General features: G+C 65.4%; 53 protein-coding genes and 2 tRNA genes (2 of these 55 only partly in view). 16 read left to right on the top strand and 39 right to left on the bottom strand.

What is annotated here, in order from left to right; translation table 11 throughout:
* Positions 1–488 carry the beginning of an MFS transporter gene (locus tag N5C91_RS02485; protein WP_236199001.1) on the bottom strand. 823 nt of this gene lie to the left of the window's left edge, so 488 of the gene's 1,311 nt are visible here — the first part of the coding sequence; the start codon lies at positions 486–488; the stop codon falls past the left edge of the window.
* 217 nt (positions 489–705) lie between these two features.
* On the opposite strand from N5C91_RS02485, the gene N5C91_RS02480 reads away from it, so the two are divergent.
* The gene (locus N5C91_RS02480; RefSeq protein WP_236171334.1) at positions 706–948 is read left to right on the top strand and encodes a DUF6868 family protein; all 243 of its coding nucleotides are present in this window, start codon (positions 706–708) and stop codon (positions 946–948) included.
* A gap of 111 nt (positions 949–1,059) precedes the next feature.
* Positions 1,060–1,275: a hypothetical protein gene (locus N5C91_RS02475; RefSeq protein WP_236171333.1), complete on the top strand. Its 216-nt coding sequence runs from the start codon at positions 1,060–1,062 to the stop codon at positions 1,273–1,275.
* Positions 1,276–1,281: 6 nt separating this feature from the next.
* Here the strand turns inward: N5C91_RS02475 and N5C91_RS02470 are convergent, their stop codons facing one another.
* Both N5C91_RS02470 and N5C91_RS02465 read right to left on the bottom strand, forming a co-directional pair.
* The gene (locus N5C91_RS02470) at positions 1,282–2,364 is read right to left on the bottom strand and encodes a fatty acid desaturase (protein WP_279827594.1); all 1,083 of its coding nucleotides are present in this window, start codon (positions 2,362–2,364) and stop codon (positions 1,282–1,284) included.
* A gap of 11 nt (positions 2,365–2,375) precedes the next feature.
* A complete protein-coding gene (locus N5C91_RS02465; RefSeq protein WP_279827591.1) occupies positions 2,376–3,476 on the bottom strand; it encodes an iron-sulfur cluster-binding domain-containing protein in 1,101 nt (366 codons plus the stop codon).
* Between the two features lie 154 nt (positions 3,477–3,630).
* Here N5C91_RS02465 and N5C91_RS02460 point away from each other — a divergent pair, with 154 nt between their 5' ends.
* The 5 genes from N5C91_RS02460 to N5C91_RS02440 all read left to right on the top strand — a co-directional run bounded on the left by N5C91_RS02460 (position 3,631) and on the right by N5C91_RS02440 (position 7,058).
* The gene (locus N5C91_RS02460; protein WP_236171330.1) at positions 3,631–4,266 is read left to right on the top strand and encodes a TetR family transcriptional regulator; all 636 of its coding nucleotides are present in this window, start codon (positions 3,631–3,633) and stop codon (positions 4,264–4,266) included.
* 270 nt (positions 4,267–4,536) lie between these two features.
* The gene (gene ureE / locus N5C91_RS02455) at positions 4,537–5,037 is read left to right on the top strand and encodes an urease accessory protein UreE (RefSeq protein ID WP_236171329.1); all 501 of its coding nucleotides are present in this window, start codon (positions 4,537–4,539) and stop codon (positions 5,035–5,037) included.
* Between the two features lie 87 nt (positions 5,038–5,124).
* Positions 5,125–5,802 carry an urease accessory protein UreF gene (locus tag N5C91_RS02450; RefSeq protein ID WP_279827585.1) on the top strand — a complete coding sequence of 226 codons (678 nt, stop codon included), beginning with the start codon at positions 5,125–5,127 and terminating at the stop codon, positions 5,800–5,802.
* Between the two features lie 10 nt (positions 5,803–5,812).
* Positions 5,813–6,427, top strand: a complete 615-nt coding sequence (gene ureG, locus N5C91_RS02445; RefSeq protein ID WP_037012004.1) for an urease accessory protein UreG — start codon at positions 5,813–5,815, stop codon at positions 6,425–6,427.
* A 58-nt stretch (positions 6,428–6,485) separates the two neighbouring features.
* Positions 6,486–7,058, top strand: a complete 573-nt coding sequence (locus tag N5C91_RS02440) for a HupE/UreJ family protein (protein ID WP_236171327.1) — start codon at positions 6,486–6,488, stop codon at positions 7,056–7,058.
* A 365-nt stretch (positions 7,059–7,423) separates the two neighbouring features.
* On the opposite strand, the gene N5C91_RS02435 is transcribed toward N5C91_RS02440, so the two are convergent.
* From N5C91_RS02435 to N5C91_RS02395, 9 genes are all read right to left on the bottom strand, one after another.
* Positions 7,424–8,188 carry an SDR family oxidoreductase gene (locus N5C91_RS02435; RefSeq protein WP_236171326.1) on the bottom strand — a complete coding sequence of 255 codons (765 nt, stop codon included), beginning with the start codon at positions 8,186–8,188 and terminating at the stop codon, positions 7,424–7,426.
* Between the two features lie 528 nt (positions 8,189–8,716).
* Entirely contained in the window at positions 8,717–9,640 is a 924-nt protein-coding gene (locus N5C91_RS02430) for an ornithine cyclodeaminase family protein (protein ID WP_279827579.1), read from the bottom strand.
* 221 nt (positions 9,641–9,861) lie between these two features.
* Positions 9,862–10,578, bottom strand: a complete 717-nt coding sequence (locus N5C91_RS02425) for an ABC transporter ATP-binding protein (RefSeq protein WP_045216300.1) — start codon at positions 10,576–10,578, stop codon at positions 9,862–9,864.
* Complete coding sequence (locus N5C91_RS02420) at positions 10,575–11,450, bottom strand: ATP-binding cassette domain-containing protein (protein WP_024765989.1); 876 nt, start codon at positions 11,448–11,450, stop codon at positions 10,575–10,577. Before N5C91_RS02420 ends, N5C91_RS02425 begins: the two co-directional genes overlap by 4 nt.
* On the bottom strand, positions 11,447–12,751 hold the full coding sequence (gene livM / locus N5C91_RS02415) for a high-affinity branched-chain amino acid ABC transporter permease LivM (protein WP_236171323.1): 1,305 nt from the start codon (positions 12,749–12,751) through the stop codon (positions 11,447–11,449). Before livM ends, N5C91_RS02420 begins: the two co-directional genes overlap by 4 nt.
* Before the next feature lie 2 nt (positions 12,752–12,753).
* Positions 12,754–13,668 (bottom strand): branched-chain amino acid ABC transporter permease, encoded by a 915-nt coding sequence (locus tag N5C91_RS02410; RefSeq protein ID WP_054906392.1) that lies wholly within the window; start codon positions 13,666–13,668, stop codon positions 12,754–12,756.
* A 135-nt stretch (positions 13,669–13,803) separates the two neighbouring features.
* Positions 13,804–14,940, bottom strand: coding sequence for a branched-chain amino acid ABC transporter substrate-binding protein (locus tag N5C91_RS02405; protein ID WP_192434176.1), 1,137 nt, complete (start codon positions 14,938–14,940; stop codon positions 13,804–13,806).
* 413 nt (positions 14,941–15,353) lie between these two features.
* Complete coding sequence (locus tag N5C91_RS02400) at positions 15,354–16,637, bottom strand: FAD-binding oxidoreductase (RefSeq protein WP_279827569.1); 1,284 nt, start codon at positions 16,635–16,637, stop codon at positions 15,354–15,356.
* Between the two features lie 124 nt (positions 16,638–16,761).
* Positions 16,762–18,252 carry an aldehyde dehydrogenase family protein gene (locus N5C91_RS02395; protein ID WP_275094679.1) on the bottom strand — a complete coding sequence of 497 codons (1,491 nt, stop codon included), beginning with the start codon at positions 18,250–18,252 and terminating at the stop codon, positions 16,762–16,764.
* 119 nt (positions 18,253–18,371) lie between these two features.
* Here N5C91_RS02395 and N5C91_RS02390 point away from each other — a divergent pair, with 119 nt between their 5' ends.
* Positions 18,372–19,265 (top strand): LysR family transcriptional regulator, encoded by an 894-nt coding sequence (locus tag N5C91_RS02390; protein ID WP_279827567.1) that lies wholly within the window; start codon positions 18,372–18,374, stop codon positions 19,263–19,265.
* 176 nt (positions 19,266–19,441) lie between these two features.
* On the opposite strand, the gene N5C91_RS02385 is transcribed toward N5C91_RS02390, so the two are convergent.
* On the bottom strand, positions 19,442–20,134 hold the full coding sequence (locus N5C91_RS02385) for an NUDIX domain-containing protein (protein WP_279827565.1): 693 nt from the start codon (positions 20,132–20,134) through the stop codon (positions 19,442–19,444).
* A 169-nt stretch (positions 20,135–20,303) separates the two neighbouring features.
* Here N5C91_RS02385 and N5C91_RS02380 point away from each other — a divergent pair, with 169 nt between their 5' ends.
* From N5C91_RS02380 to nadE, 3 genes are read left to right on the top strand one after another with little or no spacing between them, the layout of a single operon-like run.
* Positions 20,304–20,951: a nicotinamidase gene (locus tag N5C91_RS02380; RefSeq protein ID WP_279827563.1), complete on the top strand. Its 648-nt coding sequence runs from the start codon at positions 20,304–20,306 to the stop codon at positions 20,949–20,951.
* A 2-nt stretch (positions 20,952–20,953) separates the two neighbouring features.
* Positions 20,954–22,153: a nicotinate phosphoribosyltransferase gene (pncB, locus tag N5C91_RS02375; protein WP_279827561.1), complete on the top strand. Its 1,200-nt coding sequence runs from the start codon at positions 20,954–20,956 to the stop codon at positions 22,151–22,153.
* A 30-nt stretch (positions 22,154–22,183) separates the two neighbouring features.
* A complete protein-coding gene (gene nadE, locus N5C91_RS02370; RefSeq protein WP_279827559.1) occupies positions 22,184–23,011 on the top strand; it encodes an ammonia-dependent NAD(+) synthetase in 828 nt (275 codons plus the stop codon).
* A gap of 45 nt (positions 23,012–23,056) precedes the next feature.
* Here nadE and N5C91_RS02365 read toward each other — a convergent pair whose 3' ends face one another.
* Positions 23,057–23,683 (bottom strand): hemolysin III family protein, encoded by a 627-nt coding sequence (locus N5C91_RS02365; RefSeq protein WP_279827557.1) that lies wholly within the window; start codon positions 23,681–23,683, stop codon positions 23,057–23,059.
* Between the two features lie 123 nt (positions 23,684–23,806).
* Positions 23,807–24,253, bottom strand: coding sequence for an azurin (gene azu / locus N5C91_RS02360; protein WP_236171316.1), 447 nt, complete (start codon positions 24,251–24,253; stop codon positions 23,807–23,809).
* 393 nt (positions 24,254–24,646) lie between these two features.
* Between azu and N5C91_RS02355 the strand changes: the two genes are divergently transcribed.
* Positions 24,647–25,234, top strand: coding sequence for a TIGR00730 family Rossman fold protein (locus tag N5C91_RS02355; protein WP_279827554.1), 588 nt, complete (start codon positions 24,647–24,649; stop codon positions 25,232–25,234).
* 7 nt (positions 25,235–25,241) lie between these two features.
* On the opposite strand, the gene N5C91_RS02350 is transcribed toward N5C91_RS02355, so the two are convergent.
* The 8 genes from N5C91_RS02350 to N5C91_RS02315 form a co-directional block, all read right to left on the bottom strand.
* Positions 25,242–25,634 (bottom strand): type IV pilin protein, encoded by a 393-nt coding sequence (locus tag N5C91_RS02350; RefSeq protein ID WP_279827551.1) that lies wholly within the window; start codon positions 25,632–25,634, stop codon positions 25,242–25,244.
* A 10-nt stretch (positions 25,635–25,644) separates the two neighbouring features.
* The gene (locus tag N5C91_RS02345; RefSeq protein WP_279827549.1) at positions 25,645–28,905 is read right to left on the bottom strand and encodes a PilC/PilY family type IV pilus protein; all 3,261 of its coding nucleotides are present in this window, start codon (positions 28,903–28,905) and stop codon (positions 25,645–25,647) included.
* A gap of 20 nt (positions 28,906–28,925) precedes the next feature.
* On the bottom strand, positions 28,926–29,399 hold the full coding sequence (locus N5C91_RS02340) for a PilX N-terminal domain-containing pilus assembly protein (RefSeq protein WP_279827548.1): 474 nt from the start codon (positions 29,397–29,399) through the stop codon (positions 28,926–28,928).
* Entirely contained in the window at positions 29,396–30,385 is a 990-nt protein-coding gene (locus N5C91_RS02335; protein ID WP_236171311.1) for a PilW family protein, read from the bottom strand. The genes N5C91_RS02340 and N5C91_RS02335 overlap by 4 nt, the downstream gene beginning before the upstream one ends.
* The gene (gene pilV / locus N5C91_RS02330; RefSeq protein WP_279827546.1) at positions 30,336–30,809 is read right to left on the bottom strand and encodes a type IV pilus modification protein PilV; all 474 of its coding nucleotides are present in this window, start codon (positions 30,807–30,809) and stop codon (positions 30,336–30,338) included. The genes N5C91_RS02335 and pilV overlap by 50 nt, the downstream gene beginning before the upstream one ends.
* A 248-nt stretch (positions 30,810–31,057) precedes the next feature.
* A complete protein-coding gene (locus tag N5C91_RS02325; protein ID WP_236171309.1) occupies positions 31,058–31,909 on the bottom strand; it encodes a mechanosensitive ion channel family protein in 852 nt (283 codons plus the stop codon).
* Positions 31,910–32,019: 110 nt separating this feature from the next.
* Positions 32,020–33,141: an SO2930 family diheme c-type cytochrome gene (locus N5C91_RS02320; RefSeq protein WP_236171437.1), complete on the bottom strand. Its 1,122-nt coding sequence runs from the start codon at positions 33,139–33,141 to the stop codon at positions 32,020–32,022.
* A complete protein-coding gene (locus N5C91_RS02315; protein ID WP_279827544.1) occupies positions 33,141–34,388 on the bottom strand; it encodes a parallel beta-helix domain-containing protein in 1,248 nt (415 codons plus the stop codon). Before N5C91_RS02315 ends, N5C91_RS02320 begins: the two co-directional genes overlap by 1 nt.
* A gap of 177 nt (positions 34,389–34,565) precedes the next feature.
* On the opposite strand from N5C91_RS02315, the gene N5C91_RS02310 reads away from it, so the two are divergent.
* Positions 34,566–34,976, top strand: coding sequence for a bacteriohemerythrin (locus N5C91_RS02310; RefSeq protein ID WP_236171307.1), 411 nt, complete (start codon positions 34,566–34,568; stop codon positions 34,974–34,976).
* 34 nt (positions 34,977–35,010) lie between these two features.
* On the opposite strand, the gene N5C91_RS02305 is transcribed toward N5C91_RS02310, so the two are convergent.
* A complete protein-coding gene (locus N5C91_RS02305; RefSeq protein WP_236171306.1) occupies positions 35,011–37,260 on the bottom strand; it encodes a YgiQ family radical SAM protein in 2,250 nt (749 codons plus the stop codon).
* Positions 37,261–37,458: 198 nt separating this feature from the next.
* Here N5C91_RS02305 and N5C91_RS02300 point away from each other — a divergent pair, with 198 nt between their 5' ends.
* Positions 37,459–39,336, top strand: a complete 1,878-nt coding sequence (locus N5C91_RS02300; protein WP_279827540.1) for a GGDEF domain-containing protein — start codon at positions 37,459–37,461, stop codon at positions 39,334–39,336.
* Here N5C91_RS02300 and alr read toward each other — a convergent pair whose 3' ends face one another.
* From alr to rnr, 8 genes are all read right to left on the bottom strand, one after another.
* Entirely contained in the window at positions 39,337–40,413 is a 1,077-nt protein-coding gene (gene alr / locus N5C91_RS02295; RefSeq protein WP_236199022.1) for an alanine racemase, read from the bottom strand.
* A 68-nt stretch (positions 40,414–40,481) separates the two neighbouring features.
* Complete coding sequence (dnaB, locus tag N5C91_RS02290; protein ID WP_038803348.1) at positions 40,482–41,876, bottom strand: replicative DNA helicase; 1,395 nt, start codon at positions 41,874–41,876, stop codon at positions 40,482–40,484.
* 127 nt (positions 41,877–42,003) lie between these two features.
* Entirely contained in the window at positions 42,004–42,450 is a 447-nt protein-coding gene (gene rplI, locus N5C91_RS02285; RefSeq protein WP_015479134.1) for a 50S ribosomal protein L9, read from the bottom strand.
* Positions 42,451–42,471: 21 nt separating this feature from the next.
* Positions 42,472–43,341 (bottom strand): hypothetical protein, encoded by an 870-nt coding sequence (locus N5C91_RS02280; protein ID WP_279827535.1) that lies wholly within the window; start codon positions 43,339–43,341, stop codon positions 42,472–42,474.
* A 34-nt stretch (positions 43,342–43,375) separates the two neighbouring features.
* Positions 43,376–43,606: a 30S ribosomal protein S18 gene (rpsR, locus tag N5C91_RS02275; RefSeq protein WP_003095634.1), complete on the bottom strand. Its 231-nt coding sequence runs from the start codon at positions 43,604–43,606 to the stop codon at positions 43,376–43,378.
* Between the two features lie 29 nt (positions 43,607–43,635).
* Positions 43,636–44,052 (bottom strand): 30S ribosomal protein S6, encoded by a 417-nt coding sequence (gene rpsF / locus N5C91_RS02270; protein ID WP_015479136.1) that lies wholly within the window; start codon positions 44,050–44,052, stop codon positions 43,636–43,638.
* Positions 44,053–44,322: 270 nt separating this feature from the next.
* On the bottom strand, positions 44,323–45,075 hold the full coding sequence (gene rlmB, locus N5C91_RS02265) for a 23S rRNA (guanosine(2251)-2'-O)-methyltransferase RlmB (RefSeq protein ID WP_205337752.1): 753 nt from the start codon (positions 45,073–45,075) through the stop codon (positions 44,323–44,325).
* On the bottom strand, positions 45,072–47,801 hold the full coding sequence (gene rnr, locus N5C91_RS02260; RefSeq protein ID WP_279827532.1) for a ribonuclease R: 2,730 nt from the start codon (positions 47,799–47,801) through the stop codon (positions 45,072–45,074). Before rnr ends, rlmB begins: the two co-directional genes overlap by 4 nt.
* Positions 47,802–48,006: 205 nt before the next feature.
* On the opposite strand from rnr, the gene N5C91_RS02255 reads away from it, so the two are divergent.
* Together N5C91_RS02255 and N5C91_RS02250 are read left to right on the top strand one after the other, a co-directional pair.
* A tRNA-Leu gene (locus N5C91_RS02255) sits at positions 48,007–48,093 on the top strand.
* A 146-nt stretch (positions 48,094–48,239) separates the two neighbouring features.
* Positions 48,240–48,326 (top strand) — tRNA-Leu (locus N5C91_RS02250).
* 182 nt (positions 48,327–48,508) lie between these two features.
* Here the strand turns inward: N5C91_RS02250 and N5C91_RS02245 are convergent.
* The 7 genes from N5C91_RS02245 to hflX form a co-directional block, all read right to left on the bottom strand.
* Complete coding sequence (locus N5C91_RS02245) at positions 48,509–50,443, bottom strand: methyl-accepting chemotaxis protein (protein ID WP_279827530.1); 1,935 nt, start codon at positions 50,441–50,443, stop codon at positions 48,509–48,511.
* 145 nt (positions 50,444–50,588) lie between these two features.
* Positions 50,589–51,884, bottom strand: coding sequence for an adenylosuccinate synthase (locus tag N5C91_RS02240; RefSeq protein WP_236171299.1), 1,296 nt, complete (start codon positions 51,882–51,884; stop codon positions 50,589–50,591).
* A 63-nt stretch (positions 51,885–51,947) separates the two neighbouring features.
* Positions 51,948–53,126 carry an ATP phosphoribosyltransferase regulatory subunit gene (locus N5C91_RS02235; protein ID WP_279827527.1) on the bottom strand — a complete coding sequence of 393 codons (1,179 nt, stop codon included), beginning with the start codon at positions 53,124–53,126 and terminating at the stop codon, positions 51,948–51,950.
* Positions 53,127–53,157: 31 nt separating this feature from the next.
* Positions 53,158–53,343 carry a DUF2065 domain-containing protein gene (locus N5C91_RS02230; RefSeq protein WP_279827526.1) on the bottom strand — a complete coding sequence of 62 codons (186 nt, stop codon included), beginning with the start codon at positions 53,341–53,343 and terminating at the stop codon, positions 53,158–53,160.
* 107 nt (positions 53,344–53,450) lie between these two features.
* Entirely contained in the window at positions 53,451–54,320 is an 870-nt protein-coding gene (gene hflC / locus N5C91_RS02225) for a protease modulator HflC (protein ID WP_045216231.1), read from the bottom strand.
* Positions 54,320–55,492, bottom strand: a complete 1,173-nt coding sequence (hflK, locus tag N5C91_RS02220) for an FtsH protease activity modulator HflK (protein WP_236199028.1) — start codon at positions 55,490–55,492, stop codon at positions 54,320–54,322. The genes hflC and hflK overlap by 1 nt, the downstream gene beginning before the upstream one ends.
* A 95-nt stretch (positions 55,493–55,587) precedes the next feature.
* Positions 55,588–56,231: the 3' end of a ribosome rescue GTPase HflX gene (gene hflX / locus N5C91_RS02215; protein WP_236171295.1), read on the bottom strand. Its footprint extends 658 nt past the window's final position; the window shows 644 of its 1,302 coding nt (coding positions 659–1,302); the start codon falls outside the window, past its right edge; it ends in the stop codon at positions 55,588–55,590.

The raw sequence follows: 56,231 nt of genomic DNA, 5'->3' as shown, positions 1-56,231 counted from the left end.
AGCAGCAGCGGCTTGTAATCCAGCGCCGGGCTCAGCGCCAGCAGGCCCTGGCCGACCACCAGGCCGGCGTCCACCGCCACCATGTAGCCGGCGAATACCTTGCCGCGCTGGTGCCCTTCGGCCTGCTCGTTGAGCCAGCTCTCGATCACCATGTACTGGTTCATCATCACCGCGCCCATCACGAAGCGCAGAGCGATCCACACCTCCAGCTGCGAGACCAGCGCGTGGATCAGCACGATTACCGTCGCCATGCCGGCGCAGGCTACGTAGGAACGGATATGGCCGAACCCGGCAATCAGCTTGTGGCCGAACTTGCCGCCACAGACCAGGCCGAAGTAGTACGCCGCCATCAGGCCGCCGACCCAGAGGTCGCTGACGCCTTCCTGGGTCAGGCGCAGGCCCATGTAGGTGGTGAACAGGCCGGAGCCGGCGAGCATCAGCAGCGTAGCAGTGTAGAGCGCGGGAAAGGTGACGAGCGGGCTGAACATGGCGAGTCCGGCAGGCAGATGAGGAAGGTGGGATGTCACGGCAAGGTTAGCCGTCCGCACATCGGACAGCAGTCGCGCGGCAAAGATCACATGGTTTGCGGCGGATGCGCATTATGGCCGGCGGCCAGCGCATCGGCTATCGGAGCGCTGCCACGCGGATGCCTGAAACCATCCCTGCGGGCGCGCGTCGAACGCAGTATGTACCCGGAGAATCGCCATGCTGCTCCAGGACCTGAAACCCTTCCTGCTCTACTGCACCCTGATCAACTACGCCATCCTGCTGATCTGGTTCGCCGCCTTTACCCTCGCCCACGACTTCGTCTATCGCCTGCACACCCGCTGGTTCTCCCTGCCGGTGGAGCGATTCGATGGCATTCATTACGGCGGCATGGCGGTCTACAAGATCGGCGTCCTGCTGTTCAACCTGGTGCCACTGCTGGCGCTGTGCATGCTTTCCTGAAGCGATGCGCCAGCTGTGCGACATCATGACCACCGATCGGAAAGCAACTTGTTGAAATTTATTGGAAATAATCAGGTCGTAGGGTGCTCGCAGTTTTCAGGAGATCTCCCCGTGCACCACGCAACCCGCAGCCTGCGCAAGACCCTCGACGCCGTCGCCGCCAATAACGAAGCCACGGCCCTGGAAGTCATGCGGGCAGTCGAACAGGTCCAGGATGACCTGCTCCGGCAGAAACTGCTGAAGTCCATTCATCACCTCAACCAGGACGCCGCCGACCTGCGCGCCCTGCGTGAAGAGATTGCCTCGCCGATGACCCGCCGCGCCTGATTCGCCTCAGGCGATCGCCGGCTGCGTCGGCCGGCGATGGACCCAGATGCGCTTGAGCACCGTGGCGAACTGCGCCGACAGCCGGCCGCTGTTGTAGGTCTGGCCGTAGCGCGCGGCAATCGCCTGCACTTCGCACGACAGCTGCGCATAGCGGCGCGCCGGCAGGTCCGGATAGAGATGGTGCTCGATCTGGTGGCTGAGGTTGCCGGTGAGGATGTGGAACAGCGGGCCGCCCTCCAGGTTGCTCGACCCGCGCAACTGGCGCAGGTACCAGTGGCCGCGCGTCTCGTCCTGCAGCACCTCGGGCGGGAACACCGCGGCCTTCTCGGTGAAGTGGCCGCAGAAGATCACGGTGAAGGTCCACAGGTTGCGCATCAGGTTGGCGATGAGGTTGCCCAGCAGCACCGCGCCGAATGCGCCGGAGAACAGGCCGAGCAGCGGAAACACGGCGTAGTCCTTGACCCACTGGCGCCCGACCTTGGCGTTGAACTGGCGCAGCAGCGGACGCAGTTCCTCCTTGCTCATCCGCCCCTTCACGTACTTGTCCAGGCGCAGGTGCTGCACCGCCACGGCGTACTGGAACAGCAGCGCCTGGATCGTCACCCACAGCGGCTGCCAGCGGTAGAACGGTTTCCACCTCTGTTCCGGGAACAGCCGCACCACGCCGTAGCCCACGTCGTCGTCCATGCCCAGCACGTTGGTGTAGGTGTGGTGCACGTGGTTGTGCGTGTGCCGCCAGAAATCCGCGGGGCCGACGATGTCCCACTCATAGTTCTGCCCGGAAAACTCCGGGTCGTTCATCCAGTCGTACTGGCCATGCATGACGTTATGGCCCAGCTCCATGTTCTCCAGGATCTTGCCCAGCCCGAGCAGGAAGGTACTCAGCAGCCAGGTCGGCGGGAACCAGCCTGCCATCAGCAACACGCGGCCGCTCCAGCAGCAGAAGCGCACCGCCGCGCGGATACGCCGGATGTAGCGGGCGTCCTTTTCGCCCAGGTCGTGCAGGGTGCGCTGGCGCAGGGCGTCCAGTTCGGCACCGAAGGCCTCCAGCTCGGCGGCGCTGAGGTCGCGATCTTCGCGCATGGACATTCTCCAGAAGGTCAGAGATCGACGGTCAGGTCGCCCTGGGGCGCGCTGACACAGATGCGGATGGGCTGGCCCGGCTCACTGAACAGCTCACCGCTGCGCAGGTCGCGCACGCAGCCGCTGACCAGCGTGCAGGTGCAGCGGGTGCACACGCCCTGCCGGCAGCCATGCAGCGGGCGCAGGCCGCTGGCTTCGGCCTGCTCCAGCAGGCTGCGACGACTGTCACCGGTCACCTGCAGCGCGCTGCGGGCGAAGCGCAGGCTCACGGCCTGGGCCGGCTCGCGGTCGTCCCAGGCGGGCGGGCTGAAGCTTTCTGCCTGCAGGCTTCGGCTGCTCGCCCCCAGCGCCTGGCGTACCGTTTCGACGAAGCCGCCAGGACCGCACACCAGCACGTGGCGAGCCTGCAGATCGGCAACGTGATCGCTCTGGAAACGCCCGCTCAACTCACCGTCCAGCGCGGCATCGCCGCTCAGCGCCCAGCGCAGTTCGAGGTTCGGGTATTGCCGCGCCAGGGCTTGCAGCCCGACGAAGAAGGCCTTCTGGCCGCGCTCGCGAACGTAATGCAGCAGCGTCACCGGGCCGCCGTAACCGCGCGCCAGCGCCTCGCGCAGCAGGCCAAGCAAAGGCGTCAGGCCACTGCCCGCCGCCAGCAGCAGCACGCCCTGGTCATCGGCTGGCCAGTTCAGGTCGCCGTCCGGCTCGCCCAGTTCCAGCATTTCGCCGACACACAGCTGCTGCAGCAGGAAGGTGGAAATCCGCCCGCCCGGCTGCAACTTCACGGCGAACTCCAGGCAGCCGTCCTCGGCGACGCGGGTCAGGCTGTAGCTGCGGCTGTGGCGGATACCGCCGTTCTCGACGAACAGTTGCAGGTGTTGGCCGGGCCGCGCGCCGCACCAGTACGCATTCGGGCGCAGGCGTAGCTCAAGCATGTCGTCAGCCACCCATTGCCGTGCCTCCACCCGCGCATACACGCGCCGCAGCGACCAGCCGGGGTTGCAGGCGCGCAGTACGGCATCGACATCCGACTCGCGCAGCCACTGGCCACGCACCAGAGCGCGCAGCGGTGACAGCAGCGGCGAGACGAAGCGCAGGCCGGCGAAAGGAAGCAGGGGCATGGGCGGACACCGAACAGTAAACACGTGTTCACTTAAAATCTCACGCGAAGGAGATTTCAGTCAACAGTTGTTCACTGTGCCGCGCAGGAAGCTCCCCAACGCCGACCGGCATTTGCTAGAGTGCCTGCGCCTTCGCCTTGGATAGCACTGCCGTATGTCCACTCCCCGCGCCGAACAGAAGCAACAGACCCGCCTGGCCCTGATGGATGCCGCACGCAGCCTGATGGACAGCGGCCGCGGTTTCGGCAGCCTGAGCCTGCGCGAAGTGGCGAAGACGGCCGGGATCGTCCCGGCAGGCTTCTACCGGCACTTCACCGACATGGACCAGCTCGGCCTCGCCCTGGTCGCCGATGTCGACGAAACCTTCCGCGAAACCCTGCGGGTGGTACGCCGCAACGAATTCGAGCTGGGCGGCGTGATCGAAGCGTCGGTGCGCATCTTCCTCGACGCCGTGACCGCCAACCGTACCCAGTTCCTCTTCCTCGCCCGCGAGCAATACGGCGGCTCGCACCCGATCCGCCAGGCCGTCGGCGCCCTGCGCCAGCGCATCACCGATGACCTGGCCGCCGACCTGGCATTGCTCAACAAGCTGCCGCATCTGGGCGCCCAGGACATCGACGTGATCGCCGACCTGGTGGTGAAGACCGTCTTCGCCACCCTCCCCGAGCTGATCGACCCGCCAGCCGACAGCCTGCCGACGCACCTCTCGCCCCAGGCCAAGATCACCCAGCAGCTGCGCTTCATCATGATCGGCGCCAAGCACTGGACCGGGATCGGCTCGCGGCCCTGAGCTTCGCTCACGCGCTCAACGCTTTCGTGTAGGAGCGAGCTTGCTCGCGAACCGGCCCCGCTGCGAAATCTGTTCGCGAGCAAGCTCGCTCCCACAAAGAGCCGCATCCGCCCCTCGATGGTGCGCACCGTTTTCGTGCGCACCAATGTTGCGCGCACGCACCATTCCTGATCGTTCGGACAACGCCGCCAGGCCGCGCCAGCGCTAGCTCAGGCCGACGCTGGCAAGCCCCTTGCTGTAGCACCGGCATTGCTACTGCCGGACGCTGCCATGCTGGTCATCCACCAACGAATCGAACCCCGCGAACACTGGGACGCCGAGTTGCGCCTGAACTACGAGGCGCGCAGCAAGAGCCGCCTGCGCTGCTTCAGCAGCAGCGGTGAAGACGTCGGCCTGTTCCTCGAACGCGGCCAGTCGCCGCTGGCGGATGGCGAATTCCTGCTGGCCAACGATGGCCGGGTGGTGCGCGTCAGCGCGGCGCCGGAGAAGTTGCTCCACGTCACCTGCGCCAACGCTCGCGAACTGAACCGCGCGGCCTATCACCTGGGCAACCGCCACGTCGCCCTGCAGGTCGGCGAAGGCTGGCTGCGCCTGCTCGACGACTACGTGCTCAAGGCCATGCTCGACCAGCTCGGCGCGACGGTGGAAGCCATCGAAGCGCCGTTCCAGCCGGAGCATGGCGCCTATGGTGGCGGCCATCACCACTCGCACCATGGCGAGGAACAGTTCAACTACGCGCCGAAGCTGCATCAGTTCGGGGTTCGCTTGTGATGTTTTGGCGCGAGCCCCGCTCCCCCACCCCAGCCCTCTCCCAGAGGAAGAGGGAGCCGAACGGCAGACATGAGAAGGTCATCGCCCATGGCTGAATCCTTCAGTTTCTGGTCGCTCCTGCGCCTGGCCAGTCCGCAGTTGCCCATTGGCGGCTACAGCTATTCGCAAGGGCTGGAAAGCGCCATCGACCAGGGCCAGGTCAAGGACGCCGACGGCGCCCGCACCTGGCTCGCCGACCAGTTGCAGCTGAACCTCGCCCGCTTCGAGGGCCCGCTGCTGACCGAGCTGCTGCGCGCGGCACAGGCCGCCGACTGGAGCGCCTTGCGCGACGCCGCCGAGCGCCACCGCGCCAGCCGCGAGACCCGCGAGCTGGGCCTGGAGAATCGGCAGATGGGCTTCTCCCTCGGCCAATTGCTCGAAGCCCTGCCCGAGCTGGACGAGCCCGCGCGCCAATGGCTCGCCGCACAGCCCGAGCCCTCGTTCGCCGCCGCCTGGGCCCTGGCCGCCCGCGCCTGGGGTTTATCCCCGGAGCAGGCTCTCGGCGCCTGGCTGTGGAGCTGGCTGGAGAACCAGCTGGCGGTGCTGATGAAGACCCTGCCGCTGGGCCAACTGGCCGCGCAGAAGCTCACCTCGCAACTGCTCCCCGACCTCGACAACGCCTGCCAGGCAGCACTCGCCAATCCGCCCCACGGCGGCGCGCCCTTCGGCCTGGCCTTGGCCTGCATGAATCACGAAACCCAATACAGCCGCCTGTTCCGCTCCTAGGAGAACTGCCATGAACTCTCAACCTCTTCGCGTCGGCATCGGCGGCCCGGTGGGCTCCGGCAAGACCGCCCTGACCCTGGCGCTGTGCCGCGCCCTGCGCCAGCGCTACAACATCGCCGTGGTCACCAACGACATCTACACCCAGGAGGACGCACAGTTCCTGGTGCGCAACGAGGCACTGGAGCCGGAGCGGATCATCGGCGTGGAAACCGGCGGTTGCCCGCATACGGCGATCCGCGAGGATGCTTCGATCAACCTGGAGGCGGTGGACCAGCTCAACCGGCGCTTCCCCGGCCTCGACCTGATCCTGGTGGAGTCCGGCGGTGACAACCTATCGGCCACCTTCAGCCCCGAGCTGTCCGACCTGACCCTCTACGTGATCGACGTGTCCGCCGGCGACAAGATCCCGCGCAAGGGCGGGCCGGGCATCTGCAAGTCCGACCTGCTGGTGATCAACAAGATCGACCTCGCCCCACTGGTGGGCGCTTCGCTGGAAGTGATGGACCAGGACGCCTCGCGCATGCGCGGCGACAAGCCCTTCGTCTTCAGCAACCAGAAGACCGGCCAGGGCCTGGCCGAGATCATCACCTTCATCGAGCGCCAGGGGCTGCTGACCGCAGCCTGATGCCCTTCCGCGGCCGCGGAAGAACGGTCGCCCCACGACAAGAACCAGGGAGTTATCCATGCAATTGCGCAAAGCCCTCTACAGCCTGGCGCTGTTCCTCACCCCGGCGGTGGCCTTCGCCCATCCGGGGCACGGCGACCATGGCCTGATCGCCGGCATCGCCCACCCCATCAGCGGCCTCGACCACCTGCTGGCGATGCTCGCCGTCGGCCTCTGGGCCGCACAGCAGAAAGGCGCGGCGCGCCTGGCGCTACCCTGCACCTTCGTCGGCAGCATGCTGATTGGCGGACTGCTCGGTTTCGAGGGGCTGCAGATGCCATTCATGGAAACCGGCATTGCCGCTTCCGTGCTCGCGCTGGGCCTGTGCGTCGCGCTGGCCGTGCGCCCGCCGCTGTTCCTGGCGATGGGCGCAACCGCGTTGTTCGCCCTCGCCCACGGCGTGGCCCACGGACTGGAGCTGCCGGAACTGAGCAGTCCGTGGCTGTATGCCGCTGGTTTCGTCGCGGCAACCGCTGCGCTGCATGCGGCGGGTTACGGGATTGTTCGTGCGCTGCCGCAAGCGGCGGCACCGCTGGTGCGTTTCGCCGGGCTGGCTTCGGCAGGCGCGGGTGCATGGCTGCTCGCCGGCTGACCCGCTTTTCGCAGGAGCGAGCTTGCTCGCGAACCAACCTCGCTGCGAGGCCGTTCGCGAGCAAGCTCGCTCCTACAAAAAAGTCGGTGCATCGGTGGGAGCGTAGGAGCGGACTCCGTCCGCGATGTCTTCCCGCGCGCTGGGAACCTATCGCGGACAGAGTCCGCTCCTACAAGGTCAAGAGCCCCTCCCCCTGACCCTGGCTGCGCGCCCCGCTCCTCAAGCGGGAGAGGGGACTGTCCGGTGCAGGATGAAGCCTCGGTATCAGAAGCTCGGACGGCTCCCTCTCCCTCTGGGAGAGGGCTGGGGTGAGGGAGAAATCCCGGCACTGAGCCCCCGAAGTGCGACAGTCAGCCGGCCGTACATCAGCCCTTGCGATGCACCGAGAACCCCGCCCACGCCTGGCTCACCGGCATGATTTCCAGGGTGTTGATATTGATGTGCGGCGGCTGGTTCATGATCCAGTGGATGGTCTCGGCGATGTCCGCGGACTGGATCGGCTCGGCGCCAGCGTAGGTCTTGTCGTACTTCGCCTGGTCACCGCCGAAGCGCACCAGCGAGAACTCGCTCTCGCACATGCCCGGCTCGAGGTTGGTGACGCGCACGCCGGTGCCCTGCAGGTCGCAACGCAGGTTCAGCGAGAACTGCTCGACGAAGGCCTTGGTCGCGCCATACACGTGGCCGCCCGGATAGGGCCAGTGCCCGGCCACCGAGCCGAGGTTGAGGATGCTCGCACCCGGGCCGTGGGCGATCAGGCGCGGCAGCAACAGGCGGGTGGCGTACATCAGGCCCTTGATGTTGGTGTCGACCATGGTGTCCCAGTCATCCAGTTCGCATTGCTGCGCCGGGTCGGTGCCCAGGGCGAGGCCGGCGTTGTTGATCAAACCACGCAGCTTGGCGAACTTCTCCGGCAGGCTGTCGACGGCGGCGGTCATCGCCGCGCGATCGCGCACGTCGAGTACCAGCGGCAGCACGTCGGTCTCGGCGGAAAGCTCCTGGGCCAGTGCATTCAGGCGCTCCTCACGTCGGCCGGTGATCACCAGCGACCAGCCGTCACGGGCGAAACGCCGCGCACAGGCTTCGCCGAAGCCGGAGGTGGCGCCGGTAATGAACAGGGTGGGAGTGGTCATCGCAAAGTCCTCTTTTTTACAGGCTTGTGCTGGGCGCCGCCGTCACCGGTGCATGCCGGGAAATCGTGCAGTGCGCGTTCTTGTCGGTCGGTCGAGCATAACAGCCCGAACCTGCCGCGTTGCGTTACAGCCGTGCTGGATAAAACCCGAACAGCCGCTTGAAAGCCCCATGGCTACGGGCCTGCCGCAAGTTGCACCCACCTTGTCCACAGGCTGCTCCACGGATTCTGTGGGCAAGCGCAAAGCGTCTTTTCCGCTGGACGATTTTCGAGCGCCCTGGCGCAAGCCGCGCCGCCGTTGCGCTGGAGAAGTTCTTCCCAAGGTTATCCACAGGTCTTTCAACGGCTACCGGGGACAATTGTCAGCTTTCCGGAACTTTTCCGCGAAGCCGTACCTGTCCATCCATACAGGGGTTGCGAGGTGATCGAACAGAAATCGAGCGCCCGTGACGGCGCCAGTGGCCACGGGGCCTGGCAGCGTTCTCCCAGATGTTATCCACAGCCCGGCCCACAGATTTTCGGGACAACTTCACGGCACCAGCAGGCGCGCCGCAATCAGGTCTTCCAGCGCGTGACCGACGGATTTGAACAGGGTGATCTCGCTGTCATCCCGCCGCGCTCCGCGCCCCTGCAGCAAGTCGCTCAGTTGGGTAGCGATGGCGCCCTCCTCGATCACGCCCTCGCCCATCGGGATCAGCAAGTCGCCCGCTTCTTCCAGCGCGCCTTCGCGGGTGTCGACGACGATGCGCGCGCGGCGCACGGCTTCGCTGTCGGTCTCGCGCATGCTCGGCAGGAAGGCGCCAACCAGGTCGAGGTGGCAACCCGAGCGCAACCATTCGCCGAGCACGATGGGCTCGCGGGAAGTAGTGACGCAACTGATGCAGTCCGCCGCCGCGACTCCGCCACGCAAGTCGGGGCAGGCATGAACGGGGTAGCCTTCGTCCTGCAATTGCTCCACCAGCGCCTGCACCTTGTCTTCCTGGCGGCCCCACAGGGCGATGTCCTCGTACTCGCGCACCGCGCAGTGGGCGCGGACCATGTGCGGCGCCAGGGTGCCGCTGCCGACCACCAGCAGCCGCCGCGCATCGCGGCGCACCAGGTAATCGGCGGCCAGCGCAGAGGTGCAGGCGGTGCGCCGCGCGGTCAGTTCCGAGGCTTCGAGCATGGCCAGCGGGCGGCCGCTGCTGCCGTCGAACAGACAGAACAGCGCGGCCACCGCCGGCAGGTTCTTCGCACCATTGCCGGGAAACACAGTGACCAGTTTCACGCCGATGTCCTGGCCGGGGCGCCACACCGGCATGCTCAGCAGCGAGGCGTTTTCGGGCAGCTCATGGCAGCCGCGCACCGGGGCTTCGCACTCATGGGCGAGGCCGATGCGCAAGGCTTCGATCAGTTGCGGATAACCCAGGCGCTGGGCCACATCGGCGTTGGTGAGGAAGCGGAGGTCTTGCATGGAAACCCCTCTGCTGGGAGCGGTGGATAAGTCGTAGGAACAATCTTCTTCCTGTGGCAATTCCGTGCCGATACCTCCCCCTCACCCCAGCCCTCTCCCCCAGGAGAGGGAGCCGTACGTGCCGGCTGACACCCTGGCATTCATCCTTCGCCGAACGGTCCCCTCTCCCTTTGGGAGAGGGTTAGGGTGAGGGCGGCCAGCCTAGAAAGAACGCAGCTGCGTCAGTGCCCCCCGAGATAGGCGTTGCGAACCTCCTGGTTACCCAGCAGTTCCGCCCCGGTGCCACTCAGGCGAATCTCGCCATTGACCATCACGTAGCCGCGGTCCGACAGCTTCAGCGCGTGGTTGGCGTTCTGCTCCACGAGGAACAGCGTCATCCCGCTCTGCGCCAGCTCGCGCAGGGTCTGGAAGATCTGCTTGACCACGATGGGCGCAAGCCCCAGCGAAGGTTCGTCGAGCAGCAGCAGCTTGGGCCGGCTCATCAGCGCGCGGGCGATGGCAAGCATCTGCTGCTCGCCGCCGGACATGGTCATGGCGCGCTGGTTGCGTCGCTCCTTCAGGCGCGGGAAGAGGTCGAACATGCGCTGCATGTCTTCCTGGGCGTGGTCCATGCCGATGGGGATGGTGCCCATCAGCAGGTTTTCCTCCACGGTCATGTCGGGGAATACCCGGCGCCCTTCCGGCGACTGCGCAATGCCGTTGGAGGCCACGTAGTGCGCGGACTTGTGGCGGATATCCTGACCCTTGTAGAGGATCGCGCCGCCGGCCGCGCGGGGCTGCCCGAAGATCGACATCAGCAGCGTGGATTTGCCGGCTCCGTTGGCGCCGATCAGCGCCACGGTCTCCCCCTCGTTGACGGTCAGCGAGACTTTCTTCAGCGCCTGGATCGGCCCGTAGAACACATCCACCTCACGGAATTCCAACATCGGCGCCGTCATGCCAGCTCCTCTTCGTCTGCGCCGAGATAGGCGGCAATGACCTTGTCGTTGTGGCGAATTTCCTCCGGGCCGCCGCGGGCGATGACCACGCCGTGGTCGAGCACGATGATGTGGTCGGAGATGTTCATCACCATGCCCATGTCGTGCTCGATCAGCAGCACGGTGATGCCGTGGTGGTCGCGCAGGTAGCGGACGATGCGCGCCAGTGCCTGGGTTTCCGCAGGGTTGAGGCCGGCGGCGGGTTCATCGAGGCAGATCAGCTCGGGCCGGGTGCACATGGCGCGGGCGATTTCTAGGCGGCGCTGCTGCCCGTAGGACATCTCGCCGGCCAGGCGGTTGGCGCAGTCCACCAGGTCCACCACTTCCAGCCAGTAGAAGGCGTGGTCCAGCGCCTCGCTTTCCGCGCGGCGGTAGCCGGGGGTGTTGAGAACCCCGGCGATGAGGTTGCGGTTGACGAACATGTGCTGGGCCACCAGCAGGTTCTCCACCACCGACATCTCGCGGAACAGCCGGATGTTCTGGAAGGTGCGCGCCAGGCCGGCGCGGTTCACCAGATGAGTGCCGCCGAACATCTTGTAGTAGAGGCGGTTGCCGAACTGCGCCGGGTTGACGAAGTCGCCACCCTGGAACGGCTGACCGAGCACCTTGATGACGTCGGTGGTGCCGCCCTGGGTGTTGAGCAGGATGTTGCCGCCGGTGGCCTTGTAGAAACCGGTGAGGCAGTTGAACACCGTGGTCTTGCCGGCGCCGTTGGGGCCGATCAGCGCGGTGATGGAGCCGCGCTCCACGTCGAGGTTGACGTCGTTGAGCGCCTTGATGCCGCCGAAGTGCATCATCAGGTGCTCGACGCTGAGGATCTTGTCACCGCTCATGGTGCCACCCCCTTGCGTACGGCGAAGCCCGAGCGGCTGATGCGGATCAGCCCGCGCGGCCGCCAGATCATCATCAGCACCATGAGGATGCCGAACAGCAGCACGCGGTAGTCGGCGAAGCTGCGCAGCAGCTCCGGCGCCACGGTGAGGACGAAGGCGGCGATCACCACGCCCACCGTCGACCCCATGCCGCCCAGCACCACGATGGCGAGGATCAGCGCCGACTCGAAGAAGGTGAACGACGACGGGTTGACGAAGCCCTGGTAGCTGGCGAAGAACACCCCGGCCAGGCCCGCGGTGGAGGCGCCGAGCATGAACGCCGAGAGCTTCACCAGCACGTGGTTCAGGCCCATGGCGCGGCAGGCGATTTCGTCCTCGCGCAGCGCTTCCCAGGCGCGGCCGACCGGCATGCGGGTCAGCCGGTGCTTGATGTAGAGCACCAGCATGACCACCAGGAACAACACGATGTAGATGAACAGGAACTTGAAGTTCTGGTTGTAATCGATGCCGAGGAACTCGTGGATCGGCGTGCCACCCTCCTTCGCCCGGCGGCCGAACTCGAGGCCGAAGAAGGTCGGCGACGGCACCGGCATGCCGTTCGGGCCGCCGGTGAAGGACAGCCAGTTGTTGAGGATCAGGCGGATGATCTCGCCGAAGCCAAGGGTCACGATGGCCAGGTAGTCACCGTGCATTCGCAACACCGGGAAGCCCAGCAGCGCCCCCGCCAGCGCAGCGACGATGGCCGCCAGCGGCAGCACCGTCCAGAAGCCCAGGCCGAGGTACTGGTAGCCCAGCGCCAGGCCATAGGCGCCGATGGCGTAGAAGGCCACGTAGCCCAGGTCGAGCAGGCCGGCGAGGCCGACCACGATGTTCAGGCCCAGGCCGAGCAGCACGTAGATAAGCCCGAGGATGATCACGGTAAGCAGGTACTTGCTGGCGAAGAACGGGAAGATCACCGCGGCGAGGATCACCAGCGGGACTATCCAGCGCAGGCGCGTCTTGTAGCCCGGCGGCAGCACGCTGATGCCCGAGTCGGAGCTCTCGAAGCGGTCCATGATGCGCAGGCCGGCAGGGGTCTGCAGGAACAGGCTGAGCAGCAGGCGACCGAGCATCACCGCGCCGATCATCCAGGCCAGGCGGACCGGTTCGACCTTGAAGCTGTAGCCATCGAGCACGATGCCGACGATGGGGCCGAACACGATCAGCGCGATCAGCCCGGCCAGCACGGTGTCGACGAGGCTCTTCCGGATATCGATGCGCGCCGGGGCCGGCGCGGCTGAAGTCTGGGTAACGGACGTCATGCTTACACCTTCGATACCTGGGGACGACCCAGGAGCCCTTGCGGTCGGAAGATCAGGATGGTCACCAGCAGGCCGAAGGCGAACACATCCTTGAAGTCGGTGTTGACCATGCCGGAGAACTGCGCCTCGGCCACGCCCAGGATCAGCCCGCCGAGCATGGCGCCGGGCAGCGAGCCGATGCCGCCGAGCACCGCGGCGGTGAATGCCTTGATACCGATGATGAAGCCAGCGTAGAAGTCGAAGGTGCCGTAGTTCATGGTGATCAGCACGCCGGCCAGCGCGGCCATGGCGGCGCCGATGACGAACACGTAGGAGATCACCCGGTCGGTGTTGATCCCCAGGATCGAGGCCATCTTGCGGTCCTGCTGGGTGGCGCGGCACATGCGCCCGAGCTTGGTGTACTGGATCACGTAGGTGAGCACGCCCATGCCGACGAAGGCGGCGATGAGGATGAACACCTTGGTGTAGGTCAGCTGCACGAAGCCTTCGCCGATGTGGAACTTGAAGGCGCCGTCGAGCAGGGTCGGCACGCCTTGCTGGCGCGGGCCCTGGGCCAACTGCACGTAGTTCTGCAGGATCAGCGACATGCCGATGGCGGAGATCAGCGGCGCCAGGCGCGTGGAGTTGCGCAGCGGCTTGTAGGCGATGCGCTCGATTACCCAGCCGTACACGCCGGTGACGAAGATGGTGAAGACCAGGGTGCCGAGAATCAGCAGCGGAAACGACTGCAGGCCGAAGAAGGCCAGCAGGGCCAGGCCCACCGCCGAGAGATAGGCGGAGATCATGTACACCTCGCCGTGGGCGAAGTTGATCATGCCGATGATGCCGTAGACCATCGTGTAGCCGATGGCGATCAGACCGTAGACCGACCCGAGGGTCAGCCCGTTGATCATTTGCTGAAGGAAGATACCGTCCACGATTGGGTACTCGCGCAAGCAGGGCAGGAAAGGCTGACGGCTCGCGCAATCACCGGCTCGTGACCAGCTGCGCGCGTACCGCCGACCTGCGGGGAAGCCGGCGCCGCGGGTAGCGGCGCCGGCCGGGTCAGGCGGTTACTTCTTGAACGCGTCGAGCTGGTGGTACTTGCCCTTGTCGTCCCACTCGTAGACCACGTAGTCGGAGACTTTCAGGTCGCCTTTCTTGTCCCACTCCTTCTTGCCCATCACGGTCTGCACCGGGTTGGCCTTCAGCCAGGCGCTGGCCTTGGCCGGGTCGGTCTTGCCCGCGCCGTTGAAGGCGGCGGCCAGGGCCTGTACCGAGGAGTAGGCATAGAGGGTGTAGCCTTCCGGCTCGAAGCCATTGGCGCGGAATTTCTCCACCACGGCCTTGCCGTCCGGGATCAGGCGCGGGTCGGCGCCGAAGGTCATCAGCACGCCCTTGACGTACTGCGGGCCGCCAGCGGTGGTGACCAGTTCATCGGTAACGATGCCGTCATCGGACATGAACTTGGCGGTCAGGCCCTGCTCGCGCATCTGACGCACCAGCGGGCCGGCTTCCGGGTGCAGGCCGCCGAAGTAGACGACTTCTGCGCCCGAGGCGCGGATCTTGGTGACCAGGGCGTTGAAGTCCTTCTCGCCACGGGTCAGGCCTTCGTACAGCACTTCCTTCACGCCGCGCTTGTTCAACTGTGCACGGGTGGCGTCCGCCAGGCCCTGGCCGTAGGTGTCCTTGTCGTGGATCACCGCGACCTTCTTCGCCTTCAGCACGTCGACGATGTAGTCGCCGGCAACCACGCCCTGCTGGTCGTCACGGCCGCACATGCGGAACATGCCGGAAAGGCCGCGCTCGGTGACCTGCGGGTTGGTGGAGCCGGGGGTGATGGCGATGATGCCGGCCTCGTCGTAGACCTCCGAGGCGGGGATGGTGGAGGAGGAGCAGAAGTGGCCGACCACGGCGACCGCCTTGTCCTGGTCCACCAGGCGGTTGGCCACGGCCACGGCCTGTTTCGGTTCGCAGGCGTCGTCCGCCTTCACCAGCTTGATCTTCTCGCCATTGATACCGCCGGCGGCGTTGATGTCTTCCGCGGCCTGGCTAGCCCCACGCCAGTACTGCTCACCGAACGAGGCGTTGGCCCCGGTATGCGGGCCCGCGACCCCGATAACGACATCGGCCTGTACAACGGAAGACATGCCCAGCGCGGTGGTTACCGCCAGGGCCAGAAAGCCTTTTCTGAAAATCTTCTGCGACATGGAGTTTTGCTCCTGAGGGTTTTTGTAATGGCGCGTTGTAGTTCTTGTTGGCGATTTCTCGTTTAAGCGATTCAGCGATTAATCGACAGCAAGCGGCGTGCCATTCGTTTTTGTTATTAACCAAGTCCTACAGCAAAAACAGCCAGAGCTGGCAGACGTCTAGCGCTAGACACGTGCAACCCACTGAAAACAGAAGGTGCAACCAGGCAGGCAAAAGGGTGCAACCCGCCTTCCCGTAGGCGGCCTTTTTCCAGCCACCACAGGCGCAACCCCAACCGTAACCGTCGCTGTCACCGAACTGCACATCCGCGGTGCAGACCCGCTGGGGTAACGCACCATAAGAGGCTAGACCAAAGTGCAGCGAGCGTGGCCGAGTCAAACCGGGGGCGGCGAGCGCCCCGGATTGAACCGCCTCAGATCACCACCCGCAGGCATTGCCCGGCGTGGTAGAGGGAGAAGCCGGCTTCGTACAGACAACTGCGCAGGCCCACGGCGGAAATCTCCTCCATGGGCCTGAGCGGCATCGGCAAGGCGCTGGCGTCCCCGTCCAGCAGGAAGTCGGCGAAGGCCTTGCCCACCACCGTGCCGGTGGTGACGCCGCGGCCGTTGTAGCCGCTCATGGCGACCAGCCCCGGCGCCGGCTCGAACAGGCGCATGAGGTGGTCGGGGGTGAAGTCGATGCAGCCGGTCCAGGTGAACTCCCAGTCCACCTTGCCCAGCCGGGGGAAGTAGTGCTGCTGGATGCGATCCGCCCAGCTCTTCAGGAACCACGCCGGCTTGCCGGTGCCCTTGCCGAGGCTGCCGAGCAGCAGGCGGCCATCGGCGTCGCGGCGGATGCTGCTGAGCACCTGGCGGGTATCCCAGGAACCCTGCCCGCCCGGCAGGATGCGCGCGGCTTCGGCGCCCTCCAGCGGACGCGAGGCAACCTGGTAGTAGTAGCCGGGGAAGAAGGTGCGGCGCAGCTGCGTCCACTCACCCTCGGTATAGGCGCTGGAGGCGATCACCACCTGTTCGGCGGTGACTACACCACCGGCGGTGATGACGTTCCAGGCGTTGCCTACCCGCACCAGGCCGACCACTGGGGAATGGTGGTACAGCTCACCGCCCAGCCCGACGACGGCGCGGGCGAGGCCGCTGACGTAGGCCATGGGGTTGAGCGTCCCGGCGCGACGGTCGAGCAGCGCGCCGGCGATCTTGTCGGTGCCGCAGGCCTGCTCGCACTCGCTGCCGGTGAGCAGTTCCACCGGAGCACCACGGCGACCCCACTGCTCACAGCGGCTGCGCAGGTCGGTCAGGCCGCGGGCGTTGTGCGCCATGTGCAGGGTGCCTTCGCGGCGCGCCTGGCAATCGATGGCGTACTTGTCGATCAGCGAGAACACCAGCGAAGGCGCGTTGCCGAGCATGCGGTTGACCCGCTGGCCGACCTCCGCGCCCATGCCCGCTTCGATCTCGTCCGGGGGAATCCACAGGCCGGCGTTGACCAGCCCGACGTTGCGCCCCGAGCCGCCGTGGCCGGTGGTGTGGGCTTCCAGCACGCAGACCGTCTGGTCGCGCTCCAGCAGATGCAACGCGGCGGACAGGCCGGTGAAGCCCGCGCCGATGACACACACGTCGACCTTGCGATCCCCGCGCAGCTCCGGGGCTTCCGGGCGATCGGGGGTCAGGTGTTCCCACAGACATTCTTGGCGAAGCGACATCCAGCGATCCTTCTTCGAATGGCTGCAGGCCGTAGGCTACAAGCGGCAGGCAAAAGCCAGCCCCCTTCGCCTGTAGCCTGTAGCCTGTAGCCTGTAGCCTGTAGCCTGTAGCCTGTAGCCGCAGTCAATCAAAGACTATGCCCTGCGCCAGCGGCAGTTCCCGCGAGTAGTTCACGGTGTTGGTCTGCCGGCGCATGTAGCCCTTCCAGGCGTCGGAGCCGGACTCGCGGCCACCGCCGGTTTCCTTCTCGCCACCGAAGGCGCCGCCAATCTCTGCGCCGCTGGGGCCGATGTTGACGTTGGCGATGCCGCAGTCGCTGCCCACCGCCGAAATGAAGGCTTCCGCCTCGCGCAGGTCGGTGGTGAAGATGCACGACGACAGCCCCTGGGGCACGCCGTTATTCAGCGCCAGCGCATCGTTGAAGTCCTTGTAAGGCACCACATAGAGGATCGGCGCGAAGGTCTCGCTTCGCACCACATCGCTTTGCTCGGGCATCTCGACGATGGCCGGCGACACGTAGTAGGCGTTGGGGAATTTATCAGCCAGTTGGCGCTCGCCGCCGAACACCACGCCGCCCTCGCCGCGCGCCTGCTCCAGCGCGCCCTGCATGGCCAGGAAGCTGCGCTCATCGATCAGCGGGCCGACCAGGTTGCCTTCCAGCGGATGGCCGATGCGCACCTTGGCGTAAGCCGTCTTCAGGCGGCTGACGAACTCGTCCTTCACCGACTCGTGGGCGATCAGCCGGCGCAGCGTGGTGCAGCGCTGCCCGGCGGTGCCGACGGCGCTGAACAGCACCGCGCGTACAGCCATGTCGAGGTCGGCGCTGGGCGTCAGGACCATCGCGTTGTTGCCACCCAGTTCGAGGATGCTGCGACCGAAACGGGCCGCCACGCGCGGGCCGACTTCGCGACCCATGCGAGTGCTGCCGGTGGCGCTGACCAGGGCAACGCGCACGTCGTCCACCAGTGCTTCGCCGGCGCTGCGATCGCCGATCACCACCTGGCTGAGGTGCTCCGGCGCATCAGCGAACTTCTTCAGCGCGCGCTCGAACAGCGCCTGGCACGCCAGCGCGGTGAGCGGGGTTTTCTCCGACGGCTTCCACACCACCGAGTTGCCGCAGACCAGCGCCAGCGCGGTGTTCCACGACCACACCGCGACCGGGAAGTTGAAGGCGCTGATCACCCCGACCACGCCCAACGGGTGCCAGGTCTCGCGCATGTGGTGGCCGGGGCGCTCGGAGGCGATAGTCAGGCCGTAGAGCTGGCGCGACAGGCCGACCGCGAAGTCGCAGATATCGATCATTTCCTGCACTTCGCCCAGGCCTTCCTGGGTGATCTTGCCGGCCTCCCAGGACACCAGCTCACCGAGTGCCGCCTTGCTCGCCCGCAGCTCCTCACCGAACAGCCGCACCAGTTCGCCACGACGCGGCGCCGGCACCTTGCGCCAGGCGTCGAAGGCACGGGCGGCGCGACCGATCTTCTGCTCCACCTCGGCGGCGCTTTCCAGGCGCACCGCGCCCAGGCGGCTGCCGTCGATGGGAGTGTGGATGACCTGATCGCCACCGGTGACCAGGCGGGCGTCGACGCCGAGGGATTCGAGCAGTGCGGAAATCATGCGGACTCCTGAATGGGTTCAGAACCAGTTGGAATGCCAGCAGTAATAAACGGCTTGCCTGGGCACAACAAACGACGTTTCCTATGCACATCATTCCGTAAATTCATGAACTGCCCACCATGCTGAGCAAACGCCACCTGCCGTCCATGACCGCCCTGCAATGCTTCGAAGCGGTGGCGCGGCACCTGAGTTTCACCCGCGCTTCCGAAGAGCTGAACCTGACCCAGAGCGCGGTCAGCAAGCAGGTGGCACAGCTGGAAGAAATGCTCCAGCACCTGCTGTTCCGCCGCGTGCGCCGCCGCCTGCAACTGACCCCGGCAGGCGATCTGTACCTGGTGGAAGTGCGCAAGATCCTCATGCAGGTGGAGATGTCCACCCACTACCTGCTGTCCTACGGCGGCGAGACCGAAGTGCTGCGCGTGGCGACGCCGCCGACCTTCGGCGCACGCTGGCTGATCCCGCGGCTGAACGGCTGGCGTCATCGCCATCCGAACATCCACCTGGACCTGCGCCAGGAACTGGAGCCGGGCGACCTGCTGCAGTCGCGCTGCGACATCGCCTTCTTCTTCGGCGCCGGCACCCTGCCCGGTGCGGAGTGCGTGGCGCTGTTCGGCGAGGAAATGGTGCCGGTATGCTCACCGGCGATCCTGCCGGCGCAGCCGCTGAGCGAGCCGACGCAACTGGCCGACCTGGTCCTGCTGCAGAACGCCACGCGCCAGGAGGCCTGGCACGAGTGGTTCCTCAGCCTTGGCCAGCACAGCGAGCACAGCTACCACGGGCCGCGCTTCGACACTTTCTACATGTGCATCCGCGCCGCCCAGGCAGGTTGCGGTGTGGCGCTGCTGCCGCGCTTCCTGGTGGAAGAGGAGCTGAGCGAAGGCAAGCTGGTGATCGCCTGGGAGCACGGGCTGGCGAGCCGCAGCGGCTATTACCTGGCGTATCCCGAACATGCGGCGGCGGTGCCCAAGGTCAGGGCGTTCGTCGAGTGGATCGAGGAGCGTATGGAGGGGTGAGTTCAGCACGGCGCCAAGAGCCCCTCACCCTGACCCTAACCCTGACTGCGCGCCCCGCTCCAAAGGCAGAGGGACTGATCAGGCGCAGGTTCGCGCCAGATCATCAGCCGGCACGAACGGCTCCCTCTCCCTCCGGGAGAGGGCTGGGGTGAGGGGAATGCCCGAGCGCAGGAGCGTCAGACCAACAAACTCCGATCGAACACAAACGCCCCATCTCCCTGCGGCGTAAAGCGCAACACATGCTGCGGCCGCCCCATCGGCGGCTGGTGGCGCTCGCCGGTATCTTCCACCCAGCCCGCCGCCTTCATCCGCTCCAACCGTCCGCGCAAGCTGGAGTGCTGGATTTCCTCGCCGATGGATAGCTCGAAGGCCTTCAGCGCCTCGGCCACGGTGAAGCGCTCCGGCAACAGGTGCAGCGGCAGCGCGCTGTACACCGACTTGCCGGCCAGCCGCTCGCAGGCCTGCTGCACCAGTTGGCCGTGATCGAAGGGCAACGCATAGCGCTCACTGCGCACTGACTCCAGCGGCACGAAGTCGAGATCGTCGGCAACCAGTGCGGTATCCGGCGCCACCAGCACGAGGTAGAACACGCTCAGCGACCAGCCACGCGGGTCGCGCACAGCGTTGCCGACCGTGGCTACCTGCTCCATGTAGGCCGGCTGTACCCGCGCCTTCTCGCGCAGCGCGCGCAGGGCGGCGTCATCCAGGCCATGGTCGGCGCAGCGGCCGTTGATCAGCACGCCGGGCAACGCCCACTGACCTTCGAACGGCGCCTGGGCGCGGCGGATCAACAGCAGTTCCAGCCCGCGCTCGGGTTTCAGACGCAGCGCCACGATGTCCACGGTGGCCAGCACTTCAGCGGTACTCATCGATGCTCCTCGCACGCTTCCTCGCCGCAGGAAGCTCTGTGACTTATTTCACCACGTACACAAAGCATCTTCCACCTCCGATGATTTTCCATCTTTCTGCTTGACGACTTATTTCACGTCGTGAATTATGTGGTCACGACAGGCCACCAACGGTCAAGCGGAGGCTTCCATGAACCTGATCGCCAGCTTCGATATAGACGCCCAGAAAGGCTTCACCCCGCTCTGCCCCAACGAACTGCCAGTTCCCGGCGGTGATGCCATCGGCGGCGCGCTGAACCGGATGGCCGAGCGCGCCAGCCTGCGCCTGGGCAGCAAGGACGCGCATAGCCCGCAAGCGCCCTGGGTAGTCAGCGAGCCGGCACAGATGCTGCAGCCGCTCGCCCTGCCCAATGCCGACCTCACCTGGGTCAGTCACTGTGTGCCGGGTACGCCGGGCTTCGAGCTGCTGGACGAGCTGCCCAAGCCGATGGACTACGACTTCTTCATCTGGAAGGGCGTGGAGCCGGACCTGCACCCCTACGGTGCGTGCTACCACGACCTGGGCGAACGCAGCAGCACCGGGGCCATCGAATTCCTGCGGCAGAACGCGGTCAGCCACGTGCTGGTGGGCGGCCTGGCGCTGGACTACTGCGTGAAGACCACCGCGCTGCAGCTGCGCCGCGCCGGCTTCCAGGTACTGCTGTACCTGCCGGCCTGCCGGGCCATCGCGGAGGAAACCGCGAGGGCCGCCTGCAACGAAATGCGCAGCGCCGGGGTCATCCTCTGCGCGGACGAGAACGAATTGGATAGCGCCCTCGCGGGCATCAGGGAGAACTGATCATGGCCGAGAGCGTATTTGCCGAGAACATCGTGCAGAACCTGCTGGACACCGACTTCTACAAGCTGACGATGATGCAGGCAGTGCTGCACAACTACCCCAACGCCGAAGTGGAGTGGGAATTCCGCTGCCGCAACGCCGAGGACCTGCGCCCGTACCTGGCGGAAATCCGCTACCGCATCGAGCGCCTGGCTGAGCTGGAAGCCACTCCCGACCAGTTGGCCTTCCTCGAGCGCATTCCATTCATCAAGCCGGACTTCATTCGCTTCCTCAGTCTGTTCCGCTTCAACCTGCGCTACGTGCACACCAGTATCGAGGACGGCCAGTTGGCCATCCGCCTGCGCGGGCCGTGGCTGCACGTGATCCTCTTCGAGGTACCGCTGCTGGCCATCGTCAGCGAGGTGCGCAACCGCTATCGCTACCGCGACGTGGTGCTGGAGCAGGTCGGCGAGCAGCTCTATCGCAAGCTCGACTGGCTGGCCGGCAATGCCAGCGAGGCAGAGCTGAAGGAATTCCAGGTGGCCGACTTCGGCACCCGCCGGCGCTTCTCCTACCGAACCCAGGAAGAAGTCGTGCACATCCTCAAGCGCGACTTCCCCGGCCGCTTCGTCGGCACCAGCAACGTGCACCTGGCCCGCGAATTCGACGTGAAGCCCATCGGCACCATGGCCCACGAATGGCTGATGGCTCACCAGCAGCTCGGCCCGCGACTGATCGACAGCCAGATCGCCGCGCTGGACTGCTGGGTACGCGAATACCGCGGCCAGTTGGGCATCGCGCTGACCGACTGCATTACCATGGACGCCTTCCTCAGCGACTTCGACCTGTACTTCGCCAAGCTCTTCGATGGCCTGCGCCACGATTCGGGCGATCCGCTGGTCTGGGCCGAGAAGGCCATCGCTCACTACCGCCGCCTGGGAATCGACCCGATGAGCAAAACCCTGGTGTTCTCCGACGGCCTCGACATGCCCAAGGCGTTGCAGCTCTTCCGCGCATTGCGTGGCAAGATCAACGTCAGTTTCGGCATCGGCACCAACCTGACCTGCGACATCCCCGGGGTGGAACCGATGAACATCGTGATCAAGATGACGGCCTGCAACGGCCACCCCGTGGCGAAGATTTCCGATACCCCGGGCAAGACCCAATGCCGCGACGAGAACTTCGTCGCCTACCTGCGCCACGTGTTCAAGGTCGCGCAGTAACCCTTTTCGCATCCGACCAGGAGCCCTTCGATGAAAGACAGACAGGCCGCCATTGCCAAAGAACTCAACGTGCAGCCGCCCTTCCAGTCCGACGCCGAGCTGCAGGCCGAAATCCAGCGCCGCGTGCGCTTCATCCAGGACTGCCTGAAGGGCTCGGGGATGAAGACCCTGGTGCTGGGCATCAGCGGCGGCGTCGACTCGCTGACCGCCGGCATGCTCTGCCAGCGCGCCGTGGAAGGCCTGCGCGCCGAGACCGGCAAGCAGGATTACCGCTTCCTCGCCGTGCGCCTGCCGTACAACGTGCAGGGCGACGAGCAGGACGCCCAGGACTCGGTGGACTGCATCGCCCCCGACGAGCGCCACACCGTGAACATCGGCCCGTCGGTGCAGGCGCTGGCAGCGGAAACCCAGGCCCTGGAAGGCCTGGCCCCAGCCACCCGCGACTTCGCCCTAGGCAACACCAAGGCGCGCATCCGCATGGTCGCCCAGTACACCATCGCCAACGCCCGCGCCGGCCTGGTGGTCGGCACCGACCACGCTGCCGAGGCGGTGATGGGCTTCTTCACCAAGTTCGGCGATGGCGCCTGCGACCTCGCCCCGCTCACCGGCCTGGTGAAGAACCAGGTGCGCAGCATCGCCCGCAGCCTCGGCGCGCCGGAGTATCTGGTGGAGAAAGTGCCGACCGCTGACCTCGAGGACCTCGCCCCTGGCAAGCCGGACGAGCATTCCCACGGCGTGACCTACAAGGAAATCGACGCCTTCCTGCACGGCCAGGAGGTCAGCCAGGAAGCCTTCGACATCATCGTCCGCACCTTCGAGAAGACCCACCACAAGCGCGCCCTGCCGACCGCGCCGTAAGCACTCTGCAGCTAGCGGCGCGGGGGTAGTCCCGCGCCGTCCGGCTCAATGCTGGGGAATGACGTAACGCCAGATGGCGATGAAGTGCAGCAGGCTGCCGGCGATCACGAACAGGTGCCAGATGCCGTGCCAGTGACGGAAGCGGCTGTCGTAGGCAAAGAAGATGATGCCGATGGTGTAGAAGGCGCCGCCGCCCACCAGCCAGGCAAAGCCGGCGCCGCCCAGCGCGCGGTACAGCGGCCCGACCGCGATCAGCACGATCCAGCCCATTACCGCGTAGATGATGATCGACAGCACCCGCGCCTCGGAGCGCGGCTTGATCTCCTGCACCATGCCGATCACCGCCATCGACCAGACGATACCGAACAACGTCCAGCCCCAGGGCCCCTTGAGTGTCACCAGGCAGAAAGGCGTGTAGCTCCCGGCGATCAGCAGGTAGATCGACAGGTGGTCGAGCTTGCGCAGGATGACTTTCGCCCGCCCCCGCACGCTGTGGTAGAGCGTGGAGATGCTGTAGAGCAAAAACAGTGTGGTGCCATAGATCGCCACGCTGACGATGCGCAACGGCTCGCCCAGCAGGCTGGTGGCGACCAGTAGCCAGATGCCGCCGACCAGGGCCAGCACGGCGCCGATCAGGTGAGTCCAGGCGTTGAAGCGTTCACCGTGGTACATGGGTCCCCCGTTTGGATTCCAGCAACGGACACCCTAACTCCGTTTGTTTAAATAAAAAGCGTGAAATAAAAAGCCCGACCAATAGTCGGGCTTTCGAATCACAAGCTTTTCAGCAAAGCCGGATCACTTCACGGACAGGGTGCCCTTCATCATGGCCGAGTGGCCCGGGAAGGAGCAGAAGAACGCGTATTCATCGCCGGCCTTCAGCTTGGAGACGTCGAAGGTCACCGAATCCTTCTCGCCGGAACCGATGATCTTGGTGTGGGCGATCACGCGGGTGTCACCGTCCTTCACGTAGTTCTTGTCCAGACCGGCGGCCATGCCGTCGGTCACCACGCCCTGCATGTCGGCGGCGGTGGTCAGGACCCAGTTATGGCCCATGACGTTCTTCGGCAGGCTGCCCGGGTGGGACAGGTTCACGGTGAAGGTCTTGCAGCTCTTGTCGACGCTGATGGCGTTGGTGCTGAACTGCATCTGGTCGTTGCCCTGGATGTCTACGGAGCATTCGGCGGCCAGCAGCGGGGCACTGAACAGGCCAAGCAGGGATACAGCGGCGAGTTTACGGAACATGACATGCCTCCTAGGCAGGTTGGGCGGAGAATCCTGAAGGGGAAGACTGCCCGAACGCGATCGGGGTTCCCCTGATCTGCATCAATGGCCTTCGGCCATGAGCCAAGCCTCGAACTGTCTATCAGGTCGATCAGCAGGATCAACGAGGCAGATCAGCGCACCCCGCCTAGCATAGACGCCATCCCCCGGCCCAACAGGAGTTCGCGCCATGCACCGTCTTCCGCTGTTACAAAGCCTGCTGCTACAGCACCTGCTCGCCTGCTACGCCCTCGGGGCCTGCGGCGGTGGCGACCGCCGGTTGCAAGTGGAGTAGTGCATTTCGCGCTTGGTCGGACTCCCCGCTGCCGCTACCCTGACGGTCTGCAAAACGAGGCAGCCAATCGAGGAAGCTCCATGACCTTGCGTTCCATCTGCGTATTCTGCGGCGCCAGCCCCGGCGCCACCCCGATCTATCAGGAGGCCGCCGAAGCCCTCGGCCGCCATCTCGCCGAGAACGGCATCCAGCTGGTCTACGGCGGCGGGGCCGTGGGGCTGATGGGCATGGTCGCCAATGCCGCGCTGGCCGCGGGCGGCGAGGTCATCGGGATCATCCCGCAGAGCCTGAAAGACGCCGAAGTCGGCCACAGCGGCCTGACCCGCCTGGAAGTGGTCGATGGCATGCACGCGCGCAAGGCCCGCATGGCCGAGCTGAGCGACGCCTTCATCGCCCTGCCGGGGGGCCTGGGCACCCTGGAAGAACTCTTCGAGGTATGGACCTGGGGGCAACTGGGCTACCACGCCAAGCCGCTTGGCCTGCTGGAAGTGAACGGTTTCTTCGACCCGCTGCTGACCTTCCTCGACCACCTGGTGCAGGAGCGTTTCGTACGTCAGCCGCACCGTGACATGTTGCAGCGTGCTGCCTCGCCCGCCGCGCTGGTCAGCGCCCTCGCGGCCTGGAAGCCCCTGGCTGCGCCGAAGTGGGTGGATCGCATGCCGACCTGACACCTCGCTACCAGCAGCGTTCCGTGGCCGCGCCGCGGAGCCCGCTGCTGGCCAGCGTCAGCACTCCGCAGGCGTCCCCAGCCATTGCGCCAACCGGCTCGGCCTGCAGGACGTAGCGCGACTCCTCCGGGCCAGAGGCAAAGCCCAGGCGGTAATAGGCTTCCCGTGCCTCCCGCGGCGACTGCTCGAACGGCAACGTGGCGCCCAGGTAACTGCCTCGGCTGGTGTAGAAGCGCTCCAGCGACTGCGCCAGCTCCACCAGAGACTTCTGCGCATCCAGGCGGCGCACGCGCTGGATATGCTCGCGGTATGTCGGCAGGGCAATGCCCAGCAGGACGCCGATCAGGCTCAGGCAGACCAGCATTTCGACCAGCGTGAAACCGCCAGTCACTCGCGTCATCGGCCTCATCTCAGCGAGCCTCCCACCAGGCCTTGCGGCCACTGTCGCGGAGCAGCTCGAGCGCTTCAGACTGCGGACGGCCTGCGCGATCCACCCCCACGATGCGCCAGGGGCCTTCCGGGTCGGGCTGGAGCAGCGCAGCGCTGCACTGCTGTGCTGCGTCATTGTCCGCCACCCCGCTGCTTCGCAAACCACCGCCCAGCGCCTCGCCGCAGCCGGCATCCAGCACGACCGAGGCGTAAACCAGCGGATCGCTGCAGGGATCCTCTCCCGCTGCGATCAGGTTGAACAGCACCAGCTTCCCGTCACGAACCTGCGCCTGCTCCACCACCCGCGGGCCACCCGCCGGCAGGTCCAGATACCAGCCACTGGCACCGCCGATGTCGACGCCGGAGGACACCGGGCGCAGGTCCGAGCGCCCCGCCAGGGCCCTCCCCTCGTCGAGTACGCCGTAAAGGCTTTCGCCTTGCGCGGAGGGCTCGTCATCCCCCGCGCGGTAATAGCGGCCGCTGCCGAACAGCACACGCACCTGCCCGCCGCGGTCCAGCGTAGCCGCCACTGGCGCACTGATCGCCTGGGGGCTGCCATCCGGCGCCTGCGCGCGGAACAGCGGCTTGCCGGCCAACCAGGGCGGAATCGTCGAATGGCTGCCATCCTCGCCCGCCAGGTCCACGCGCCAGAGATTCCCGAGGCTGTCGCCCACATAGAGGCGATTGGCAGTGACGTCGCCCGTACTGCTGATCGCCGTGACCGGCCCCAGATCACCGGCGCCGGGCAGTTCAATACGCTTGAGCACCCGCCCGTTCGCCGCATCGAGCAGCCAGATGGCCCCACTGCGGCTTTCCGGGTCCCGGGCGCCGGAGGAAATCGCCACCACGAACCGTCCCGAAGCCAGGGCCATGAGGCTCGGCCGCCCGAGCGTGTAGCCGAGGTCAGGATGGCTGAACTCCCAGAGCACACTGCCCGGCCGCACCTGTTCGGGATCGCTGATGTCCAGCGCGAACAGGCTGTTCCCGCCCGCCCCCGTGCTGCCCACCAGGAGGGTTCGCCAACGCTCGCCGATCCAGGCGTTGCCCACCATCGGCGTCCCATCGACGTAGTAGCGATGCACATAGCCGGGATCGGCCAGCTCGCGAAGGTGCCCCAACACCGCCGCTGGCACAAAGGCGAACAGCTCCCGCCCGTCGAGCGCATCGAATCCGTGCAACATGCCGTCGTTGGCTCCCACTGCCACCAGCGGCGCGCGCTGCTGGTAAAGCGCGCTGGCGAGGAATTCCCGGTAGCCGCTACCCAGCGGTTCGGGAAGCTCGCCGTATGGCTGGGGGTCATGCCAGGAGTAGGCCGGCCGCGATCCGACAATATCGCCCAAACGACTGGAACGCTGGCGGAACGGCAACGCGCTGCCCGGCTCGCGGCGCTCCTGCAGGCGCGAACCGCGCAGGTAGTCCAGCAGCGCTTCGCCCTGCTCGGTGCCCAGCCTGCGCCGTTGTTCATCGTTCAGGTCACGCCAGACAAAGACCGCGCCTTCATTGGCCACCTGCACGCCATCCGCCCCGGCCAAGGCCGGCCGCACTGTGAGGATATTTCGCCCGGCCAGTTGCGCCTCGCTCAACTCATCCAGCTTCTGCGCAGCCGACCACCGCGGCAGCCACTCGCCCTCACTCCAGAGCTGCAGATCGCCGCTCCAGTACCGGCCCTCCAGCAAGGCGCTGAACCATTGGCCGAACTGCGGACCCGCACTGAAGTTACCGATGCTTCCTGGTACATCGTCGGCCACGCGGGCGAATGCCTGCTTCAGCTCATCGCGCAGCCTGTCGGGGTCGCCTAGCTGCAGCAGGTTGGCCGGTCGACCTGCCGTGCCCTTCCACCAGTTATCCGGCAATGGCGTGGTGCGCGACGCTGAGTAGCGGCGCGGAACCACGAAGCCACCGTACTGGGTCGCCAGCCAGAGAGCGCTGTCGGGCCCGGACACCTCGCGCGACGATGCCAGCCAGTAAGTGGACGCGCTTTGCCGGCCGGGCAGGTCCGGGCGCAGGTCGCGCACATGGGCGTCATAGGCCAGCCCCGCCAGGGCGAACGCAGCGGCGGTACCTGTGCCGCCCTGCATGGCCGCCACCCGTTGCGCTGCCTGGGCCACTTCAGCATCACCGAAATGCAGCAGGCTGCCGCCGGCCTCACCGTCACCCGCGCCGCCAATCCCGAGCAGGGCGTTGCGTTGGCAGGCGTAGGAGAACGGATCGCTCCAACGGGGCGACTCGGTGTCCGCATCCTGGTGGCGCAGGTAACTCGTGGCGGCATGCAGCAGTTCGCCGACATCATCGAACTGTCCTGGCAGCCCGCCACCCTCATCAAAGCGATTGAGGGAAAGCAGCACACCAGCCTGCCGATCGATGAGTACGCCGGTCTGCGCCGACCACTCCTGCAACGGATTGTCCTGCCCATCGTCCAGCCAGGGGCCGACGAACTTCTGCGGCACGCGCAACACTGCGCTGCCTGCATCGCCTGGGCGACCGAAGAGGCTGAAGCGCAAGCGCCCGGCGTATTGCTGCAGCAGCCCCTCGGGCTTGTAGTGCTCACCGTAACGCTGGCAATTGCGCTCCAGTTGCCCACCCACGCAGACCTGTACGCGCACCATTAGCCGATAGGTCGCCGCTGGCAGCAGCGGCTCGCCCGACAGGAACTCCTGCGGCTCGCCGGGAAACTCGGAAGCGCGACTGAGCAACAGGCTGCGTTGCTCCCCGCCGATACGCAGATACAGCGCTGTGCCGGAAAATGGCGTCGCCCCCGCGACAGCGTCGAGCGGCAGGCTGCGATCCGGGAAGGCAGCGCCCTGCTCCAGGCTCCGGCCCTTCTGCAGTACGGTCAGGCCGACGCTGTCGATGAAGCGGTCGCCGCCGGTCAGGACAGCGCGATACACATCGACAGCCTGCGCCGTCGCCCAGTTGAGGAAGTTGCCGCTCCACGCTTGCCGGCAGGCATGGGCCAACGCCTGGCCGATAGGCTGGAAGTAGCGAGCCGGGCCGGTCTCGGCGTGACGGTACGCGTAGCACTTGTCCGGGTCGAAATAGCCGATGTAGCGCTCAGCGCTGGAGTAGACAGGATCTGGATTGGCCGCCGCCGCTACTGCCTCGTGGGCCGATGAGGGCAACAGCAAAAGATTGCCCGGCCCCCCTCTGGCGATCTGCAGCGGAACCTGGCTGACCGGCGCGGCCAGCAACGAGCCCGCCAGGCTGGAGCACAGCATCAGGAAACCAAGTCTTCCGCGGCCCACCGCAACCTCCTTGCTGCTTGCTAACGGATGAAATAGATGCTGCCGAGCCGAACGCTGGAAACCGGCTGTCCCGAAGCCTGGAGCCGCGCACCATAGCCGCTGGCCTGTACTTCGACGGCCACACCATGGGCCGCCCTGCCCTTGCCGACCTCCAGCCCTTCGCTGGTCAGCCAGCGCAGGAAGCGCACTCGATAGACCGGCGGCGCAGCGCTTTCGGAAAAGCCACTCGCGGTCCCCTCGGCGTCATAGGCGGAAGCCTCGGCAAGGCCACGCCGGGAGATATCCCGTGCCGCCGCTTCGCCTGCCCGCAAAGCCGCTTCCGCTGCCTGAAACGCCACCTGCCGATCACGCAGGTTGCCGGCCATGCGCTCTTCCAGCTGCACCATGCGCATGCCCGCCAGACCGATGAGGGTGAGCAGCAACAACATGACCAGCGAGACCAGCAGCACGGCCCCGCGCTCGGATCGATGGCGCAGCGGCACGTTCGCGTTCATGGCGGCGGATTGCGCAGTGCAAAGGTGCTGCCCATTACCAGGCGCAACCGCCGCTCCGCACTCGGCGCCAGGCTGCGGCCGTCGAACTCCACCGCTTTTGGCACCTCGTCGGCCTCGACTGTCTGGCTCTGCAGCAGCAGGCTGACGCGCACCGTGCGCACCCGGCGCCAGTCTCCAGCAGCCATTTCCCGCGCCGCCTTGTAGGCCGCCACGACTTCGCTGCCGGTACCCGCTACGCCGTAGCGCAGGCTCATTCCGGCAACCCCGCTGACCAGTTCGCTGGCCTGCTGCTTCTCGGTGGATTCACTGATTTCGGTAACGAACAGTCCCGGCGTTCCGTCGGTGCCGCGGCCGACCCAGTAGATGGCGTAGCGGTAGGCATAGACTCGTGTCGCCGGCACCAGGAAGTGCTCCAGCGAGCGATCCGCGAGCAGGCTCGCCGTGTTCCCGGCGTTGCGCAGGAGCAGGCAGGATTGTTGATCGCTGAGCAGATAGAGGGCTCCGGCGAGCGCACTCGATGAAGTCAGGAGCAACCGGTTGCCGCTGATCGAGCGTGCCTGGAGGCCGGCGTCGGCGGCATAGCGCAACAACAGCGCATCCGTATTCGACAAGCGCCCGGAAGGCACCCAGGCCAGCGCTGCCATGCCAGCTCCGTAGCCTTCGATGGGCGACCGCTCCACCGCATACTGGGCGCCATCGCTCCCGGAGGCATTGACCAGGCCCCCGGTGCAGGCGCCCGCGAACCCGGCATTGCGCAGGTCGCGCCCCACAGCCTCCAGCGCAAAGCGGCCGTTTTCCTGCAACTCGGCCAGGGCCATGCCGCTCTGGTGGCTGCGCTTGCTGCCGACGACGACCTGGATGACGCCCGCCAGCAGGATCAGGCCGAGGGCCATGGCCACCAGCAGCTCGACCAGAGAGAGCCCGCGCTGACGCACTTCACAGCCCTGCCCGGTAGGTGAAGGTTTCCACTGCGGCTTGCGCTGCATCCAGGCGCTCGCGTGCGCGTCGATCACTCCAGCGCACGGCGATGATCGCACTGTAGAGAGCACCGCTGCGGATCACCTGGATGGCGCCACTGCCCGTTCCACCGAGCGTCTCGCAGACGGCGGCCTGCCACTGGCCGAGGTCGAGTTGCGCACGCGTCGAGCCGCCGGCCTTCGGGCAGCCGTCGGCGACATCGGTGAAGTTCACGTCATAGGCGCCAGCGCGGGCGGCGTCCGGGTTGGCGCGCAGCAGATCGGCCATTTCGCTGGCCAGCCAGGAAGCCTGGGAGCGTTGCAGCGCGCTGTAGCCGGCGGTAATACCGACGTTCTGCAGCCCCGCCAACCCCAACAGGCCAATACCGAGGATGAGTACCGAGACCAGCACTTCGACCAGGGTGAACCCTTCGCTCCGCTTGCCGCCGCACATGCCCGCCACCTCGCCGCTGAGAAGTGAACCCCAAGGTTCACGGCAAAGCCCGCGGCGGTCAGCCAGACAGTGGCTGGGAGATGGAAGGGAAAAATCTGCTAGCCGGCGCGGATTGGGCGCGCAGCTAGGATGGCGTCCGAAGAATCGCACCATTCATCCGGGCCGGCGCGCCATCGGTCCTCAGCCAGCCGCTCGCAGCGAGAAAAGAAAAGGCCACCTCACGGTGGCCTTTGCAGGAGCGGCAAACGTCAGCTGTTCGCCGACTGCTGGACGATCACCGTCTGCGCCGGCATCGGTGCCGGGAAGTCGGTGCCCAGGGCTTCCTTGATGGTGCGGTTGGTGTCGAAGTAGACCTGCCAGTACGCGTCATTATGGCAGTACGGGCGCACGGCGAGCACCGGGCCGACCAGGTTGAACTCGAGGATCTCCACGTCCACCGGCGGCTCGCTTAGCACGTTGGGGATGGCCGCGATGCGCTGCTTGAGCACGGCGGCGGCGGCCTGCCAGTCGGCTGCGCCGGAAAGTTGCGCCTTGAGCTCCACGCGGCGGTAGGGGTTGTGGGTGAAGTTCTGAATGTTGTCGCTGAAGATCTTGTTGTTGCCCACCAGGGTCAGGACGTTGTCCGGCGTGTTGATTGCAGTGGCGAACAGGCCGATTTCCTTGACGGTGCCGGTCACGCCGCCCGCGCAGATGAAATCACCGACCTTGAACGGCCGCAGCACGATGATGAAGCCGCCGGCCGCGAGGTTCGCCAGCAGCCCGGACCAGGCCATGCCGATGGCCAGGCCGATCGCTGCGATCAGCGCCGCGAGGCTGGTGGTCTGCACGCCGAAGTAGCCGAGGATGCCCACCACCAGGAGGATGTTCAGGGTGACGGTGATGAACGAGCCGACATAGCGCAGTACCGTGGGGTCGACGCTCTGTCGCGCCAGGGCCTTTTCGACCATGCCGACGGCGAAGCTGATCAGCCAGCGGCCGAGAACCCAGAAGAGAATGGCTACGAGAATCTTCACACCGAAAGCGAGCGCGTACTGCGAAACCGTCGCCCACAGTGCGTTGATCTTCTCCGTACCCACATTGATGATGTTCGTATCGTCCATGGAAGCGCACCTGCGAGAGAAAGGGACCAGATGAACGCTAGCACGGCCCCAGCGGTTTGCTCGTCGCAGCACGCAGCCCAGAGCCCTGGCGGGCTCCAGGCCTTGTTCCACTAGCAGTCGCCGGGTAGCGAGGCGATCCAGCGGTTGAGTATTTCCAGTCCTTCACGGTGAACCAGGGCGCGGCCCAGTTCGGGCATCATGTCGCCTGGCTTGTCGCTGCCGACGCGGTAACTGAGCACCGACTTCTCCGGGCTGCCGGGGTGGATGTCCTCCAGCCGCCCCCCGGTGCCGCCGCCTGCCGCCACCGGTGGCTTGCACAGGCCATAGGCGATGGATACCGGCGTGTGCGGGTCGAGGTGCAGGCCGGAGGTGCGCGCCGCGCCCTTGGGGTTGTGGCAGTGCGAGCAGTTGGCGTCGAGGTAGCTGCGTGCCTGTTTTTCCAGGTCCTCGCCGGGACGCGGGTGGCCCCACAGGGCGTTCTGCGGGACTTGCGCGAGCGCCGGCAGGCCCTTGAGGAAACCGCGTGCCTGCCAGTGCTGCAGCTGGTTCTCGCTGCCCTGGGCATAGGCGAAGTCCTTGTTCAGGTGCCGTGCCTTGGGCCCCAGCGGCGCTATGCCGCCGCCCTTCTGTTCGGCGTGGCACTCCGAGCACTGGTTGGCGTCCGGCACCATGTAGGTGAAGGCGGTCTTCTTGCCGTCCTCGGCGGTCAGCTCCAGCGCCGGGCTGTCGCCGGCAACCTCCAGGGTCGCTTCGCTCTGGTCGGCATTCCACACGTAGGGCAGCGCCGCCCAGCCATCCTTCTGGCGAACCAGCACGCGGGTTTCCACCAGGTGCACCCTGGCCATGTCGAGCCCGGCCTTGGGGTCGCGGTCGTCCTGGCTGTTCTGCAGCAGGTTGCCCTGGGCGTCCCTGGGGTAATAAAAGGTCTTGGTCAGCACGGTGCCGACGGGGTAGTCGAAACGCTCCTCGGCGTACTGCGCCGACTGCCCTTCGGGCATCCACACGGTACGCAGCTTGTGCGCGTAATCGGTGAACAGCGGGGTGTTGAGGTCATACGGCAGTACCTCGGCGGCCGGCGTCAGGTGGCCGTCCGCCAGGTGCAGCATGCCCCAGCCACTGAGCTTCTCCGGGTAGTCGTCGCCTTCGGGCTGATAACGCGGCTTGCTCTCCTGCCCGCACCCGGCCAGCGTAGCGGCCAGGGCGAGCGACAACAGGAACGAAGCAGGTTTCATCATGCCTTGTTGCCCTTTTCACCCAGGCCGGCCTGCTCGATCTTCGGCAGCGGCTTGAGCTTGCACTGGTGCGAGCTGATGTCGGTGCTGATGTTCTTGTAACCGTTGGGGCCATCGACGTTGACGATGCCGGCGTTGCCGTTGTCGATGCAGATGGCCAGGGCTTCGGGCAGCTTGCCGTCGACCAGTTTCTTCTCGTTGAAGTAGCCATCCCAGAGGATGTCCGGCAGGCGCCCGCTGAGGCCGAACTTGGCGACTTTCAGCGCCTTCAGCTCCAGGTGGTCGGGGCTGTCGCCGCCGGGGCCGAAGGTGTTGCCGTGGATGAAGATGCCTTCTGGGTAGGGGTCGAAGTTGGGTTGGGTAGCCTTGTCCGAATAACCGGTGCTGAAGTAGCTGCTGACGATGACGTTGGCGGTCTTGTGGTTGCCGATCCTGTTGTTGAAGATTTCCACGTCGTCGTTGGAGTTCACCACCACGCCCGAGCCTGCCGGCACGCTGGCCACCGGGGTGCCCTTGTGGCCGAAGTTGTCGTGGTTGTTGCCCTGCACGTCGTTGTCGAAGACGCGGGTGCCGCGCCCCGGCTGCGGCAGGTTGGGCATGTTGAAGACGAGGATGCCGCCGGTGTTGTCGGTGGCGACGTTGTTGTAGACGTCGGCGCCGATGGTGTTCTCGATCTCGATGCCGGCGACGTTGCGCTCGGCGCGGTTGTTGCGCACCACGACGTTGCGCGACTGGCCCACGTAGATGCCCGAGTCGGAGGCGCCGATGGCGACGTTGCCTTCGAGCAGGGTGTTCTCGGTCTGCACCGGGTAGATGCCATAGCCGCCATTCTCGGTGGAGGCGCCATTGGTCCACTCGGTGCGGACATTGCGGATGACGATGTTCTTGCCGCCGATGACCTTCAGGCCATCGCCCTTGGTGTCCTCGATGGCCAGGCTCTCAATGGTGAAGTCGGAGGCATCGACGAACAGGCCTTCGGCACCGGCCTTCTGGTTCTTGAAGTTGAGGATGGTCTTGTCCATCCCGGCGCCACGGATGGTCACGCCGTCGACCTTCAGGCTCAGGCTGCGGTCCAGGTGGTAGGTGCCGGCAGGAATGTCGATGACATCGCCGGCCTTGGCCTTGATCAGGCGCGCCTGCAGGTCCTTCTGGAAGTCGCTGCTGACGGCTGCGGTAGGCTTGTCGCCTTCGCCGCAGGCGGCCAGGGCAACGGAGAATGCGAGAAGCGAGAGGGTAGCGAGACGCATGGCGGGCTCCGGTCTTGTTCTTATGATATGGAACTATCGTACCAGTTAAGCCCGAGAATACTCCTACATCCCGCGCCGCGCCAGCCCTTCAGACGCATCGCACTTTGATTGATTGACGTCACTGTTTCACAGTGGCGGATCGGGATGATCTGCGCTTCCAACCCAAGGAGTGCACGGATGAGCTTCATGCCCTGGAACGACGAGTTCGTGATCGGAATCGAGCGGATCGATGAACAGCACCGCTGGCTGGTCGACCTCACCAACGCGCTGTACGACAGCCTCAACGGCCAGGATGGCGAGGGCCAGCCCATCGGCGAACTGCTGGAGCAACTGGTGGAGTACACGATGAATCACTTCATCGTCGAGGAAGTACTGTTCCAGCGCCTGGGTTACCCCGAGGAAGAGGCGCACCGCGCCGAGCACGACCGCTTCAACCGGCAGATCATCGACCTGCTGTACCGCCACGAGGATGGCGAGGTCGTCTCGGTCGAAGCCCTGGAGCTGCTCAAGGCCTGGCTGATCCACCACATTCTGAAGGTGGACAAGGCCTACGTGAGTTTCTTCCAGCAAAAAGGCGTGACTGCCTGACAGTCACGCCTTCTCGATCACGCAGCCGGGCCGGTCAGCGCGGGATGTTCGGCTGCCGCTTGGTGGTGCGCTTCTTGCCCTTGGCATAGCCGCTGGCCTTGCCTTCCTCCGCCTTGTTCCACGGCTTGGAGCCGTTGCTGGCGCGCGGCGGCAGGCCGGTGTGCTGGGTCAGCAGCGGCTTGCCGGTCTTCTTGCTGCCGGCCGGGGTGGAGTTCTTGCGGCGCGCACTCTGGTACTCGTCGGTCTGCGGCTGGTAGGTCGGGATCAGGTGATGCTTGCCGTTGCCGATCAGGTCGGCACGACCCATGCGCTCCAGTGCCTCGCGCAGCATCGGCCAGCCCTTCGGGTCGTGGTAACGCAGGAAGGCCTTGTGCAGGCGACGCTGCTGGTCGCTCTTGACGATGGTCACGCCGTCGCTCTTGTAGGTGACCTTGCGCAGCGGGTTCTTGCCCGAGTGGTACATGGCGGTCGCGCTGGCCATTGGCGAGGGATAGAACGCCTGCACCTGGTCCGCACGGAAGCCGTTGCGCTTGAGCCACAGGGCGAGGTTCATCATGTCCTCGTCGGTGGTGCCCGGATGCGCGGCGATGAAGTACGGGATCAGGTACTGCTCCTTGCCCGCCTCCTTGGAGAACTTCTCGAACATGCGCTTGAAGGCGTCGTAGGTGCCGATGCCCGGCTTCATCATCTTCGACAGCGGGCCTTCCTCGGTGTGCTCCGGGGCGATCTTCAGGTAACCGCCGACGTGGTGCGTCACCAGCTCCTTGACGTACTCGGGCGATTCCACGGCGAGGTCGTAGCGCAGGCCCGAGGCGATCAGGATCTTCTTCACGCCCGGCAGGGCACGGGCCTTGCGGTACAGCTCGATAAGCGAGGAGTGGTCGGTGTTGAGGTTCTCGCAGATGCCCGGCCAGACGCACGACGGCTTGCGGCAGTGACGCTCGATCTCCGGGTCCTTGCAGGCGATGCGGTACATGTTCGCGGTCGGCCCGCCCAGGTCGGAGACGACACCGGTGAAGCCCGGCACCTTCTTCATTTCCTCGATCTCGGCGAGGATCGACTCGTGGGAACGGTTCTGGATGATCCGCCCCTCGTGCTCGGTGATCGAGCAGAAGGTGCAGCCACCGAAGCAGCCACGCATGATGTTCACCGAGAAGCGAATCATCTCGTAGGCCGGAATCTTTTCCTTGCCGTACAGCGGGTGCGGCACGCGCGCATAGGGCATGCCGAACACGTAGTCCATTTCCTCGGTGCTCATCGGAATGGGCGGCGGGTTGAACCACACGTCCACTTCACCGTGCTTCTGCACCAGGGCACGGGCGTTGCCCGGATTGGTTTCCAGGTGCAGCACGCGGTTGGCGTGGGCATACAGCACCGCGTCGCTGCGCACCTTCTCGAACGACGGCAGGCGGATCACCGTGCGCTCGCGCTCCAGGCGCGGGTGTGCCAGCAGTTGCACGACCTTGGCTTCGTTCGGATCTTCCTGTTCGCCCTTTTCCTGCTCGATGGCGCAGGCGGCGGTGTCCTGGGTGTTCACATACGGGTTGATGATCTTGTCGACCTTGCCCGGGCGATCGATGCGGGTGGAGTCCACCTCGAACCAGCCTTCCGGGGTGTCGCGGCGCACGAAGGCGGTGCCGCGCACGTCGGTGATCTGCTCGACCAGTTCGCCGGCGGCCAGGCGCTGGGCAATCTCCACCACGGCGCGCTCGGCGTTGCCGTACAGCAGGATATCGGCGGTGGCGTCCATCAGGATGGAGCGGCGTACCTTGTCCTGCCAGTAGTCGTAGTGGGCGATGCGGCGCAGCGAGGCCTCGATGCCGCCGAGCACTACCGGGGTGTCGCTGTAGGCTTCCTTGCAGCGCTGGCTGTAGACCAGGCTGGCACGGTCCGGGCGCTTGCCGGCGAGGCCGCCCGGGGTGTAGGCGTCATCGCTGCGGACCTTCTTGTCCGCGGTATAGCGGTTGATCATCGAATCCATGTTGCCCGCTGCCACGCCGAAGAACAGGTTCGGCTGGCCGAGCTTCATGAAGTCGTCCTTCGAACGCCAATCCGGCTGGGCAATGATGCCCACGCGGAAGCCCTGGGCCTCCAGCAGGCGGCCGATGATGGCCATGCCGAACGACGGATGGTCGACGTAGGCATCCCCGGTGACGATGATGATGTCGCAGGAATCCCAACCCAGCTGGTCCATCTCTTCCTTGCTCATGGGCAGGAACGGCGCCGGACCGAAACACTCGGCCCAGAACTTGGGATAGTCGAACAGCGGCTTGGCGGCTTGCATCACGGGCACCGGGGGTATCTCTAGTAGGATTCGCGGAAAAACGCGGGCGCGGAATATAGCACAAAAAGTGTACAAATCCGACTACCGAGCTCAGATTTAACCGGCGTACGGTAGATTGCCAATGCCATCATATGGCTATACTTCAGCCACTATCCGCAGTACGCCTGGCCATCGCGCCCAGGCCAGGGAGTGCCTGTCGTGCGTCGTGCCATCGTGCTGTTGCTTACCCTGCTGTTCTGCCACACGGCGCTAGCCTTCGAACTGGACGACAAGGCCAGCGGCGCCTGGCTCAACGATCACCTCGAACTGCTGCAGGAACGTGACGGCCCGCTGTCGCTGGCAGCCGTGCAGGCCAGCCACGACTTCGTGCCGGCCAACGGCCGTACCAGCGTCGGCCAGAGCCCCGACGGCTGGTGGCTACGCCTGGACCTCGAGCGCCGCACTACCCCGCTGGGCGGCTGGTGGCTGGAGGTGGACGCGGTCAACCTGAAGGACCTGCGTCTCTATCTGCCGGACGCCCAGGGCAATTATCGCCAGGTGCTCTCCGGCGAGGCCGTGCCCTTTGCCGAGGGCCGCGACCGCGACTACCGCCGACCGGTCTTCCACCTGCCCGAAGGCACCGGCCCGGTACGCCTGTATGCCCGCGTCTACGATCCGGCCGGCAACTCCTTCCCGCTACGCATCTGGTCGCTGGACGACCTGCAGGACCACCGCGCCGATACCGGCCTGTTCCTCGGCTTCATCTACGGCCTGATCGCCGCCCTGCTGCTGTACAACCTGTTCATCCTGCTGACCCTGCGCGACCCGGCGTACTTCTGGTACGTATTGACCACCGCCGCCGCGTTGCTGTTCAGCCTGGGCATGAGCGGCCATGGCTTCGAGTACTTCTGGCCGGACCACCCGGTACCCTGGTGGCTGGACCGCATCACCCTGCCCTCGCTCTGGGGGCTGTGCGTGCACCGCTTCACCATCACCCTGCTGCAGACCCGCCGCCATGTGCGCTGGTCGCACTGGCTACTGAACCTGAACTGCGCGCTCTACGTGCTGACCATCGTCCTCGGCGCCCTGCAATTGCGTGGCGTCGCCGGCTGGATGCTGGTAGTGATCACCCTGATCGGCGTGCCGGCGGCGCTGGGCGGCGCCCTGGTGCGCTGGCGCCAGGGCTCGTTCCCGGCCTTCCTCTACCTGCTGGGCTTCGGCCTGGTGCTGACCAGCGTGAGCATCTCGGTCATGCGCGCCACCGGCGTAGTCCAGCCATCGCCGCTGACCTCGTACATCTTCCCCATCGCCGTGGCCATGGAGTCGGTGCTGTTCTCCTTTGCCCTCACCTCGCGCATCCAGGGGCTCAAGCGCGAGCGCGCCCAGGCACTGGAACAGGCCGACCGGGAGAAGAGCGCACGCCTGACCCTGATGCAGAGCGCCCAGCACGATCTGGCGAAAGCCGTCGCCGAGCGTACCGCCGAACTGACCCAGAGCAACCAGCTCCTGCGCGAGCGCGAAGTACAACTGCAGCACGCTGCCCACTACGACCCGTTGACCGGCTTGCCGAATCGTCGCTACCTGGTGGAGCACGCCGAGCACGCCCTGGCCAACGCCCAGCAGAACGGCGAGACCCTGGCGCTGATGCTGGTCGACCTCGATCACTTCAAGCCGATCAACGACAGCCACGGCCATGACGCGGGCGACTTCATGCTGCAGAACGTCGGCAACCGCCTGCGCCAGTGTGTGCGCGGCAGCGACTGCGTGGCACGCCTGGGTGGCGATGAGTTCGCAGCACTGATCGCCGGCCCCGACGCCGAAGGTCACGCCAAGGAAATCGCCTGCCGCATCCTCAACGAGCTGTCGCGCCCGGTGAAGTTCGACAGCCTGGAGCTGCGCGTCACGCCGAGCATCGGCGTGGCCATCTATCCCAGCCACGCCATGCAGTTCAGCAAGCTCTACAAGGCCGCTGACCAGGCACTCTACGAGGTGAAGGGCAATGGTCGGGCGGCCTACGCCATGGCTAACGAGGTTGGCGGCGAAACCAGCGAGCTCTGGCTGGAAAACGAATGGCTGGAAAGCGAAGACCGCAGCTGATCAGCTGCGGTAGCGGCGCGGCACGCGGGCAGTGACCTTGGTCAGCAGCTCGTAGCCGATGGTCCCGGCATGGGTCGCCACCTCGTCGACTGGCAGGTTGGCGCCCCACAACTCGACGCGATCGCCGACGGCGGCGCCGGGCAGGTCGGTCAGGTCCACCGCCAGCATGTCCATGGAGACGCGCCCGGCCAGCGGCGCGCGCTGGCCAGCCACCAGCACCGGCGTGCCGCTCGGCGCGTGACGTGGATAGCCGTCGGCGTAGCCACAGCTCACGGTGCCGATACGCGACGGCCGCTCAGCCACCCAGGTGGCTCCGTAACCGACACTCTGTCCCACCGCCACCTCGCGCACGGCGATCAGCTGTGCCTCCAGGCTCATGGCCGGGCGCAGGCCCAGTTCGGCCGCGCCGATGTCGGCGAACGGCGTGGCGCCGTAAAGCATGATGCCCGGACGAACCCAGTCCATGTGCGCTGCAGGAATGGTCAGCACGGCGGCGGAATTGGCCAGCGAGCGCAGGTCGAAGTCCAGGTCCAGCACACTGAGGAAGCAGGCCACCTGGTCTTCGCTCAGCTCGTCGCCGCGCAGGTCGGCATTGGCGAAGTGGCTCATCAGGTTCAGCTCGGCCACCTGCGGCGCCTGGCGCAAGCGGGGGTGCCAGTCGCGCAGCGCCGCAGGCGAAAAGCCCAGGCGGTGCATACCGCTATCCAGCTTCATCCACACATTCAGCGCACTGGGCAGTTGAGCGGCGAGCAAAGCCTGGGCCTGCTCGACGCCCTGCACGGCCACGTCCAGGCGCAGCTGGGCGGCGATCAGGTACTCCGCGGGCTCGAAGCAGCCTTCCAGCAGCAGAATGCGGGCGCCGGCGTGCAGGGCACGGACCTCGGCGGCTTCCTCCAGGCAGGCCACCGCGAAACCGTCAGCCTCGTCGTGCAGGCAGCTCACCACCTCCCGCGCACCATGCCCGTAGGCGTTCGCCTTGACCACCGCAAAGGCTTCGCGCCCGGGCGCACAGCGCTTGGCGACGGCGTAGTTGTGGCGAATGGCGGCTAGATCGACGTGGGCGACGAGCGGGCGCATGGCAGCCTCTGCAATGAAAACGGGCGCCTATCTTAAGGCGCCCGTCGATCACGCGGAATGCGGCATCGTTACTCGTCTTCGAAGTTGTACATGCCGGGAGCGAGGTTCTCGAAGCGGCTGTAGCGACCGAGGAAGGCCACGCGCACCGTGCCGATGGGGCCGTTACGCTGTTTGCCGAGGATGATCTCGGCGACGCCCTTGAACTCGGTTTCCGGGTGATACACCTCGTCGCGGTAGACGAACATGATCACGTCGGCGTCCTGCTCGATCGCTCCGGATTCCCGCAGGTCGGAGTTCACCGGACGCTTGTTGGGGCGCTGCTCCAGCGAGCGGTTGAGCTGGGAGAGTGCCACCACCGGGCAGTTGAATTCCTTCGCCAGCGCCTTGAGCGAGCGGGAAATCTCGGAAATCTCGTTGGTACGGTTGTCGCCGGCGGAACCGGGGATCTGCATGAGCTGCAGGTAGTCCACCATGATCATGCCGATCTCGCCGTGTTCGCGCGCCAGACGGCGGGTCCGCGCGCGCATTTCCGAGGGCGAGATGCCCGCGGTGTCGTCGATGAACAGCTTGCGGTCGCTGAGCAGGTTCACCGCCGAGGTCAGTCGCGGCCAATCCTCGTCGTCCAGCTTGCCGGTACGCACCTTGGTCTGGTCGATGCGCCCGAGCGAGGCGAGCATACGCATCACGATGGAGTCGGAGGGCATCTCCAGCGAGTACACCAGGATCGCCTTGTCGCTGCGCATCAGGGCGTTCTCCACCAGGTTCATGGCGAAGGTGGTCTTGCCCATGGACGGTCGGCCGGCGACGATGATCAGGTCGGACGGCTGCAGGCCGCTGGTCTTCTCGTCGAGGTCGGTGAAGCCGGTGGTGATACCGGTCAGCGCATCCGAAGTGTTGAACAGGTGATCGATGCGGTCGATGGTCTTGACCAGGATATCGCCGATACCCACCGGGCCGCCGGTCTTCGGCCGCGCTTCGGCGATCTCGAAGATCTTGCGCTCGGCTTCGTCGAGCACTTCGTTGGCGCTGCGCCCTTCGGGGTTGAAGGCGCTGTCGGCGATATCGCTGCTGATGCCGATCAACTGCCGCAAGGTGGCGCGCTCGCGGATGATGCCCGCGTAAGCCTTGATGTTCGCCACCGAAGGCGTGTTCTTCGCCAGCTCGGCGAGGTAGGCAAGGCCGCCCACCTGGGGCAGTTGCCCTTCGCGTTCGAGCTGCTCGGAGAGGGTCACCACGTCGATCGGCTGGTTGGCTTCGGCGAGCTTGTAGACGGCGCGGAAGATCAGGCGATGGTCATGGCGGTAGAAGTCACCGTCGGACACGGCGTCGGAGACGCGCTCCCAGGCGTTGTTGTCGAGCATCAGACCACCCAGCACCGCCTGTTCGGCTTCGATCGAGTGCGGCGGCACCTTGAGGGAAGCGGTCTGCAGGTCGTATTGCTCGGGGACGGTGATGTCGTTCATGGGCTCTTCGTGTTGAATGAAACGGCGGAAAAAACAAAGGGCACGGACCGAAGATCGGAACCGTGCCCATTGTTAGCGGACAGCTTCACACAGGCAAGCCGTGGGAAGCGTCCTAGCGACGGATCGCTTACTCGGCGACTACAACCACGTGCAGGGTTGCATCAACATCCATGTGCAGTTGCACTTCGATGTTGTATTCGCCTACAGCGCGCAGGGCGCCGTCGGGCAGGCGAACTTCGCTCTTTTCCAGCGGGTAGCCGGCAGCCGAAACGGCGTCGGCGATGTCGCGGGTGCCGATCGAACCGAACAGTTTACCTTCGTCGCCAGCGTGGGCGCCGATGGTCACGATCAGTTCGGCCAGCTGGGCAGCACGAGCTTCAGCAGCGGCTTTTTTCTCAGCAGCGGCTTTTTCCAGCTCTGCGCGGCGCTCTTCGAAAGCAGCGACGTTGGCAGCGGTGGCAGCGGTGGCTTTGCCCTGCGGCAGCAGGTAGTTACGAGCGTAACCGCCCTTTACGTTCAGCTTGTCGCCCAGGTTGCCCAGTTTGGCGATCTTTTCCAGCAGGATGACTTCCATTTGAGTCTTACCTCTTAACTTTTAACCTTCACCGTTCGCAGCTTTCTGGCGCTTCGCCAGACGACCGCGAAAATCAAACAGACTGTCGACTACGGCGACAAGACAGATCACATTGCCCAGTACGAATACCAGCAGGTACAGCGGTGCCAGCCAGAAGCCCGGAAGCTTCTTCAGCGCGGCCAGGCCGTGCCCCAGTGCGATCCCGGCGAACAGCAACGGGATCATGCACAACGGCGCCAGCATGGTGGCCGCGGGCCCTGCGAAGGGCAGTGCCACAACGCCGACCAGCAGCGCTACAGCCGTGCTCGGCGACAGGCGCAGTGCGCGGAACTCGCGGCCAAACCCTTCCGGGTTGAACAGTACTGCTTGCCAGTAACGCGCCAGCATCAGGCACAACAGGCTGATCGTCTGCAGTGAAGCTGCCATCAGGCCGGTGATGGTCGGAACCATCTCCGCCTGCAGGGCGGCCATCTGTTCCGGCGAAAGCTTGGCTTCGGCCAGAACCTGCGGCAGTGCCTTGCCGAATGCATCGGCAAGACCCGCGACCAACCCGGCCGACACCGTGCTGAGCAGCAGCACGAACACCGCACCGAGCACAACGCTCGCCAGCATCACCTGGTTCCAGGACACCTTGCTGCGCAGAACCTGCGCCAGCACGGTACTACCCACCAGAACCAGACTTACGCTGGGGTCACCCAGGTACCACCAGGCCAGTGCCGGAAGCAGCGCCCAGGCCAGGATGCCAAAGGCATCACGCGGACCACGGCGCAACAGCACCAGACTGCCTGCTGCGGCACCGAGCCAGAACAACGGCTGCAGTACCGCGGCTGCGACGACCACCAGGGTCGCCTGCATGCGGCCTCGCATGACGAATTCAGCCAATGCGCGCATGCGATCTATCCATCAATTCCAGTCGACTGCCCGATCAACGGCCGTGGCTGTCGGTGTAGGGAAGCAGGGCCAGGTAACGGGCGCGCTTGATAGCGGTCGCCAGCTGACGCTGGTACTTGGCTTTGGTGCCGGTGATACGGCTCGGAACGATCTTGCCGGTTTCGGAAACGTAGGCCTTCAGGGTGTTCAGATCTTTGTAATCGATCTCTTTCACGCCTTCAGCGGTGAAACGGCAGAACTTACGACGACGGAAGAAACGTGCCATGTGTGTGGCTCCTCAATACTGGTCCGGGATTACTCGTCAGCGCTGTCGCGGCTATCTTCGCCGTCAGCGGACTCGCCCTCGTTCGATTCGGGACGCTCACGGCGCTCACGGCGCTCGTTGCGGCTCTCTTCGGCCTTCAGCATTTCGGACTGGCCGGTAACGGCTTCGTCGCGACGGATGACCATGTTACGGATCACGGCGTCGTTGTAACGGAAGTTGTCTTCCATTTCTGCCAGGGCCTTGGCGGTGCACTCGACGTTCATCAGAACGTAGTGAGCCTTGTGCACGTTGTTGATGGCGTAAGCCAGCTGACGACGGCCCCAGTCTTCCAGACGGTGGACTTTGCCGCCGTCTTCTTCGATGGCCTTGGTGTAACGCTCGACCATGCCACCGACTTGTTCGCTCTGGTCCGGGTGAACCAGGAACACGATTTCGTAATGACGCATAAATGCTCCTTACGGATTGCAGCCTGCCGACAAAGCGGTCAGACAAGGAGTGAATGATTTTTTCCTTGCCGCTCGGAAGCACGCGCGAACGCCTGCCCGGACGACAAGGGCCGACATTCTAGAGAAGGGGGGAAGGTGGCGCAAGGAAATTGACGATTATTTGTACAACGGGCTTTTCGTAGGAGCGAGCTAGCTCGCGAACCGGGCAAGCACGGAGCCAGCGCCGTTCGCGAGCAAGAACTAGGCGTCCCCCTCGCTCCTACAGAAAGGCTAGGCGCCGGCCTTGAGCTGGCGCTGGCGGACGATCTCGAACAGGCAGACGCCGGTGGCCACCGAGACGTTCAGGCTGCTGACGCTGCCCTGCATCGGCAGCTTGGCGAGATAGTCGCAGTGCTCGCGGGTCAGGCGGCGCATGCCCTTGCCCTCTGCCCCCATCACCAGCACGGTCGGCCCGGTGAGGTCGAGCTCGTACAGCATCTGGGTTGCCTCGCCGGCAGTACCGACGATCCACAGGCCGCGCTGCTGGAGCTTCTCCAGCGTACGCGCAAGGTTGGTCACCGCCACCAGCGGGATCACCTCGGCGGCGCCGCAGGCGACCTTGCGCACGGTAGCGTTGAGGGTGGCGGACTTGTCCTTCGGCACGATGACCGCCAGCGCGCCCGCCGCATCGGCGGTACGCAGGCAGGCACCAAGGTTGTGCGGATCGGTCACGCCATCCAGCGCCAGCAACAGCGCCGGGCCGGTGGAGCGCTCCAGCAGCTCCTCCAGCATGTTCTCACCCCATACCTGGCTCGGGCTGACCTCGGCGACCACGCCCTGGTGCACCCCCTCAGCCCACTCGTCCAGCTCCTTGCGGTCACGCGTGCCCACCGGCACACGCACCTGGCCGGCCAGCTCGACCAGCGCCTGAACGCGCGGATCATGCCGACCTTCGGCCAACCATAGCTGCTTGACCCGCTTCGGGTGATGGCGCAGCAACGCTTCTACGGCATGGACCCCGTAGACCTTTTCCCACTGACTCATTTCTTCGCCTTACCTTTGCCTGCCGGAGCGCCGGTCGATGCACCCACCTTAGGCTGCGACGCCCCCTTGCGGTGCTTGGTTGACTTGCCGGACCGGGCCTTCTGCTTCGAAGGATTGCGCGGCTTGCCAGCGGCGGACGCGGGCTTGCCCTTGCCGGTCGCCGGCTTGTTACCACCGACCTTGGCCTCTTCGAGCAGCGCCTTCTTCACTTCGCGACTCTTGCGCACATCGGTATTGCCGAGCATTTCCTCGGCCTTGGCGAGCATTTCCGGGGCCACCGAAGGTAGCGCCTGGACTACGCCAACCTTGCGCTTGCGTGGCTGGACGGCAACGTCCGGAGCAAGGTAGGGATCGTCCGCGACCGCACGAGGAGCCCTGACCGGCTTATCTTTTGCCGCTCCGCCCTTGGGCGCCTTGCCCTTGGCGACTTTGCCCTTGGCAACCGGCTCGGCCTTGTCGCCACGCTTCTTGCGGCCGATCGGCGCGCTCAGCACATTGTCGGAGAGCTCGAAATCGATCTTGCGCTCGTCCAGGTCAACACGCGCCACCACGACTTCCACGCTGTCGCCGAGGCGGAAGCTGCGGCCGGTGCGCTCACCGGCGAGGCGGTGATGCACGGCGTCGAAGTGGTAGTAGTCGCCCGGCAGCGCGGTGACGTGTACCAGACCTTCCACGTAGATGTCGCTCAGCTCGACGAAGATGCCGAAACCGGTCACTGCGGTGATCACGCCGGGGAAGGTCTCGCCCACGCGCTCGCGCATGAACTCGCACTTCAGCCAGTTGGTGACATCGCGGGTCGCCTCGTCGGCGCGGCGCTCGGTCATCGAGAACTGCTCGCCCAACTGGGCCAGGCGCGCTTCGTCGTACGGATAGATGCGTGCCTTGGGCATGCTCGCGGCGCCGGCGCGCTGCACGTGCTCCGACGCCGCCTTGGAGCGGATCAGGCCACGGATGGCGCGGTGGGTCAGCAGGTCCGGGTAGCGACGGATCGGCGAGGTGAAGTGGGTGTAGGCCTCGTAGTTCAGGCCGAAGTGGCCGGCATTCTCGGGGCTGTACACCGCCTGGCTCAGGGAGCGCAGCATCACGGTCTGGATCAGTTGCAGGTCCGGGCGGCCCTGGATGGACTCCAGCAGCTTCTGGTAGTCCGCCGGAGTCGGATCGCCCTTGCCGCGATACAGCGTCAGCCCCAGCTCGCCGAGGAACTGCCGCAGGTTGTTCAGCTTCTCTTGCGGCGGGCCGTCGTGGACGCGATACAGCGCGGGGATGGCGTGCTTTTCGAGGAACTTGGCGGTGGCCACGTTGGCCGCCAGCATGCACTCCTCGATCAGCTTGTGCGCATCGTTGCGCTGGGTCGGGCGGATTTCCGAGATCTTGCGGTCCGCGCCGAAGACAATGCGGGTTTCCTGGGTCTCGAAATCGATTGCCCCACGCACGTGGCGCGCACCGACCAGGACCTTGTACAGGTCATAAAGCGTATTGAGGTGCGGCACCACCGCCGGCAGTTGTTCCTTCAGGCGCTGGCCTTCAGGACTATCCGGGGTTTCAAGGTACTGGCTGACCTTGGTGTAGGTCAGGCGCGCATGGGAATGGATGACCGCCTCATAGAACTGGTAGTCGGTCATCTTGCCGGCCTTGGAGAGATTCATCTCGCAGACCATGGCCAGGCGGTCGACCAGCGGATTCAGGGAGCACAGGCCGTTGGAAAGAATCTCCGGCAGCATCGGGATCACGCGCTCGGGGAAGTACACCGAGTTGCCGCGCTTGGCCGCTTCTTCATCCAGGGCCGAACCGACCTTCACATAATGAGAGACGTCGGCGATGGCGACGAACAGCTTCCAGCCGCCGCCTTTGCGCTTCTCGGCGTAGACCGCGTCATCGAAGTCACGGGCGTCCTCGCCGTCGATGGTGACGAAAGGCAGGGCGCGCAGGTCGACACGCTTCTCCTTGTCCTTCTCCAGCACCTCGGGCTTGAGCTTGGCGGCTTCCTTCTCCACGGCCTCGGGCCAGGTATGCGGAATATCGTAGCTGCGCAGGGCGACTTCGATTTCCATGCCCGGCGCCATGTAGTCACCCAGCACTTCCACCACTTCACCCTGGGCCTGGCGATGCACGCTCGGCCAGACATCGATACGCACCTGGACGAACTGGTTGTGCTTGGCCTTGCCGGCCTTGCCCGGCGGGATCAGGACTTCCTGCTGGATCTTCGGGTTGTCCGCCACGACCGTACCGATACCGCTCTCATCGAAGTAGCGACCAACGATGGTCTCGTGGGCGCGCTCGACCACCTCCACGATCGCGCCTTCACGGCGACCACGGCGGTCGAAGCCGGACACACGCGCCAGGGCGCGATCGCCGTCGAACACCAGGCGCATCTGCGTCGGGCTGAGGAACAGATCGTCGCTGCCGTCATCGGGAATCAGGAAGCCGAAGCCATCGCGGTGGCCGGCGATGCGGCCGAGGATCAGGTCGAGCTTGTCCACCGGCGCGTAGGCGCCACGGCGGGTATAGATAAGCTGGCCGTCGCGCTCCATGGCGCGCAGTCGGCGGCGCAGTGCTTCTTCCTGCTCTTCGCCGGAGAGGCCGAGCTCATCGAGCAATTGGGCCCGCGTCGCGGGCGCGCCACGTTCGGCGAGATGCGCCAGAATGAGTTCGCGGCTGGGAATGGGGTTGTCGTATTTTTCCGCCTCGCGGGCGGCCTCGGGATCGAGGTTTTGCCAATCGGCCATTAAAGTGCGGTCACCTTATATATAGGGGTATGGTTCGCCATCTGCTTATTGAAGCGCGAAATCCGCTCGTCGGTCAGCTTCGGGCGAGAATAAATTTTTTATCGCATCAGGGGTTTACAAGCGAAAACGCTCTCCGTATAGTTCGCGCCCACAGCGTCAGACAGACGTTGTAACACGGAAACGATGAGTAATCATCGACTCCAGTGCCCAGGTGGCGGAATTGGTAGACGCACTAGGTTCAGGTCCTAGCGGTGGCAACACCGTGGAAGTTCGAGTCTTCTCCTGGGCACCACTTATTCAAGGATAAAGTCAGTCGCTGACAGGCTTTAGCAGGCGGGTTCGGAACCCTGATAACCGAACAATAGACCGCCCGATGCAACCAAGGGTTGCATCACCGCAAGACGATGAGCGATCATCGCACCCCATGCTGAAAAGCATGCCCAGGTGGCGGAATTGGTAGACGCACTAGGTTCAGGTCCTAGCGGTGGCAACACCGTGGAAGTTCGAGTCTTCTCCTGGGCACCATCTTCAAACAAAAAAGCCGAGCATAGCTCGGCTTTTTTGTTTTCGGCTTTCCGCTATCCGGAACCCAAACTTGGCGTAGGAGCGGACTCCGTCCGCGATAGATTACCGGCAGCTCGGAGCCAGCCTGCTGCACATCGCGGACAAAATCCGCTCCTGCGAAAAAGCCAGAACCGTGCGCACCTTCAAGCCTTGAACTGCCCCAGGCTGGCACGTAACTGACCGGCCAACCCATCGAGCACTCGCCCACTGCTGGCCGTCGCACTCACCGCTTCCGAGGCTCGACTTGCTTCAGCATGGATCACCTCGACCCGTCCGCGCACCGCCGCAGCGCCAGCCGCCTGTTGCTGCGCCGAATGAGTCGCCGCTTCGATGGCACCGTGCACTTCCTCCACCGCACTCTGCACTTCCCGTTGCAGCCGCTCGCTATCCTGCAACGCGGCCAACCCCTGGACGGCCTGCTCACGAGCCTGCCCGATAGCCGAGACCGCCTCCCGCGCCCCCTGCTGCAACGCATCGATATGCGACTGGATATCGCCGGTGGACTGCTGCGTCTTGCTCGCCAGCGCTCGCACCTCGTCCGCCACCACGGCGAAACCGCGGCCACTTTCACCCGCACGCGCCGCTTCGATGGCCGCGTTCAGTGCCAGCAGGTTGGTCTGCTCGGCGATACCGTGGATCACCGAGAGCACCACTTCGATCTGTTCGCTCTGCCGCGCCAGGCGCTCGATCACGCCGGCACCGCTCTGCACACGGGACTCCAGGGTTTCGATCAGGCCACCCACCTTGTGCGCAATGGCTGCATTGTCCTGCGCCGCCCTGCGTATCTCGCCGACCCGCGCCAGGGCCGCCTGCATGGAGCGACTCTCCACTTCCGCTTCCGCCGCCATCCCGGAAAGCGCCTCCAGGCTGCCAGCCACTTCATTGCGCTGCCGATCCGCCGCCGCCTCGGCACTGGCGCTGCGACTGGCGAGCGCGGCAATCTCGCTGCCGGTCTGCTGCGCCACCTGCCCGGCCTCGCGGACGATGGGTTGAAGCTTGTCGACGAAGCGATTCACCGCCCTCGCCATTTCACCCAGCTCATCGCGGCTGTCCAGGCGTACACGACGGGTCAGATCGCCCTCTCCCGCCGCCAGATCATCCAACGCGTCGATCAGCAGGCGCAGGCGATTCACCACGCGGCGGCCGAGCACGATTGCCAGACACAGCAACACACCAAGGCCAACCAGCACCAGACCCATACCGATCCGCCAACGCAGGGTACCGGCCGCTTCTTCGATGGAGGTCCTTGCACCGCGACTCATGTCGTCCGCCGCCTGCTTCGCCGATTGCAGGCGCGCCGTGAGCGCCTTGGTGCTGTCGGCGGCGGCAGCAGCGAGACTATCGCCCACCAACTGGTCGCCACTGGCGACCAGCGCGGAGAAGCGCTGGTCCAGCGCCGCAATCTGCTTCTCGATGGCATCGGTGGAGACACCCAGGCGCACGGTACCGATGACCACACCGTTAGGGCTGATCGGCGCCTCGACGAGGAATACCGAATCGTCGTGGCTCGCCGCCTCGAGCACCTTGTCCAGCGCGCGCTCGCCCTTGCCTTTCTCCAGTAGCGCCTTGACCCGCGCATCCTCGCGATTGAGGTAACGGGTCAAGTGCTGCCCCTGGGGATCGTCATACACGACGAAAAGCACATTGGGGTTGGCCTGCGCGCGCCGAGCGTAGTCGGAGAGCACCGGCACGTCGTTATCCCACATGGCCTTGGGCGCCACGGCGGCGAGCAATTGCGCCAACTCAGTGGCGGACTGGCGCAGGCTCTGCTCCAGCCCCTGACGTAGCTCGCCCTGCTCTTCCTCCAGGCGCGCAGAGAGTGCCGAACCCAGGCGCTCGCGGGTACGCGCTGAAAGCTCATTCAAGCCGGAAGTCACCTCGCGGCCAGCCTGCTCCAGCTCACCGGCCAGGCGTTGCGATTCGTTACCCAAGTGTGTTCCCAGGTCGCTGACCAGCCCCTCGACGGTACTGCGGGTAAGCCAGAGAGCAATTGCCAACTGCACCAGCAGCGCGGCACCCAAGGCGATGAAAGCGGGGCGCAGCAAGCGGCTGCGCAACAGAGACAGGACGGCGGACACGGCGGGCTTCCTCCGGATGCAACGGATGTCTGGCGCGAAAGGCGCCAATGCGTTTCACCAGCAAAGCGCGTGCCGCCGCGCAGGATCGAACCCCGGAAACGACAACGGGCCGCATGAGCGGCCCGTTGCAGTGTACGGCTCTGAATCAGCCGAACGGATGGCGCAGGACGATGGTCTCGGCACGGTCCGGGCCGGTGGAGATGATGTCGATGGGCGCACCGACCAGCTCCTCGATGCGCTTGATGTAAGCACGCGCATTGGCCGGCAGGCCTTCCAGGCTCTGCACGCCGACGGTGGACTCGCTCCAGCCCGGCAGGTCTTCGTAGATCGGCTGCAGGCCGATGTAGCTGTCGGCGTCGGTCGGCGCATCGGTCAGCAGCTCGCCGGCGGCATTCTGGTAGCCGGTGCAGATACGCACGGTTTCCAGGCCGTCGAGAACGTCCAGCTTGGTCAGGCACAGGCCGGACAGGCTGTTGATCTCGATGGCGCGACGCAGGATGACGGCATCGAACCAGCCGCAACGACGGGCACGCCCGGTGGTGGCGCCGAATTCGTGACCGACCTTGGCCAGGCGCGCACCGACGTCATCGAACAGCTCGGTCGGGAACGGGCCGGAACCCACGCGAGTGGTGTAGGCCTTGGTGATACCCAGGATGTAGTCCAGGTACAGCGGGCCGAAGCCCGAACCGGTGGCAGTACCGCCTGCGGTGGTGTTGGAGCTGGTGACGAACGGGTAGGTACCGTGGTCGATATCCAGCAGCGAGCCCTGGGCGCCTTCGAACATGATGTTCTCGTTGGCACGGCGCAGGTCGTGCAGGGTCGAGGTCACGTCGGTCATCAGCGGACGCAGCTCTTCGGCGTAGGCCATGCACTCGTCCAGAGTCTTCTGGAAGTCGACGGCCGGTTCCTTGTAATAGTTCTGCAGGACGAAGTTGTGGTAGTCCAGCAGCTCGCCCAGCTTGGCGGCGAAGCGCTCGCGGTGGAACAGGTCGCCCACGCGCAGGCCGCGACGGGCCACTTTGTCTTCGTAAGCCGGGCCGATGCCGCGACCGGTGGTACCGATCTTCGCGTCGCCACGGGCCTTCTCGCGAGCCTGGTCCAGGGCTACGTGGAAGGACAGGATCAGCGGGCAGGACGGGCTGATGCGCAGGCGCTCGCGCACCGGTACGCCCTTCTCTTCCAGCTTGGCGATCTCGCGCATCAGCGCGTCGGGGGCCAGCACCACGCCGTTGCCGATCAGGCACTGCACGCCTTCGCGCAGGATGCCCGACGGAATCAGGTGCAGTACGGTCTTCTCGCCAGCGACCACCAGGGTATGACCGGCGTTGTGGCCGCCCTGGTAACGCACCACGGCAGCAGCCTGGTCGGTCAGCAGGTCGACGATCTTGCCTTTGCCCTCATCACCCCACTGGGTGCCCAGGACTACGACATTCTTACCCATAACTCTTGTCCCCTTGGATGTTCGGTGCCGGCCGCGGCCGGCGGAAACTCGAAGTGACGCGCTTCAGAGCGCGATCACCTGCCAATTGCCATCGCGAGCCAGCAGTTGCTGGTCGCAGCCCGCTTCGGTAGCCGAAGCCGCATCCTGCCCGGGCAGCGCCTGTACCACGCGCACACCCTGACGGCGCAACTGCTGCACCGCCTGCCACAATCCGGCGCCATCGGCCGGCGCCCAGACTCCACTGCGCGGCTCGTCAAGCTGAGCGCGGCCGAGAGTGACCAGGGTCTTGAGGTCGGTAGAGAAACCGGTAGCCGGACGCGCACGACCGAAGTCGGCGCCGATGTCGTCGTAACGACCACCCTGGGCGATGGACTCGCCAACCCCAGGCACGAACGCAGCGAACACCACGCCCGTGTGATAGTGATAGCCACGCAGCTCGCCGAGGTCGAAATACAGCGGCAGCTGCGGGAAGCGCGCGGCCAGCGAGTTGGCGATGGCGGTGATGTCGGCCAACGCGGCCTGCACCGGAGCCGGGGCGCCAGCGAGCACTTCACGCGCCTGGTCCAGCACTTCGCGGCCGCCACACAGCTCGGCCAGCGCACGCAGCATGCCGGCGAGCTCGGCGGACAGACCTTCGGTCAGCGCCGCGACTTCGTCCACGGCCTTGCGCTGCAGGGCGTCGAACAGCAGTTGCTCGACCTCACCGGAAAGACCGGCAGCCTGGGCCAGGCCACGGTAGATGCCAACATGACCGAGGTCCATGTGCACATCCGGCACCTGGGCCATCTCGAGCATGTCCAGCAGCAGACTGATGACTTCGACGTCACCTGCCGAGTCAGTATTGCCGTAAAGCTCGGCACCCAGCTGGATCGGGCTGCGCGAAGTGGCCAGCGCACGCGGGCGGGCATGCAGCACGCTGCCGGCGTAGCACAGGCGATTCGGGCCTTCGCGACGCAGGCTGTGGGCGTCCATGCGCGCCACTTGCGGGGTGATGTCCGCGCGGAAGCCCATCAGGCGGCCGGAAGCCGGATCGGTGACCTTGAAGGTACGCAGGTCCAGATCCTGGCCGGCACCGGTCAACAGGGATTCCAGGTATTCGATATGCGGGGTGACGACGAACTCGTAACCCCAGCGCTGGAACAGGTCCAGCACCTGACGGCGGGCTGCTTCAACGCGCGCCGCCTCCGGTGGCAGCACTTCTTCGATCCCATCTGGCAGCAGCCAGCGGTCTACCGTTGCCATCTCGCCTCTCCCCTTTCAGCCGGGCGGCACTTCAATGAATGCAGTAAAGAAGGACGGTGCCGAGCAGCATGCTGCCCAGCCCGATGAGTCTCAGACTGCGGTCGCCAAGGCGCCCGAGCCCGCTCACGGCGTCGCGCCAACCACGCGGAATCAGGAATGGAAGGATGCCTTCCAGCACCAGCAACAGACAGAACGCCTTGCCGAATTCCTGCCACATGGTTCTCGTACATCATTCTCGCGGACGCAAAAAAGCCGGGATTTCCCGGCTGACCCATGATAACACGATTTCTCCGACGGGCGCTGCCGCCCGCCGGAGAGTTTGACTCAGGGTTTAGCTTTTTCCAGATAGCGGAAGAACTCGTTGCTCGGATCGAGCACCAGCACGTCCTTCTTGTCCGCAAAGCTCTCGCGATAAGCCTTGAGGCTGCGGGTGAAGGCATAGAACTCCGGATCGGCAGCGTAGGCCTTGGCGTAGATCGCCGACGCCTTGGCATCACCATCACCACGGGTTTCTTCCGATTCGCGATAGGCCTCGGCCAGCAGCACACGACGCTGACGATCGGCATCCGCACGGATACCTTCAGCCAGTTCGCGACCCTTGGCGCGATGCTCGCGAGCCTCTCGCTCACGCTCGGTGCTCATGCGCTCGAACACGCTGCGGTTCACTTCCTTGGGCAGGTCGATGGCCTTGACGCGAACGTCGACCACTTCGATACCCAACTCCTTCTGCGCCATGCGGTTCAGCGAAGCGGTGATATCGCCCATCAGCGCATCACGCTCACCCGACACCACTTCGTGCAGGGTGCGCTTGCCGAACTGGTCACGCAAACCGGCTTCCAGACGGCGGGACAGGCGCTCGTCGGCGATCTGCTTCATACCCGAGGTCGCCGTGTAGAAGCGCTCGGCATCGGAGACGCGCCACTTGGCGTAGGCGTCGACCATCACCGCTTTCTTCTCCAGCGTCAGGAAGCGCTGGGTCGGCGAATCCAGGGTCAGCAGGCGGCCGTCGAACTTGCGCACCGTGTTGACGTACGGAATCTTGAAGTGCAGACCCGGCTTCACATCCGGCTCGACCACGCGACCGAAGCGCAGCATCACCGCGCGCTCGGTCTGTTGCACCACGTAGACGCTGCTCCAGACGGCAACAGCAACCACCACACCCGCGATGAGGGCGATCAGGGACTTGTTACTCATCAGCGGCTCTCCCGGGTACGCGTGTCACGCTGCTGCAGGTCGCTGGCGACCCGCGAACCGATATCCGGCGTGCTGCTGCTCGCGCTGGGCGCGCTGCTCGGAGCTGCCGAACCACGGCCATCCATCATCTTGTCCAGCGGCAGGTAGATCAGGTTGTTCTGACCTTGCTTGCCGGTGACCAGCACCTTGCTGGTCTGACTCAGGACATCCTGCATGGTGTCCAGATACAGACGCTGACGAGTGACTTCCGGAGCCTTGTGATATTCACCGGCCAGCTTGGTGAAGCGATCAGCCTCACCCTGGGCGCGGGAGACCACTTCATCGCGGTAGCCATTGGCTTCCTCGATGATGCGCTGGGCCTGGCCACGGGCTTCGGGCACCACGCCGTTGGCGTAGGCTTCGGCCTGGTTCTTCTCGCGCTGCTCATCCTCGCGGGCACGGATCACGTCGTCGAACGCTTCCTGTACTTCACGCGGCGCGGCGGCGCTCTGGATGTTCACCTGGGTCACCGTGATACCGGTCTTGTAGGTATCGAGGAAACGCTGCAGACGATCACGCACCTCGGTGGCCATCTGTTCGCGGCCCTCGGTGAGGATCTTGTCCATGGTGGTCGAGCCAGCCACGTGGCGCAGGGCGCTTTCGGTGGCGTGCTGCAGGCTCACTTCCGGCTGGTCGACGTTGAGCACGAAGTCCTTCAGGTTGCTGACCTTGTACTGCACGGTCAGCGGAACCTCGACGATGTTCTCGTCCTCGGTGAGCATCTGACCCTGCTTGCTGTAGGCACGCTCGCGGGTGACGTTCTCCTGGAACTTCTTGTCGATCGGCGGGAAGTAGATGTTCAGGCCGGGGCCCACGGTCTCGTGGTACTGACCGAAGCGCAGGATCACCGCCTGCTCCTGCTCATCCACCACGTAGATGGCGTTGTACAGCCACAGCACGGCGAGAATCGCCAGGCCGATACCGAACAGACCGAGGCTACCGCCCCGACCACCGCCGCCACCGCCCGAACCACTGCCGCGCTTGGGTTTGCCAAAAATTCCGTTCAGGCTGTCTTGCAGCTTGCGGAAGGCCTCATCCAGATCAGGAGGACCCTGGCGACCACCACCACGGCGTCCACCCCAGGGGTCCTGGTCGTTCTTGTTCGAGTTGTCACCCGGCTCATTCCAAGCCATAGCGCTCTCCATCTGATAACGCGAAAACGCGCCTACGGCGCGCCCACCTATGCTACCGAATGCCCATTACCCTGCCAAAAACAGTGTGCCGGGCTTTATTGCAAAGTGTGTTGCGCAATGAACTCCGCCGGCTGCCAGCCTTCGCGGCTCACCATGCGGTTCAACTCGACACGCGGCAGGCGGACCTGCAAAACGGCGCGTCCCTGTTCGTCGTGATTCTCCGACTGTACCGCACCCAGCTCGAAGAACTGAGCCCGGAGTCGTCCGAGGCGCTGTGGCAGACAGAGCGTTCCGACGAACATGTCCTCCCCCAGCAACTCGGCGACCGCCTGCTCGAGCAATTCCAGTCCGCGCGATTCCCGCGCCGACAGCCAGACACGAACCGGCTTGCCCAGCTCGTCGCGCTGGATCATCGGCTGCATGTCCGGCAGCAGGTCGATCTTGTTGTACACCTCGAGCATCGGCAATTCGTTCGCGCCGATTTCTTTCAGCACCGCCAGCACCTGTTCGATCTGCGCGTCGCGATCCGGCTCGTGGGAGTCGATCACGTGCAGCAGCAGATCGGAGTTGCTGGACTCTTCCAAGGTAGCCCGAAACGCCTCCACCAGCTTGTGCGGCAGGTGACGAATGAAGCCCACGGTGTCGGCCAGCACGATCGGCCCGACGTCATCCAGCTCCAGGCGGCGCAGGGTCGGGTCGAGGGTGGCGAACAACTGGTCGGCCGCATAGACCTCGGAAG

Source organism: Pseudomonas sp. GD03903 (assembly GCF_029840045.1).
Lineage (GTDB): Bacteria > Pseudomonadota > Gammaproteobacteria > Pseudomonadales > Pseudomonadaceae > Pseudomonas > Pseudomonas pseudonitroreducens.
Note: the sequence above shows the minus strand (reverse complement) of the source record. Positions and strands in the feature narration are given on the sequence as shown.

Coding starts and splice junctions, on each gene's coding strand:
- N5C91_RS02420 (WP_024765989.1), bottom strand. CDS start 11,450: ATGAGCGGTGACAAGATCCTCAGCGTCGAGCACCTGATGATGCACTTC.
- N5C91_RS02465 (WP_279827591.1), bottom strand. CDS start 3,476: ATGCCCCTGCTTCCTTTCGCCGGCCTGCGCTTCGTCTCGCCGCTGCTG.
- nadE (WP_279827559.1), top strand. CDS start 22,184: ATGAAAGACAGACAGGCCGCCATTGCCAAAGAACTCAACGTGCAGCCG.
- N5C91_RS02355 (WP_279827554.1), top strand. CDS start 24,647: ATGACCTTGCGTTCCATCTGCGTATTCTGCGGCGCCAGCCCCGGCGCC.
- N5C91_RS02385 (WP_279827565.1), bottom strand. CDS start 20,134: ATGAGTACCGCTGAAGTGCTGGCCACCGTGGACATCGTGGCGCTGCGT.
- N5C91_RS02390 (WP_279827567.1), top strand. CDS start 18,372: ATGCTGAGCAAACGCCACCTGCCGTCCATGACCGCCCTGCAATGCTTC.
- N5C91_RS02430 (WP_279827579.1), bottom strand. CDS start 9,640: ATGCAAGACCTCCGCTTCCTCACCAACGCCGATGTGGCCCAGCGCCTG.
- N5C91_RS02230 (WP_279827526.1), bottom strand. CDS start 53,343: ATGTGGCAGGAATTCGGCAAGGCGTTCTGTCTGTTGCTGGTGCTGGAA.
- pilV (WP_279827546.1), bottom strand. CDS start 30,809: ATGTGCGGCGGCAAGCGGAGCGAAGGGTTCACCCTGGTCGAAGTGCTG.
- N5C91_RS02380 (WP_279827563.1), top strand. CDS start 20,304: ATGAACCTGATCGCCAGCTTCGATATAGACGCCCAGAAAGGCTTCACC.
- N5C91_RS02335 (WP_236171311.1), bottom strand. CDS start 30,385: ATGCAGCGCAAGCCGCAGTGGAAACCTTCACCTACCGGGCAGGGCTGT.
- rnr (WP_279827532.1), bottom strand. CDS start 47,801: ATGGCCGATTGGCAAAACCTCGATCCCGAGGCCGCCCGCGAGGCGGAA.
- ureE (WP_236171329.1), top strand. CDS start 4,537: ATGCTGGTCATCCACCAACGAATCGAACCCCGCGAACACTGGGACGCC.
- N5C91_RS02240 (WP_236171299.1), bottom strand. CDS start 51,884: ATGGGTAAGAATGTCGTAGTCCTGGGCACCCAGTGGGGTGATGAGGGC.
- rpsF (WP_015479136.1), bottom strand. CDS start 44,052: ATGCGTCATTACGAAATCGTGTTCCTGGTTCACCCGGACCAGAGCGAA.
- N5C91_RS02325 (WP_236171309.1), bottom strand. CDS start 31,909: ATGGACGATACGAACATCATCAATGTGGGTACGGAGAAGATCAACGCA.
- N5C91_RS02440 (WP_236171327.1), top strand. CDS start 6,486: ATGCAATTGCGCAAAGCCCTCTACAGCCTGGCGCTGTTCCTCACCCCG.
- hflK (WP_236199028.1), bottom strand. CDS start 55,492: ATGGCTTGGAATGAGCCGGGTGACAACTCGAACAAGAACGACCAGGAC.
- N5C91_RS02405 (WP_192434176.1), bottom strand. CDS start 14,940: ATGTCGCAGAAGATTTTCAGAAAAGGCTTTCTGGCCCTGGCGGTAACC.
- N5C91_RS02350 (WP_279827551.1), bottom strand. CDS start 25,634: ATGACGCGAGTGACTGGCGGTTTCACGCTGGTCGAAATGCTGGTCTGC.
- rpsR (WP_003095634.1), bottom strand. CDS start 43,606: ATGGCACGTTTCTTCCGTCGTCGTAAGTTCTGCCGTTTCACCGCTGAA.
- N5C91_RS02435 (WP_236171326.1), bottom strand. CDS start 8,188: ATGACCACTCCCACCCTGTTCATTACCGGCGCCACCTCCGGCTTCGGC.
- ureG (WP_037012004.1), top strand. CDS start 5,813: ATGAACTCTCAACCTCTTCGCGTCGGCATCGGCGGCCCGGTGGGCTCC.
- rlmB (WP_205337752.1), bottom strand. CDS start 45,075: ATGAGTCAGTGGGAAAAGGTCTACGGGGTCCATGCCGTAGAAGCGTTG.
- N5C91_RS02340 (WP_279827548.1), bottom strand. CDS start 29,399: ATGAACGCGAACGTGCCGCTGCGCCATCGATCCGAGCGCGGGGCCGTG.
- hflC (WP_045216231.1), bottom strand. CDS start 54,320: ATGAGTAACAAGTCCCTGATCGCCCTCATCGCGGGTGTGGTGGTTGCT.
- N5C91_RS02315 (WP_279827544.1), bottom strand. CDS start 34,388: ATGCGTCTCGCTACCCTCTCGCTTCTCGCATTCTCCGTTGCCCTGGCC.
- N5C91_RS02400 (WP_279827569.1), bottom strand. CDS start 16,637: ATGTCGCTTCGCCAAGAATGTCTGTGGGAACACCTGACCCCCGATCGC.
- N5C91_RS02395 (WP_275094679.1), bottom strand. CDS start 18,252: ATGATTTCCGCACTGCTCGAATCCCTCGGCGTCGACGCCCGCCTGGTC.
- N5C91_RS02460 (WP_236171330.1), top strand. CDS start 3,631: ATGTCCACTCCCCGCGCCGAACAGAAGCAACAGACCCGCCTGGCCCTG.
- N5C91_RS02280 (WP_279827535.1), bottom strand. CDS start 43,341: ATGCGCGCATTGGCTGAATTCGTCATGCGAGGCCGCATGCAGGCGACC.
- N5C91_RS02450 (WP_279827585.1), top strand. CDS start 5,125: ATGGCTGAATCCTTCAGTTTCTGGTCGCTCCTGCGCCTGGCCAGTCCG.
- N5C91_RS02480 (WP_236171334.1), top strand. CDS start 706: ATGCTGCTCCAGGACCTGAAACCCTTCCTGCTCTACTGCACCCTGATC.
- N5C91_RS02305 (WP_236171306.1), bottom strand. CDS start 37,260: ATGCAAGCCGCCAAGCCGCTGTTCGACTATCCCAAGTTCTGGGCCGAG.
- livM (WP_236171323.1), bottom strand. CDS start 12,751: ATGACGTCCGTTACCCAGACTTCAGCCGCGCCGGCCCCGGCGCGCATC.
- rplI (WP_015479134.1), bottom strand. CDS start 42,450: ATGGAAGTCATCCTGCTGGAAAAGATCGCCAAACTGGGCAACCTGGGC.
- dnaB (WP_038803348.1), bottom strand. CDS start 41,876: ATGAACGACATCACCGTCCCCGAGCAATACGACCTGCAGACCGCTTCC.
- N5C91_RS02235 (WP_279827527.1), bottom strand. CDS start 53,126: ATGGCAACGGTAGACCGCTGGCTGCTGCCAGATGGGATCGAAGAAGTG.
- N5C91_RS02470 (WP_279827594.1), bottom strand. CDS start 2,364: ATGTCCATGCGCGAAGATCGCGACCTCAGCGCCGCCGAGCTGGAGGCC.
- N5C91_RS02320 (WP_236171437.1), bottom strand. CDS start 33,141: ATGAAACCTGCTTCGTTCCTGTTGTCGCTCGCCCTGGCCGCTACGCTG.
- alr (WP_236199022.1), bottom strand. CDS start 40,413: ATGCGCCCGCTCGTCGCCCACGTCGATCTAGCCGCCATTCGCCACAAC.
- N5C91_RS02310 (WP_236171307.1), top strand. CDS start 34,566: ATGAGCTTCATGCCCTGGAACGACGAGTTCGTGATCGGAATCGAGCGG.
- N5C91_RS02365 (WP_279827557.1), bottom strand. CDS start 23,683: ATGTACCACGGTGAACGCTTCAACGCCTGGACTCACCTGATCGGCGCC.
- pncB (WP_279827561.1), top strand. CDS start 20,954: ATGGCCGAGAGCGTATTTGCCGAGAACATCGTGCAGAACCTGCTGGAC.
- N5C91_RS02425 (WP_045216300.1), bottom strand. CDS start 10,578: ATGACGGCGCCGATGTTGGAATTCCGTGAGGTGGATGTGTTCTACGGG.
- azu (WP_236171316.1), bottom strand. CDS start 24,253: ATGTTCCGTAAACTCGCCGCTGTATCCCTGCTTGGCCTGTTCAGTGCC.